Origin of the sequence: Pseudomonas sp. C32 (genome assembly GCF_030417915.1) — a bacterium.
Taxonomy (GTDB): Bacteria; Pseudomonadota; Gammaproteobacteria; order Pseudomonadales; family Pseudomonadaceae; genus Aquipseudomonas.
This window is the reverse complement of record NZ_JAUHUK010000001.1, coordinates 459,083-516,753: the sequence shown is the minus strand read 5'-3', so window position 1 is coordinate 516,753 and position 57,671 is coordinate 459,083. Positions and strand designations below refer to the sequence as shown.

Annotated in this window: 49 protein-coding genes and 4 pseudogenes (2 of these 53 running past the window's edge); 30 read left to right on the top strand and 23 right to left on the bottom strand. The window is 53.4% G+C overall.

The annotated features are described in order from the left end of the window. Both QYH43_RS02335 and QYH43_RS02330 read left to right on the top strand, forming a co-directional pair. A pseudogene (locus QYH43_RS02335) lies at window positions 1–506 on the top strand (IS66 family transposase); its annotated part reaches 343 nt to the left of the window's first position; the annotation flags it as partial. A gap of 3 nt (window positions 507–509) precedes the next feature. Next, window positions 510–1,088 carry a plasmid pRiA4b ORF-3 family protein gene (locus QYH43_RS02330; protein WP_218425377.1) on the top strand — a complete coding sequence of 193 codons (579 nt, stop codon included), beginning with the start codon at window positions 510–512 and terminating at the stop codon, window positions 1,086–1,088. Here the strand turns inward: QYH43_RS02330 and QYH43_RS02325 are convergent. The 11 genes and pseudogenes from QYH43_RS02325 to QYH43_RS02280 form a co-directional block, all read right to left on the bottom strand. Then, window positions 1,078–1,257, bottom strand: coding sequence for a DUF3800 domain-containing protein (locus QYH43_RS02325; protein ID WP_256352779.1), 180 nt, complete (start codon window positions 1,255–1,257; stop codon window positions 1,078–1,080). The genes QYH43_RS02330 and QYH43_RS02325 overlap by 11 nt on opposite strands. Before the next feature lie 543 nt (window positions 1,258–1,800). After that, window positions 1,801–2,562, bottom strand: a complete 762-nt coding sequence (locus QYH43_RS02320) for an SDR family NAD(P)-dependent oxidoreductase (protein ID WP_150779002.1) — start codon at window positions 2,560–2,562, stop codon at window positions 1,801–1,803. Window positions 2,563–2,721: 159 nt separating this feature from the next. Next, the gene (locus QYH43_RS02315) at window positions 2,722–5,157 is read right to left on the bottom strand and encodes a LuxR C-terminal-related transcriptional regulator (protein ID WP_218425378.1); all 2,436 of its coding nucleotides are present in this window, start codon (window positions 5,155–5,157) and stop codon (window positions 2,722–2,724) included. 583 nt (window positions 5,158–5,740) lie between these two features. Then, window positions 5,741–6,715, bottom strand: coding sequence for a quinone oxidoreductase (locus QYH43_RS02310; RefSeq protein WP_218425379.1), 975 nt, complete (start codon window positions 6,713–6,715; stop codon window positions 5,741–5,743). Between the two features lie 281 nt (window positions 6,716–6,996). Then, the gene (locus tag QYH43_RS02305) at window positions 6,997–8,259 is read right to left on the bottom strand and encodes an OprD family porin (protein WP_301156119.1); all 1,263 of its coding nucleotides are present in this window, start codon (window positions 8,257–8,259) and stop codon (window positions 6,997–6,999) included. Between the two features lie 229 nt (window positions 8,260–8,488). After that, complete coding sequence (locus QYH43_RS26885; protein WP_218425381.1) at window positions 8,489–8,623, bottom strand: DUF1330 domain-containing protein; 135 nt, start codon at window positions 8,621–8,623, stop codon at window positions 8,489–8,491. Then, window positions 8,610–8,789: a DUF1330 domain-containing protein gene (locus QYH43_RS02300; RefSeq protein ID WP_218425382.1), complete on the bottom strand. Its 180-nt coding sequence runs from the start codon at window positions 8,787–8,789 to the stop codon at window positions 8,610–8,612. The genes QYH43_RS26885 and QYH43_RS02300 overlap by 14 nt, the downstream gene beginning before the upstream one ends. Before the next feature lie 95 nt (window positions 8,790–8,884). Continuing rightward, the gene (locus QYH43_RS02295) at window positions 8,885–9,334 is read right to left on the bottom strand and encodes a cupin domain-containing protein (protein WP_218425383.1); all 450 of its coding nucleotides are present in this window, start codon (window positions 9,332–9,334) and stop codon (window positions 8,885–8,887) included. A gap of 158 nt (window positions 9,335–9,492) precedes the next feature. Next, entirely contained in the window at window positions 9,493–10,893 is a 1,401-nt protein-coding gene (locus QYH43_RS02290) for a GntP family permease (protein WP_053154103.1), read from the bottom strand. Window positions 10,894–10,988: 95 nt separating this feature from the next. Continuing rightward, window positions 10,989–11,765, bottom strand: a complete 777-nt coding sequence (locus QYH43_RS02285) for an SDR family NAD(P)-dependent oxidoreductase (RefSeq protein ID WP_218425384.1) — start codon at window positions 11,763–11,765, stop codon at window positions 10,989–10,991. 80 nt (window positions 11,766–11,845) lie between these two features. Beyond that, window positions 11,846–12,133, bottom strand: a pseudogene (locus QYH43_RS02280) (hypothetical protein); the annotation flags it as partial. Window positions 12,134–12,484: 351 nt separating this feature from the next. Between QYH43_RS02280 and QYH43_RS02275 the strand changes: the two are divergent. Beyond that, the gene (locus QYH43_RS02275) at window positions 12,485–13,060 is read left to right on the top strand and encodes a LuxR C-terminal-related transcriptional regulator (protein WP_218425385.1); all 576 of its coding nucleotides are present in this window, start codon (window positions 12,485–12,487) and stop codon (window positions 13,058–13,060) included. Between the two features lie 789 nt (window positions 13,061–13,849). Here the strand turns inward: QYH43_RS02275 and QYH43_RS02270 are convergent. Then, window positions 13,850–14,332, bottom strand: coding sequence for a hypothetical protein (locus QYH43_RS02270; protein ID WP_218425386.1), 483 nt, complete (start codon window positions 14,330–14,332; stop codon window positions 13,850–13,852). A gap of 687 nt (window positions 14,333–15,019) precedes the next feature. Beyond that, complete coding sequence (locus tag QYH43_RS02265; protein WP_218425387.1) at window positions 15,020–15,340, bottom strand: histone-like nucleoid-structuring protein, MvaT/MvaU family; 321 nt, start codon at window positions 15,338–15,340, stop codon at window positions 15,020–15,022. A gap of 319 nt (window positions 15,341–15,659) precedes the next feature. On the opposite strand from QYH43_RS02265, the gene QYH43_RS02260 reads away from it, so the two are divergent. From QYH43_RS02260 to QYH43_RS02205, 12 genes are all read left to right on the top strand, one after another. Continuing rightward, entirely contained in the window at window positions 15,660–17,456 is a 1,797-nt protein-coding gene (locus tag QYH43_RS02260) for a DUF1302 domain-containing protein (protein ID WP_301156112.1), read from the top strand. A 9-nt stretch (window positions 17,457–17,465) separates the two neighbouring features. Then, window positions 17,466–18,809 carry a DUF1329 domain-containing protein gene (locus QYH43_RS02255; protein ID WP_218425389.1) on the top strand — a complete coding sequence of 448 codons (1,344 nt, stop codon included), beginning with the start codon at window positions 17,466–17,468 and terminating at the stop codon, window positions 18,807–18,809. Window positions 18,810–18,857: 48 nt separating this feature from the next. Continuing rightward, window positions 18,858–19,463, top strand: a complete 606-nt coding sequence (locus tag QYH43_RS02250; RefSeq protein ID WP_218425390.1) for a gluconate 2-dehydrogenase subunit 3 family protein — start codon at window positions 18,858–18,860, stop codon at window positions 19,461–19,463. A 54-nt stretch (window positions 19,464–19,517) separates the two neighbouring features. After that, the gene (locus QYH43_RS02245; protein WP_301156109.1) at window positions 19,518–21,203 is read left to right on the top strand and encodes a GMC oxidoreductase; all 1,686 of its coding nucleotides are present in this window, start codon (window positions 19,518–19,520) and stop codon (window positions 21,201–21,203) included. Window positions 21,204–21,223: 20 nt separating this feature from the next. Beyond that, window positions 21,224–22,090 carry a ThuA domain-containing protein gene (locus QYH43_RS02240; protein ID WP_218425392.1) on the top strand — a complete coding sequence of 289 codons (867 nt, stop codon included), beginning with the start codon at window positions 21,224–21,226 and terminating at the stop codon, window positions 22,088–22,090. 29 nt (window positions 22,091–22,119) lie between these two features. Next, entirely contained in the window at window positions 22,120–22,905 is a 786-nt protein-coding gene (locus tag QYH43_RS02235) for a crotonase/enoyl-CoA hydratase family protein (protein WP_301156108.1), read from the top strand. A gap of 469 nt (window positions 22,906–23,374) precedes the next feature. Next, a complete protein-coding gene (locus QYH43_RS02230; RefSeq protein WP_218425394.1) occupies window positions 23,375–25,006 on the top strand; it encodes an AMP-binding protein in 1,632 nt (543 codons plus the stop codon). Window positions 25,007–25,304: 298 nt separating this feature from the next. Then, window positions 25,305–26,651 carry an MFS transporter gene (locus tag QYH43_RS02225; protein WP_095152189.1) on the top strand — a complete coding sequence of 449 codons (1,347 nt, stop codon included), beginning with the start codon at window positions 25,305–25,307 and terminating at the stop codon, window positions 26,649–26,651. A gap of 156 nt (window positions 26,652–26,807) precedes the next feature. Continuing rightward, entirely contained in the window at window positions 26,808–28,070 is a 1,263-nt protein-coding gene (locus QYH43_RS02220; protein WP_256352781.1) for an OprD family porin, read from the top strand. Window positions 28,071–28,385: 315 nt separating this feature from the next. Further along, entirely contained in the window at window positions 28,386–29,153 is a 768-nt protein-coding gene (locus QYH43_RS02215; RefSeq protein WP_150779013.1) for a 3-hydroxyacyl-CoA dehydrogenase, read from the top strand. Window positions 29,154–29,213: 60 nt separating this feature from the next. Further along, window positions 29,214–30,404 carry an acetyl-CoA C-acyltransferase gene (locus tag QYH43_RS02210; protein WP_095152191.1) on the top strand — a complete coding sequence of 397 codons (1,191 nt, stop codon included), beginning with the start codon at window positions 29,214–29,216 and terminating at the stop codon, window positions 30,402–30,404. Window positions 30,405–30,665: 261 nt separating this feature from the next. After that, entirely contained in the window at window positions 30,666–31,160 is a 495-nt protein-coding gene (locus QYH43_RS02205; protein WP_095152192.1) for a MaoC/PaaZ C-terminal domain-containing protein, read from the top strand. Between the two features lie 257 nt (window positions 31,161–31,417). Here QYH43_RS02205 and QYH43_RS02200 read toward each other — a convergent pair whose 3' ends face one another. From QYH43_RS02200 to QYH43_RS02185, 4 genes are all read right to left on the bottom strand, one after another. Then, the gene (locus QYH43_RS02200) at window positions 31,418–32,791 is read right to left on the bottom strand and encodes an LLM class flavin-dependent oxidoreductase (RefSeq protein ID WP_301156102.1); all 1,374 of its coding nucleotides are present in this window, start codon (window positions 32,789–32,791) and stop codon (window positions 31,418–31,420) included. A 34-nt stretch (window positions 32,792–32,825) separates the two neighbouring features. Further along, the gene (locus tag QYH43_RS02195; protein ID WP_301156101.1) at window positions 32,826–33,671 is read right to left on the bottom strand and encodes an amino acid ABC transporter permease; all 846 of its coding nucleotides are present in this window, start codon (window positions 33,669–33,671) and stop codon (window positions 32,826–32,828) included. After that, on the bottom strand, window positions 33,668–34,372 hold the full coding sequence (locus QYH43_RS02190; protein ID WP_301156134.1) for a transporter substrate-binding domain-containing protein: 705 nt from the start codon (window positions 34,370–34,372) through the stop codon (window positions 33,668–33,670). The genes QYH43_RS02195 and QYH43_RS02190 overlap by 4 nt, the downstream gene beginning before the upstream one ends. Window positions 34,373–34,728: 356 nt before the next feature. Further along, window positions 34,729–35,622: a LysR family transcriptional regulator gene (locus QYH43_RS02185; protein ID WP_095056220.1), complete on the bottom strand. Its 894-nt coding sequence runs from the start codon at window positions 35,620–35,622 to the stop codon at window positions 34,729–34,731. A 127-nt stretch (window positions 35,623–35,749) separates the two neighbouring features. Between QYH43_RS02185 and QYH43_RS02180 the strand changes: the two genes are divergently transcribed. Genes QYH43_RS02180 through QYH43_RS02170 form a run of 3 tightly spaced genes read left to right on the top strand, consistent with a single transcriptional unit; the run spans window position 35,750 to window position 38,468 of the window. Further along, window positions 35,750–36,937 (top strand): MFS transporter, encoded by a 1,188-nt coding sequence (locus QYH43_RS02180; protein ID WP_095152194.1) that lies wholly within the window; start codon window positions 35,750–35,752, stop codon window positions 36,935–36,937. Window positions 36,938–36,964: 27 nt separating this feature from the next. Continuing rightward, window positions 36,965–37,414, top strand: coding sequence for a cyclophilin-like fold protein (locus QYH43_RS02175; protein WP_095152195.1), 450 nt, complete (start codon window positions 36,965–36,967; stop codon window positions 37,412–37,414). Window positions 37,415–37,439: 25 nt separating this feature from the next. Next, the gene (locus tag QYH43_RS02170) at window positions 37,440–38,468 is read left to right on the top strand and encodes an alpha/beta hydrolase (RefSeq protein ID WP_301156099.1); all 1,029 of its coding nucleotides are present in this window, start codon (window positions 37,440–37,442) and stop codon (window positions 38,466–38,468) included. 629 nt (window positions 38,469–39,097) lie between these two features. Here QYH43_RS02170 and QYH43_RS02165 read toward each other — a convergent pair. After that, window positions 39,098–39,565: an IclR family transcriptional regulator gene (locus QYH43_RS02165; RefSeq protein WP_301156098.1), complete on the bottom strand. Its 468-nt coding sequence runs from the start codon at window positions 39,563–39,565 to the stop codon at window positions 39,098–39,100. Between the two features lie 376 nt (window positions 39,566–39,941). Beyond that, window positions 39,942–40,859 carry a LysR substrate-binding domain-containing protein gene (locus tag QYH43_RS02160; RefSeq protein WP_095056257.1) on the bottom strand — a complete coding sequence of 306 codons (918 nt, stop codon included), beginning with the start codon at window positions 40,857–40,859 and terminating at the stop codon, window positions 39,942–39,944. Between the two features lie 194 nt (window positions 40,860–41,053). On the opposite strand from QYH43_RS02160, the gene QYH43_RS02155 reads away from it, so the two are divergent. From QYH43_RS02155 to QYH43_RS02135, 5 genes and pseudogenes are all read left to right on the top strand, one after another. Further along, window positions 41,054–41,803, top strand: a complete 750-nt coding sequence (locus QYH43_RS02155; RefSeq protein WP_301156096.1) for an SDR family NAD(P)-dependent oxidoreductase — start codon at window positions 41,054–41,056, stop codon at window positions 41,801–41,803. Between the two features lie 100 nt (window positions 41,804–41,903). Next, the gene (locus QYH43_RS02150) at window positions 41,904–43,202 is read left to right on the top strand and encodes an MFS transporter (RefSeq protein ID WP_301156095.1); all 1,299 of its coding nucleotides are present in this window, start codon (window positions 41,904–41,906) and stop codon (window positions 43,200–43,202) included. 17 nt (window positions 43,203–43,219) lie between these two features. Then, window positions 43,220–44,068 (top strand): transketolase, encoded by an 849-nt coding sequence (locus tag QYH43_RS02145; RefSeq protein WP_301156094.1) that lies wholly within the window; start codon window positions 43,220–43,222, stop codon window positions 44,066–44,068. Further along, entirely contained in the window at window positions 44,065–45,087 is a 1,023-nt protein-coding gene (locus QYH43_RS02140) for a transketolase family protein (protein ID WP_095056225.1), read from the top strand. Before QYH43_RS02145 ends, QYH43_RS02140 begins: the two co-directional genes overlap by 4 nt. Before the next feature lie 605 nt (window positions 45,088–45,692). After that, window positions 45,693–46,178, top strand: a pseudogene (locus QYH43_RS02135) (LysR substrate-binding domain-containing protein); the annotation flags it as partial. Window positions 46,179–46,307: 129 nt separating this feature from the next. Here the strand turns inward: QYH43_RS02135 and QYH43_RS02130 are convergent. Together QYH43_RS02130 and QYH43_RS02125 are read right to left on the bottom strand one after the other, a co-directional pair. Beyond that, a complete protein-coding gene (locus QYH43_RS02130; protein ID WP_095056226.1) occupies window positions 46,308–48,434 on the bottom strand; it encodes a TonB-dependent siderophore receptor in 2,127 nt (708 codons plus the stop codon). Between the two features lie 227 nt (window positions 48,435–48,661). Beyond that, window positions 48,662–49,027, bottom strand: coding sequence for a histone-like nucleoid-structuring protein, MvaT/MvaU family (locus QYH43_RS02125; protein WP_301156091.1), 366 nt, complete (start codon window positions 49,025–49,027; stop codon window positions 48,662–48,664). Window positions 49,028–49,192: 165 nt separating this feature from the next. Here QYH43_RS02125 and QYH43_RS02120 point away from each other — a divergent pair, with 165 nt between their 5' ends. Then, window positions 49,193–49,912, top strand: coding sequence for a hypothetical protein (locus QYH43_RS02120; RefSeq protein WP_301156090.1), 720 nt, complete (start codon window positions 49,193–49,195; stop codon window positions 49,910–49,912). Between the two features lie 442 nt (window positions 49,913–50,354). Continuing rightward, a complete protein-coding gene (locus QYH43_RS02115; protein WP_301156088.1) occupies window positions 50,355–50,819 on the top strand; it encodes a helix-turn-helix domain-containing protein in 465 nt (154 codons plus the stop codon). A gap of 531 nt (window positions 50,820–51,350) precedes the next feature. On the opposite strand, the pseudogene QYH43_RS02110 reads toward QYH43_RS02115, so the two are convergent. Next, window positions 51,351–51,800: pseudogene (locus tag QYH43_RS02110) on the bottom strand (cation:proton antiporter); the annotation flags it as partial. A gap of 271 nt (window positions 51,801–52,071) precedes the next feature. Here QYH43_RS02110 and QYH43_RS02105 point away from each other — a divergent pair. From QYH43_RS02105 to QYH43_RS02090, 4 genes are all read left to right on the top strand, one after another. Next, window positions 52,072–52,434 (top strand): ArsC family reductase, encoded by a 363-nt coding sequence (locus tag QYH43_RS02105; protein WP_095152010.1) that lies wholly within the window; start codon window positions 52,072–52,074, stop codon window positions 52,432–52,434. Window positions 52,435–52,463: 29 nt separating this feature from the next. After that, window positions 52,464–53,498 (top strand): 2,3,4,5-tetrahydropyridine-2,6-dicarboxylate N-succinyltransferase, encoded by a 1,035-nt coding sequence (gene dapD / locus QYH43_RS02100; protein ID WP_095058927.1) that lies wholly within the window; start codon window positions 52,464–52,466, stop codon window positions 53,496–53,498. Window positions 53,499–53,645: 147 nt separating this feature from the next. After that, complete coding sequence (locus QYH43_RS02095; protein WP_095152009.1) at window positions 53,646–54,851, top strand: aminotransferase class V-fold PLP-dependent enzyme; 1,206 nt, start codon at window positions 53,646–53,648, stop codon at window positions 54,849–54,851. Then, window positions 54,848–55,252: a SufE family protein gene (locus QYH43_RS02090; RefSeq protein WP_095152008.1), complete on the top strand. Its 405-nt coding sequence runs from the start codon at window positions 54,848–54,850 to the stop codon at window positions 55,250–55,252. Before QYH43_RS02095 ends, QYH43_RS02090 begins: the two co-directional genes overlap by 4 nt. Before the next feature lie 85 nt (window positions 55,253–55,337). Here QYH43_RS02090 and tcdA read toward each other — a convergent pair whose 3' ends face one another. Continuing rightward, window positions 55,338–56,156: a tRNA cyclic N6-threonylcarbamoyladenosine(37) synthase TcdA gene (gene tcdA, locus QYH43_RS02085; protein WP_046041104.1), complete on the bottom strand. Its 819-nt coding sequence runs from the start codon at window positions 56,154–56,156 to the stop codon at window positions 55,338–55,340. Window positions 56,157–56,420: 264 nt separating this feature from the next. On the opposite strand from tcdA, the gene QYH43_RS02080 reads away from it, so the two are divergent. Continuing rightward, a protein-coding gene (locus QYH43_RS02080; protein WP_301156083.1) for a glycosyltransferase crosses the window boundary here: on the top strand, window positions 56,421–57,671 show its start. It continues 1,341 nt past the right edge of the window; only the first 1,251 of its 2,592 coding nucleotides appear in the window; the start codon lies at window positions 56,421–56,423; its stop codon lies beyond the right edge, outside the window.

The window sequence follows — 57,671 nt, the reverse complement described above, 5'->3', positions numbered from 1 at the left end:
GCGACGCGCTGCAACGGATTGCGGCCCTGTATGCCATTGAGAGCGAGATCCGAGGACAGCCGCCAGATCAGAGAAAAGCGGTTCGGCAAAGCCGGGCCAGTCCGCTGCTGGAACAACTTCACGCATGGTTTAACCAGACATTGACTCAACTGTCGAAAAAATCGGCATTGGGCGGTGAGATCTTCTATGCGCTCAATCGGTGGCAGGCTTTAATCCGCTACTGCGATGACGGCCGAATCGAAATCGACAACAACGCCGCCGAACGGGCGCTACGCGCCGTCGCGCTGGGCCGCAAAAACTACCTGTTTGCTGGCTCCGATGCCGGAGGAGAACGAGCGGCTGCGATTTACAGCCTGGTGGGCACTGCCAAGTTAAACGGGTTAAATCCGCAGGCGTATCTGACCTACGTGCTGGAGCACATTGCCGAACACCCCATCAATCGGGTGAGCGAGTTGCTGCCCTGGAATATTTCCTTGAACCACACTGAATACTGCGAGGCCGCTTGATCCATGGTTAAAACTGTCCGCGTACCCAAACCCGCCTCCGAATTGTTGCTGCTGCACATTGAGCTGAAGGGGATCACTCCGACGATCTGGCGTCGGTTCGCGGTGCCTGAAAACATCACCTTGGGCAAATTGCACCATGTCATCCAGGTCGTGATGGGCTGGAGTGATAGCCATCTGCATGAGTTTGAAATTGCCGGTGAGCGTTATGGCATGCCCGATCCCGATGGCTGGGGGCCGACGGTGAACCCGGAAGCTCGTAAAACGCTGATCAAGGCGCTGAGCGGTAAGCGAACATTCGACTACCTCTATGACTTTGGTGACAGTTGGCATCACCGTATTAAGGTCGAAAAAACACTACCCGCCATTGCCTGTCCTCAAGTGCCGTATTGCATCGACGGTGCCAATGCTTGCCCACCGGAAGACGTAGGTGGCGGACTAGGTTACGAGGAGTTTTTGGAAGCGATGGCCAACCCCGATCATCCAGAGCATGACGAGATGGTTGAATGGCATGGCGATGTTTTTGATCCAGCAGCATTTGAGTGCGAGCGCGTGAACCAGTGGTTTAAACGGATTAAGGTTTGAGTTGCGAGGCGGTGTAGTTCGGACGCTTACGCATGACCCAACTATCCCCTTCCAGATCTTTCTCTGCCACCAGAATGGAGCACACGATGAAGAAGCCCGAGCTTCCTCCCTTTGACGTATCAAGGTTGGAATTCCCGGACTCATCCACGAAGGCATATGTTCTGTCCATGGGCGTGCTCCATCAACATCTGACTGAGCGCAGTGGGTCGCCCAGTGGCAAGGTGGCGGTCTCAGTTCGTGGCAGTAGTTACGCCGGGCGTAGGGCCTTCACTGAACGTGTAGAACGCACATCCCCATAATTGCGATGAGCTTTTTCATTTCCGTCCTTGATCGTAGAAAGCTCCAAATCTAGCTGGCATCGAGGCTAAAAGCCATCAACAATGTTGATCAGCTACTTTCCCAGTTTCACATTAGTCAGAGCATCTCAGGAGCCCTCTCCGGCCAACCTGACCCTCTCACCTGCTACCTGGCCTCGACCGTCCATAAATGGTCTACCTTCGTCGTGTAGCTCTTGATCATCAGGTCTCGGCGCTTCAACCAACATTCATCAGGGCCCATTTATGCTTGAAGCAAATTGAGCGCGGATGGGTAGTATCCGTCCGGCGAAGCCCTCTACCCAGCCCTGAAAAGCTATGGTATCCGTCCGGCGTTTGGCGAGTCGGCGAAACAGGGTGACTCGTCTTCTCGCCTGCTCCACCGGAGCACGCTAAACCTAGGTCAGATTCAACCCGCCGTCTGACAGGAGTATCTCGCCGGTTAAGTAGTCCGACTCGACCAGCATTACAACAGCTTTTGCGATGTCGTCTGGGCTAGCGGCCCTGCGCATAGGTGCGCGTGTTCGCCACAACTCTTGGGCATCTGTCCACTCTGCGGTCAGAGGCGTGTCGACCAAGCCAGGCGCCACAGCGTTTACGCGAATTTCTGGCCCAAGCGATACCGCGAGCAAGCGGGTCATGTGATTAAGCGCAGCTTTGCTTACCGCATAGGGAATTGATGCGCCCTTAGGACGGATACCGGCATGCGAACTGATGTTTACGACGCAACCTGCTCGACGGTAACGGGCGGCATCGCGCAATGCCGATTCGGCCAAAGCGACCAGGTGGAACGGCGCCACGACATTAACCTCGTTAAGTTCGTGCCACACTGTCGAACTGGCAGAGGCAAGGTCGCCGTGCGGAATGACTCTGCTAATGCCGGCGTTATTGACCAATACGTCGAGCTGCCCCCATGCGGCGATTGCCTCGTTAACAAGCCTGACCCTGTCAGATTCGAAAGTAAGATCAGCTTGCACGTAAATAGCCTGTTTCATTTCGGCAACCATAGCGCGTCCCGTATCCGCAGAATTTCGCGAATGGAGCACCACCGCATAGCCTGCCCGGCTTAGTACACGTGCAATGGCTGCGCCGATACCGGAAGTCGATCCTGTAACCAACGCGACGCGTAATACGTTATCGATTGTCGGATTGGATTTCATATGGATGTCTCGAATTGGTTGCTACAGAGCCATTACCGTAGCACCAAGCAGGCAACGTCGGCAGCAGGCGGTCACGATAGGCAGGTATCCATTTTCAAATCAGGTTGGCGCTTATCCGATACAACTTGGCTCGACCTTTACGGAAGTGACTCAATATCCTTAGAGAAGATTCATTGATCTAGCTTTCGCTACTGCCTGAGCTCTGCGCCTAACTCCAAGCTTGCCACAGATTCGCTGTATATGGCTTTTCACAGTAAACATTGAGATGTACAATCGTCGCCCAATTTCTGCATTGGATAGGCAAGCTTCAACCAAACGTAAGACCTCTTTTTCTCGCTCCGAAAGCAGACCATCTTGTTTATCCCGCTCCACCAAGGAACAGAGTTCTGGAAAAGTTCGCTCCAGATACTCCATTGGCAAACGATGCTGCATTGGCTTGGCAGCTTCGAGTCCTTTTCGCAGCCATAATCTCGCTTCCTCTTTATCGCCGGCTTTGTAAGCAACGCGTGCCAGCTTGAACGTCAAGTCGGCGGCGCTGGCAAGGTAGCCAAGGGAATAAGCCTTAGTGATTATAGTTTGAATTTTACTGCTAGCCTGCAAGTAATCACACATGCCAACTTCAACAATTAAACCTTCACACTCGAACATCAGTTCCATGGTGGAAAGAGGTTGAGTGCTATTTCCCGACGCATGCCGCTGCTGAATATTGGCGAGCAACGGCAATGCACGTTCGGGCTCGCCACGACGGATCATTACCTTGGCTTGCGCTAACTCTAGGCAAGCCAAGTAACTCGATGATACCATTCTGCTTTCAGCCAATAACTTGGCTGCCTTATCAACCAAACTATTGGCCCTGCCGACTTCGTCGTCCAGTAGTGCTAAGTCTACCAACTCTAAAAGAGGCTGATAGGCGGCAGGTTCTAAAGCATTATGCATAATGCGAAAGCTCGTCCAGAACTGCTCCTCAGCCAAAGCCATTTTCCCAAGCCGCATCTGTATCTGTCCAAGCTTGAGGTAAGTGCGGCCAACCCAGCCTCGCTCGGAATAAATGGTGTTGGAGACAAGCAACAAATTACGCTCAAGCATTGCCTCCGCCGGCACCAATTGTCCTCGCACCATCATCACGTCAGCTTGATAGTTATCCACTACCAACGCTGGTAGTTCACTTTCGAACAACTTCAAGAACTGTCTTGCAGACGCTAATAGGTTATCAGCAACCTCAAGCTGACCGGCAAACAATGCGTGGTTGATTAAACTTGAGTGGCAAACCAAGTGTACCGCCCAATCTTGCACTGGTAAGACTTCAATGGCTTCTAGGCAATGTCGCCGAGCGTTCAAATGATCACCCGATGCATGGGCTAGAAGACCTAGCAGAGCTTGAGCCCGAGCTAACGTTCGCCGCTGGTGCTCGGCATCTGCTACAGGTAAAAATTTGTTAAGACTTTCTAGGCAGGTTGCAGCTTTCTCAACCTGAAAGGTTGCTCCAAATGCAAAAGCGTTGAGTAGAACTAGGTCGATGCTGCTATGGGTAAGACTGACAGGCAAGTCATTGAACCATTCAAAAACCTGTGTAGATTGGAACCCATATAGCAGACGTCTATTGGCAAGCTGCTCCAGTAATTTCGTAGCTCGGACATGCATGCCTGCAGCAAGCGCATGGTCGATTGCGAAGCGGTATTGCTCTCGATTTTCCAGCCAGTTACATGCCCGTAAGTGAATACGCTCCGCCTCCTCTGCAGTCAACTCCATCGTCAGAATGGAGGCTGCAGTAGGCATTAGCCGAAACCAGCCGGGATGCTCAGCAATGGGGTAAAGAAAAGCGCCTTGGCTTTCCAAATCCCGGAACCACGCGTGGCTGTTTTCAAGCTCGAGGAGGTACGAGCAAAGCGCGTCGTTGAAAGCTGAAGCAACGGCCAAAACGGCCAGTTGCCTTCGAAGCTTCTCGGACAGCGTGCCAAGTAACTCGATCTCAACGTAATCGCGTAGCAACGATTCGAGTTGGTAGTTAATGCTAAGGTGGTTACGCTGACTTTGCTGCGCGGCGAGCCAGATTGAGGCAGCAGCAAACCAGCCTTGAGTCTCTCGGAAGGTGCTCTCGAAAGCGTTGGTATCGCTCCCCTCGCCCAAAAGAATGGGCAGTTCGCCTTCGGTAATGGCGAGATCTACACCGTTTACTTCAAGAAGCTCATCAGCAATAAGCAATTTCGCCAAGTTGATACCAATCCGCCGCCTGGTAGTAACCCACCATTGAACAGAGTTATTGGGCAAATTCAGTAGTCGCCCCAGCAAGGCATCAAGCTCAGGCGTAGGTCGATGCGGGTAGTCATCGAGCATAATCCAGAGAGAATCAGAGACCGCCATCAACGTTTTGGTCAAGAGCAATTCGGTAGTGTTCTCTGGCGCACTATCGGTTAAAGCAGTAAGGATGTCCTGAAGAAATGCTTCGCTGCTTAGCTCCGCCCCATGCATAGAAAGCCAAATAATTCGCCCCGTAGTCCTAGTCCGCGCACAGTCCGCCATCAAGGTGGTTTTGCCGCTACCTGCCGCCGCACAAAACAAGCGCAGTCGGACGTCCCGAGAGAGCACCTTGTTCATCAGTGATGTGCGAATGATGTGGGATCTCGGTTTTCGTGGGAGCTGGGCACGCGAGAAGTAAAAAGGGGAAGCTGCTGGAATCATGGGCTCACTTATCTCATAGCAATGAAGCCTGTCCAATCTCTCAGCTCATAGTATGCGGCCAGTCCCTCTTGTACGCCAATCACCCCAAAGCACTAACAGCAAAATCAAAAGAACTACGGTTACGTTTATACACCCTAAAAAGCATAGAAAAACCATATATATCAACGGCTTATCGACAGTCTATTAATTTGGTGCTTTGGGGTTAATGCGATCAAGCATACCTGAGACGTAGTGTTCAGCTCTCTCATGAGTCCGGCCAGCACAGAGGGCTCATGCTGTTGAAGCGCGCCTGCTATCCTGCCGACCGAATACAGACATGGATTGCGCTCAATAATAAAAACAAGTGAGACATAGGATGCATAACCCACCTAAATTAAGCCGAGCAGTACGTGTGGCAGTCTGTGTTGCCGCTGACCGAAAACTGATCCAGTAAAGGCGGTGGGTCAGTTTTCAATCAGCGCCGACAGGTCACTATGCTGAATACTCAGAATTTGAGGATTCATGGTTTTAGAATGATTGCTCCCGATGAACGCCCCGACTCCAGGTCGGCATGTGCCAATGCTGTGTCTGCTAGCGAGTAGCTCGCCCAGATCCGAGGCTTGATGATACCCGCATCTACAGCAGCCAGGACATCCTGGGCACGCTCCTGATACTCAGCGTCAGTCGCCGTATGAGCTGCTAACGAAGGACGCGTCAGGAACAGGGAACCCTTGGCGTTGAGCATCGATAGCTCCACGGGTGAAGGGGCACCCGACGACGCGCCGAACGACACCATCAAACCGCGTGATCGCAGGCAGTCGAGAGACGCTTGGAAGGAAATGCGCCCTAAGGGGTCATAGACTACATCGACCTTTTTGCCATCGGTGATACGCACGACGTCCGACGCCAGGCTATCGGCATCGAACACCAAGACTTCATCGCACCCTGACGCCTTGGCTTTTTCGACACTGGCCTGCTTCGAAACCACCCCGATCACGGTCGCACCCAAGTGTTTTGCCCACGGCACCATGATTTCCCCCAGCCCTCCCGCTACGCCGTAGAGGAGAAGGGTTGTGCCCTCCCCAACGGGAAATGTCGTTTTCAATAAGTACTGCGCAGTAATACCTTTGAACATAACGGCTGCGGCGTCGTCGAACGACAGCCCATCCGGGATTTTGACTAGCCGCGCTGCCGGGTAAAGCCTATGCGAAGCATACGAACCAATTGGCCCGGTGGCATAAGCGACGCGATCACCGACTTTCACATTAGTTACCCCAACACCCACTGCAGCGACGCGTCCAGCTCCTTCTAGCCCAATTCCCGATGGCAACGCAATGGCCACCGCGCCCTTACGTTGAAGCACATCAAGAAAATTGACACCAATAGCCTCTTGTTCAAGCCAAACCTCGTCTTTACTTGGAGATTGTTGGTGCTGTACCTCCAGTATCAGTAGTTCAGGATTGCCAAATTGGTTAACCCGGATTGCAGACACCATTATTACTTCCTGTTTAAAAGCTATTAGAACAAATGAATAGACAGTTTTTTAGCACCATCTCATATGAACAAGATGGATTGACTGCAGAGCATTAACGCACATGTTGCATCAAAGAAATCCGTGAGTCGTGTGGCAACGCGTAGAGCGAGGTACCCAGCTAAAATGAATAGCCACGAAGGCATGACCTTACAAGTCGAGCAGAGCTGGAAGTGCCCCCCCCCGGAGATCGCCGGAGTGCAGCGACCAGCATGATCATCTGCTAACGCTCGGCGTGCGATTACTCAAAAATTGAAGGTATAGCGCATGATCAAGCGATTTTCGTTGGCGCTATCTGCATAATTTGAGCGATTCGTCGAGTTACGCCATTGTAAAGCCAGGCCTTTCGCAGGCCCACTTTGGATGGCGTATGAAATATCGGTTACCCTCTCCCATTCTTTTCCCTGATCTCCGACTAGGCGCAAAGCAGCAGCTTGCCGGGTCGTGAGAGGCTCTGGATTTAAGTCATCCCCTTTGACATATTTGGTTGTGAGTAATAGGCCAGGCAAACCCAACGCCGCGAAGTCATAGTCATAACGAGCAAACCAAACTTTCTCATTTGGTGCAGTAAACGTACTTACCAACGACTCGCCGAAGAGGTAAGAATCAGCGCCATTAACGAAAGCGAATGGCGTATCGCCCCACGCCTTCTGATAACCGCCACCGAAGGTATGCCCTTGTAGGTTGTAAGCAAAATAACTACTTAACGTTTGATTATCAACGCGGCCAAGCTTATTTGACCCGCTCTCCCCCGAATCAAAAAAACGCACATCGGCTATTACATTCCCTTTAAGGAGTGGCTGTGTAGTTTTTATACCAGCAAAATAAGTACGGTAAAGATCTTCAAGCTCAGCCGCGTGCAAACTTAGCGCTACATTACTTGTTGGTTTAAAGTCGAAGGCCAAGTAATTATAATTGTCCGCTTCAACAGGAGCATACCCAGTAGCCGTGAGAGATTCAAAATCAGTTGAATTTCTTTGTTTGACAGCAGTGATGCGTATCGCTGTCACCGTGAGTCTGCCGATGTCATTGACAGTTAGTAGGCCGCCACGAAAAACTTGTGGCAAGAGCCTGCTATTGTTGCTCCAGAGCAAGGGCATAAGAGGATTGACACCACCTATCCTCATTTCCGATTTCCCTAAACGCGCTTTTGCCGTGGCAACAAACTTACCGTACTCATCCTCAACATTGCGATCGGAATCAAAAGCAAGCAAGCCAGATCCCGTTCTATCCGAACTCGAATCCAGCTTCACGCCGACTAACCCGAGGGCATCAACACCGAAGCCCACCGTCCCATCGGTAAAACCCGACTGAAGATTTAAGATAAAACCCTGCGCCCATTCATCACGCTTGGACTGAGCTGCGCCTTCATTTCTAAAATCTCGATTGTAATAAAAATTCCTGAGTTCAAGGCTGCCCTTGAAATCATCGACAAAATTTGCGGAAGCGAAGGGGGCAACTAACAGAGACGAGCAGACACACGCGAGTCTTTGAGAAAAATTAAACATCACTGGCACCTTGTTTTTATTTTGTGCTAGGGATGAGCCACACAACTGCGGTTCATTTATTGACATTGCAGTGCTTTTCACTTCACCAAATAGAGCGGGGTATAAACATTCCTTCCAGTCGGTTAATCACCGACGACTTCTGACCAACCCCAAAGCAACAGTTCTAAATAAATCCATAGCAATCTGAACGCAGTCTGGAATCCAAAATCGCATGAGCAAGTAGAGGACACTACCCGGCGACCCCATCAAGGATATACAGATGAGCTGATGAGGATCTGAATCTGAAATCGATAATATCTTCATACTTTGGGGAGTAATAAAATTCGCGAGCTTTCTCGACGGACGAAAACTCAAGAAAAATCACGCGGCACGACTCGCTCACCCTCAATCACTTCAGGCGAATCGGTTGCAACTAAAAATTTTGCTTCGAATTTCTTTATTACCGGCTTCACCCTGCTCATATATTCCTCGTAAAAGGCATTTGGATCGGTAACTGTAAGCTCCGCAAAAAGGTAGCCCTTCTTACTCATTTTCACCACTTTTATAAAAAGTTAATCTGAACATTCAGATGAGGTGGAACAATTGAGGTTCCGCCTCACACATATCTAAAGTGCTTGGTGGCTGACTAAAAACCTGCTGGCAAGTGACTTGGCCGCTCGCAGGCGACTGTTCCCATTTTTGCAGGCACTGACATTTCAAACAGCTCAAGATCCGATGAGATAGCCGTTTCATTGTGTTTAAGTCCTGGCGGGATAAATAGCGATTCGCCAGTTTCAACACGGATAGTGCGCCCGTCTTCAAACTGAAGTTCAATCCACCCCCGAAGTGCGTATATAAAATGAACATCGCAGATATGATAATGCCATCCAGTCTGCTCCATTACATCAGTTGCGCAGGTGACCTGCGCCCTAGCTACACCGGCGGTTGCATCAGTTAAGCCAAGATCGCGATATTTGAAAAAAGCACGACGACCAGGAACAAAAGGGGCGTTTTGCGGAGTGACATATGTTAATTTTTTTGCCAACTCGGCAACAGATTCGGGGAGTTTCAGTGAGACTTTCGATTCAGCTTGCATCTATTCTCTCCTTACTTTACTAGGCGATAATCATGTGAACCATATTTATGGTTCGATCGACTACGAAATACGCTGCAAAAACTTGAGCCAACATGCCTTTTAAAAATCTACTACTGAGATATGACCAAAAAATGGCACTACTGGCACTAGCACACTGTTCAAATAAGCCCGGTGGTATAGAACATCGCAATCACAAAGAACACTGCAATGGTCTTGATGATGGTTATCCCAAATATCTCCTTGTATGACTGTCTATGGGTGAGTCCAGTGACGGCAAGCAATGTGATCACCGCACCATTGTGAGGTAGCGTATCCATGCCACCGCTTGCCATCGATACGACGCGATGCATAACTTCAAGCGGAATATTTGCAGCGTTAGCCGCTGCAATAAGTTGATCGCCCATTGCGGCGAGGGCAATGCTCAGCCCTCCTGACGCAGATCCTGTGATCCCTGCTAGCGTACTTACCGAAACAGCAGCCTTTATTAAGGGATCGGGGAGGTATTGGAGAGCACTACTAACCACGAGGAACCCTGGCAGGATTGCTATGACGCTACCGAAGCCATATTCAGACGCTGTATTGAGCGCTGCCATAGAAGCGCCGGAAACAGCTTGTTTGGCACCCGCTACAAAGCGCTCGCGGATCTGCCTAAATGCAACAGCTACCACAAATAAGATGCCACAAAGTAGCGCGCCCTGTACTGCCCAAATAGCGGCTGTGCTAGAGGTTTTTCCAGTAATAAGCGCCGGCAGCCCTGGAAAAAATTCGGGACTAATTGAGTATAGAGCACTGTACCAAGTCGGAATGTATACGGTGAGACAGTAGTTAACAACCCCCACTACTAGCAAAGAAGCCAACGCAAGAATGGGATTAGGTAGATTAGCGGACTGGACACGTTCAGGTTCATTAGTATGAGCCTCGCCATAACCTTCACCCGCGGACATAGCAGATTTGCGTCGATACTCCAAATAGATCAAACCTACAATTAATACAAATATGGAACCCGAAACACCTAGTATCGGAGCAGCCCAAGAAGTCGTATTAAAAAAAGTAGTTGGGATTATATTCTGGATTTGTGGTGTACCGGGAAGGGCATCCATAGTAAAAGAAAACGAACCCAAGGCTAGTGCACCAGGCATCAGACGCTTGGGAATATTGTTTTGACGATAAAGCTCCGCCGCAAACGGATATACAGCAAAGACAACAACGAATACGGAAACGCCACCGTAAGTCATCAGCGCACACGCGGCCACTACGATAAAGTTAACCTTAGAGCGACCAAAATAGCGGATTGCTGCAGCTACAATAGCTTCAGAAAATCCAGATATTTCAACGACCTTCCCAAATACAGCGCCTAGCAAAAACACCGGCAGATACAGCTTTAGAAATGTCGCCATCTTTTCAAGAAATACACCTGAGAAGATGGGTGCGACGGATGATGGATCGACAAAAAAAACAGCACCGAGGGCCGCCAATGGAGCTACCAGTATGACACTGTGCCCCCGGTAGGCCATGAACATGAGGAAACCTAACGCTGCTAAAGCAATAAGCACAGACATGGTATATCTCACACCTAATTAGATTTATTATTATTTAAAAAATTTGTTGATTTAGGCGATCTTGGGCCCATTAAGAGCTCAAGGAGTATAGCTAGTTAATTCAACTTTCCCGTCTTGCTTACACCGCTAGCGAGATACCCACCATCAACCGGCAAATATGCGCCATTGATATATGCCGCACCATCAGATAGCAGAAAAATGATTGTCGCGGTCATGTCATCAAGTACCCCTAGGCGACGTGCTGGGATCATTGAGGTGTACGCTTCAATTGTTTCGGGCGTATAACTCGCCTCAGTTAATGGAGTGAGAACTGGGCCTGGGGCGATAGCGTTTGCTGTAATACCATGAGGGCCTAGCTCCATTGAAAGCTGTTTAGTAAGCCCGACCATGGCTGCTTTAGAAGTGCCATAAGCGGTACGCCCAATCCCAGCACGTACGGCGCTCACCGACGCAACGTTGACTATACGACCGTACCCCGCCTTTATCATGCTTTTGCCGGCACGCTGTGAGCACAGAAAAGTACCCGTGACGTTCACAGCCATCACCTTGTTGAACAGCTCAAGCGGATAGTCGATAAACGCGTGAATTCCCAGAATGCCAGCGCTGTTGACTAGCAGGTGGGTGGTGCCTCCATACCATTCCTCAGCAGTTTTGAACGCGGAATCCACGGAATTTGCGTCCGACACATCAATCGATACAGCAATGGCGTTACCACCTTGATTCAAAATAAAATTTGCGACTTTAGATGCGTTCTCTAGGTTCAGATCAGCCACTACTACGTGAGCACCTTTGGCCCCCAACGCAACCGCAGCAGCCTCGCCAATACCCGAACCACCACCAGTTACAAAAGCAGTTTTGTTTTCAAAAGTCATACTGCACACCTCAGGCTATGTTTTTTAATTATTTTAACGCAGCAATCATGGTAAATTCATACATCCGACTACCGGCTAAACTATCGCTGTATCTGACGATCAATATTATTATTCTGACTATTATCAAAAGTGACAATCTGCGAAAAGCTCGAGCACACCACAAAATCATCCTTGCGCAAAATTAACAAGGCCACAATAGAAATCAATCCGGTACCCACATAGAAATACCAGGGCGACAATATATCTCCAGTTATTTTAATTAACCAAGTAGAGACAAATGGAGCACTATCGCCAAACAAGGCCACCGAAAGTTTATAAGCTACCGCAATACCAGCAGAGCGAATAAGCGCGGGAAGGAGTTCACTCATTGTTGTGGTCTCGATCTTTTTCGGCTCGCTTTTAATCAGTAACTGGCAGCCTCTTACAGGACGTGTCAGATGCTCAACTATCAATCCATCGAAGTATTTTCGACAACGGCTGGCCAAAGCGACTTGCCTGACGATGACGACCCCCCCCCGGTTTATCTGTGATACGTGATCTTGGACTGCATGTGCCGGGATCTCATGTTCCCCTATGACATTTCCCTAGCGTCGTTCGGTAACGAGTACCTAGATTGCCGCAATGCCGAGAGCTTTCGCTATTCGTGCAACTACGTACAGGGATTGGTAACCTAGAGGTAGTTGATTCTCCTACCACCACTTATTTCAGGGTTGAGAACGATGACTGACCCAACGCGCCGACAGCTACAAGACCTCGAGCGTCTGGCCTTCCAGGTCTCTCCTGCACCGCAGGTGATTACGGGAGATAGGTGCATACTAGAGCTCAATGATGCGTTCCTGACCCTATTTGGATTCAAGCGAGAGGAGTTGCTCGGCGAGCTTCTACTGAAGCTTTACCCGTCTAAGGCGGACTTTAAGATCATCGGTGATCGCAGCCTGAATTGGTTACGGCATGCCCAGAATGGTGCGTACTCGGACGAACGCTTCATGCAGCATCAGAGCGGTGAGGTTTTTTGGGCGAGGGCTAAGGGGTACACGTTGACGCCAGAAGATCCTTTTCATCTCATGGTTTGGCATTTTGAGCGGATTGACCAAGCTGTTCGTCCGACCGTCAACCTCACGCCCCGAGAGCGGGAGATTGCCGTTCATATCGTCAATGGGCTCACATGCAAAGAAATAGGGCGTAAATTCGATATTTCACATCGGACTGTAGAGGTACACCGTGGGCGGCTTATGAAAAAGCTGAAGGCAAAAAATAGCGCTGAACTTGTTTCAAAAATTATTGTTTTGAAATAGATATCATGTCTTTTGATGCACTCGCGATGGCTGCGTAACTCTAGCCGCTCAAGTTAAAGTCGCTCTTCAAACACACTTTAAATCTGACTTGCTCGCATGCGTTACGTTGCAGTAGATAAAGCAGCATTGGCTTGTGGATGCGGGTTCGGCTGTTTCGGCAGTCCGTAGTGCGACACGGCTCAGAACCGGGTTGGATTCCGAGCAACGTCGGCTCCAGTACTCTGTTTCCTTTTGCAGCGCGTCGGTACGGCGTCATTGTCCGTACCGACTAACAAAGTGTGATAGCCACCTGGAAGAAACTCTCTCACGGTGCGAGAGATTCCTTGCTTGTTGCAACTACACCTACATTGCTCCGGTTCGAAGACCAGTCGGAGCCCGGCTGGACGAACTCTCCGGTCTTGTCACCAAAAGCTCGTACACCATCTTTAGTTCCCTGTAGTTGCCACATGAACCAAGTGGTGGGATTTCCGAGGTAGCCGTATACACCAGTGATACACCTCCCGCTGGAGACTTTGCTGCAAGAGGGCTCACCCATGATGTCGTCGTGCCGGGCCTGTGACAGAATACCGTAAGCCTTGGTTACGGCACCTTGGGTTATGGCGTCGTAGTAGGGCTTCACATCCCCCTCCCCGCCATCCCCCTCACTCTTGATAAGCAGTATGGCCCCTTTATTCGTATTACCAAGACTGACCAAGGTCACACCGCTGATCAGTCGAGTAAACCATTTCGGCGGAGGATGAATCGCAACGAAGGCAGAAAACGGAGCCTGCATATCCTGGAACAGGCGGATTACGGATCCAGCGCCTTGGGAATGCCCTGCGGCTCCGATTTTTTTTCATCTACCTTCCCACAGAAAGGGCTCCCTGCTATGCGCCCCTGCTGAATAATGTAATTCGCAGCATCTGTCGTCGAGGCACCATCCGCCGTATCAGTGTCGCGTGATGAAACGACGATGAAGCCCCAAGATGCAAGGTGCCGCAGGAAATATCGATATTTTCTTGCGGGTTGGCCTGTTCCATTGGCCCAAGCAACCACCGGGTGGCGAACGTCACCGGCGGAGCCACCGAGGCTCAAGGGACGGAAGATGTCACACAAGTGCCCCTCTCGATCAAAGGGTTCGGTCGTGGTTGTCTTGGTGACAGCCCAACGGCCTGCAGCCTGGTACTTGGCTTCGATCGGCCCTTTAGGAGTGTAGGCGAAACCGTCCTGTGCTTGAGCCGTGTAAACGAACGGGACTGCACTAAAGACCATAATGTGGAGCCAATGCTTCATGAAGTCCACCCTTTGCTCCGTTGCAATATGTTCCAATAATACATATATATCCTAACGCCTCAACATGAGGCAGACCCAATTTCTCCGTTACAAGTATTCGCCTAGGATATCCCTACCCACCACATATCGTCTTAAATAGCGCCTTAACTCAGCCCTCCTGTAAGTTTCTCGGGTGGCGGCAGATAGGCTAATGAATTACCGGGTGGATTGGCAAAACCCTAGAGAAACCCAAGAACTATATTGCAGCGCGATATGAGCTTTGATCCGGGAGGCAAGCATTGATGAAAACCAGCGAGAAGGAAGTTTTTGATAATAGCCACCTGCATTATCCATAATAGGCTTAAAGAAAACATTAAGTTATGCTATTTTCTTACGCACTGCCATCCGTTCAACCACGTATGAACCAAGCAATTTTGGCGTGAGATAACGCATTATATGAGCCGCAAAAAAAGCGCAATCTAATGAGACTCGACAGCGCGCAGGGCAGTAGTTTCGCTATCTTCAAAGATTGTTATGGTCGAACCTGAATGACTGGGAACTTCACCTTGATCGCAGAGAGGCAGACAAAGGAGAGAGACGCCGAGACAAGTAGCTTTATCTCAATCCGCCCCTTAAGAAATTCGAACATATCCGTATCTCATAAAAAAAGGGCCCCGCAGGGCCCTGATTGTTTGTAGTCAAACAGTCTTACTGAGTGCGCCACGACTCAACAACGTCCGCGCCGAACTCGTTTTTCCATTCTTTCAATTGGCGATGGTTGCCGCCCTTGGTCTCTATCAGCTCACCCGAGTTCGGGTTCTTGTAGATCTTAACGTCACGAGGCTTGCGAGTTCCTACCTTGGACTCTGCAGCGGCAGGAGCACTGCGAGTCGAAGCTTGTGGGTCAAGGATGGCGATGATGTTACGCAAGCTGTAGCCGTACTCACCCAACAGGTTGCGAAGCTTCTGCTCGAACTCGATTTCGCGCTTCAGGCCATCATCATTTTTTAGGGTTTCGAGCTCGGCCAATCTCTCAGCTCATAGTATGCGGCCAGTCCCCCTTGTACGCCAATCACCCTAAAGCACTAACAGAAAAATCAAAAGAACTACGGTTACGCTTATACACCCTAAAAAGCACAAATAAACCATATATATCAATGGTTTATATACAGACTAGTAATTTGGTGCTTTGGAGTTAATGCGATCAAGCATACCTGAGACGTAGTGTTCAGCTCTCTCATGAGTCCGGCCAGCACAGAGGGCTCATGCTGCTGAAACGCGCCTGCAATCCTGCCGACCGAATACAGACATGGATTGCGCTCAATAATAAAAACAAGTGAGACATAGGATGCATAACCCACCTAAATTAAGCCGAGCAGTACGTGTGGCAGTCCATGGCAACTCCCGCCCCAGTCTGGCTCTTGGGGCATTGGCTCTATGCCTGGCGCCTTGCGGATCAGCTTTCGCTTTCCAGTTTGAAGGCGAAACAGTGTCTGGCTCGCTCGACACTACGGTCTCCTACGGCACCACTTATCGTACGCAGGCTGCCTCAAAGAAGCTGATTGCACGCTCCAATGGAGGCAGTGTGGATAATGGCCCCATCGTTTATGACGACGGTGATCTGAACTTCCGCAAGGGAGAATTGGTATCCGAGGTGGCCAAAGTCGTATCAGATCTGGATCTGCGCTTCCAGGAAAATTACGGTGTGTTTGTACGTGGTCGCGCGTTCTATGATTTCGAGCTAAAGGATGACTCCCGTCGTCAACGTGAACTCAGTGACGATGGTGAGGATCTTGCTGGCTCGAGCGCTGATCTGCTTGATGCATTCGTTTATGGTTCTTGGGAGCTAGGGGATCATCAGTTCTCGGCTCGCTTGGGCCGACAAGTCATCAACTGGGGCGAGTCGATATTCGCTCAAGGCGGCATTTCAGCGACCAACCCCTATGATGTAGGCGCCCTCCGTGCACCTGGATCAGAAATCAAGGAAGCCTTTCTTCCGACCCTGATGGGTTCGTTCTCTTTTGAATTGACCGAGAACATGACCCTTGAGGGCTACTGGCAGCCGAGTTCATCTTGGGAAGCAGCGAAGCTGGACGCCTGCGGAACCTTCTTCTCGACCACTGATGTGATCGGAGACGATGATTGCGATTATCTGCCCGTCTCCGCCATCCAAGAGTCTGTTACGGGCCTGCTTGGTAGATCCACTGCATTCGACAGCCCGGACGAAGTGCGTGCCTATCTCAATGGTGTGCCTGCCGGCACGAGGTCTCTCGCTGAGTCCCTGCTGATGAGTACTTTTGTGCCTCGCTCGCATGATGTCGAGCCGGATGGTGATGCTCAATATGGCATTAGCCTGCGTTGGACGGCTCCAGAGTTGAACCAATCGGACTTCGGTCTTTATTACCTTCGCTATAGCACACAGACACCAGTAGTGAGCGCGAAAGCGGGATCCATCGTGGCAGTGCCTGGTGTTGGCCAAATTCCGTTTGCCAATCGCGCGACCTACTTTGCTGAGTACTTAGGCAAGCGTGATCTCTACGGCTTCAGCTTCAATACAACAGTCAACGGCGGCCCGCTGGATGGGTTGGCTGTCGCTGGTGAGCTTAGTTATCGCCCCGATTCGATTGTCAGCAAGTACACCTCTCGAGCTGTGATCTCTCCGGCTGTGGTTGGGGGCTTACCCGAAGGGACATACATCCCTGGCTATGTGAAAAGGGATCGGGCACAAGCAACTCTTTCCGGTATCTATCTGTTACCCAGCGGCGTGTTGAGTGCGGACTCTGGAAGCATCGTTGCCGAAGTAAGTGCTAACCGAATCTATGGAAGTCTGCCCCAACAGACGTTTGACAACCCAGACCTGCCCGGCGGCATGACCAACAGCTCATGGGGCGCTACAACCACTGGCTCTCTAACCTACAACGACATCTTCGGGCAATTCACCGTTTCTCCTGGCGTAAGCGTTTACAGCGCCATCAACGGGCGTAACGGCGCTAACAACAAAGGCGAACGCGCTTACACCGCAAAAGTGGATACCACTTATAAAGAAGTAATTGGTGCCGGCATCAGCTACACGGCGTTCAACGGCGGAGGGCGCTACAACCGTGACCGCGATTTTCTGAGTTTCAATCTCAAGTACAGTTTCTGAGGTTTAGTGATGAATGCATTCTATAAGACTCAAATTGTTGCTGCACTCGTGTTGGTGTCCTGTAGCCATGTGCTCGCGGCCTCTGATGTAGAACGCCTGGGCAAGGATCTCACTCCTGTTGGTGCACTAAAAGCCGGCAATGCCAATGGTACGATTCCCGCCTGGACTGGCGGCCTAACAATGACCAAGGATGCCTTTGATTCGGTAAAGGGCTACAAGAACCCATTTGAAGCAGAGAAGCCGCTGCTGACTATCACCGCTGCCAACGCGGAGAGCTACAAAGACAAAATCAGTGAGGGACAGTTGGCGATGCTGCGCCGACACCCCGATACCTGGAAGATGAACGTCTATCCAACTCACAGATCTGCGTCCTTCCCGCAATTCGTATACGACGCGGTTAAGGTGAATGCCGAGCACACTAAGCTGACAGAGGATGGCAATGGTGTATCGGAAGTGAAGGTGGCCACGCCGTTTCCGGTACCGAAGTCTGGCTTAGAAGTGCTATGGAACCATCTGCTGCGCTACCGTGGAAATGCAGTACAGCGAACCAATGCAGGGGCCAATATCCAGGCTGGGGGTAGCTATACCCTAAACAAAAACCGGGATATCTACCTCTACAACCGCGACTTTCGTAACGACGGCTCAACTGAAGGGAATATGCTCTTCTACTACCTTCAGGAGACGTTGGCCCCACCGCGCGATGCCGGTGTAGTACGACTGATCCAAGACACCGTCAACCAGACGGTCGCTCCGCGTCAGTCCTGGGTGTACACACCGGGTCAACGTCGCGTTCGGCGATCCCCCACTGTCGGCTATGACACTCCTACCGCAGGCGGCTTGATGACGGTGGACGACGTAGACATGTTCAATGGTGCCCCGGATCGCTTCACTTGGGAGATTCTGGACAAGAAAGAGATGTATGTCCCGTACAACAACTACCGTTTTGCATCTCGCACCAATACATACAAAGACATCATTCAGACCGCCCACGTTAATCCGGATCTCACTCGTTATGAGCTGCACCGAGTGTGGCATGTGCGAGCCAAGTTGAAGCCAGGAATGCGCCACGTTTACTCCCAGCGCGACTTCTACTTCGATGAAGACTCCTACCAGATACTGGTGGCTGAAAGCCGTGATAGCCGAGGTGAATTGTGGCGTCTCGCCGAGACCTACATCATCAACTACTACGACCATCAAATCGTGTGGACTGCAGGCGAAGCCCAATACGACCTCATCTCTGGACGCTATACGATCAACGCCCTTGCTCAGGAAGAAACGCCAGTCAACTTCGACGCGAAGCCCGATCTGCAGGATTTTACCCCCGCACGACTGAGGCAGGCCGGAGTGCGTTAACGCAATCCGTTGCTACTCAATTTCAAACAGTTCCAAGGGGATGAAACAATGCTTCGTCGACATTTTCTGGCAAACACATGTGCTCTGTTGGGTGGGATAACCGCCAGCGGATTGGTGAATGCATTGGCGGGGAGCGATAAGCAATCGCTTACTTTTCCACTCAACTCGCACCAAGCCCAGCTTTGCTCGGTGCTATCGGACATCGTTATTCCCCGTACCGATACACCTGGGGCAGTAGATGCCAATGTTCCTAACTTCATCGAGAGTGTGGTTTCCGACTGGTATACCCATCGAGAAAGAACGATCTTCCTTGATGGGCTCACTGAGCTCGATGAGTATTGTTTGAACAAATTTGGAACAAGCTTCCTGAATTCGAGTTCAGCACAACAGCTTGCCTGCCTGCAAGACGCCGAAACTGTGGCACAAGCATATACGAAGGCGCATCCACAACCTGTTACCCCCGCCACTTTGATGGGCAAGGGAGCCATTGACCAAGAGGCTCCTTTCTTCACCAAGCTTAAGGAGTTAGTAGTGGTTGGCTACTACACCTCCGAAGCAGCCTCCAACACGGAAATGCAATATCTGCCTGTGCCTGGCAGATACGACGGTGAGGCAACTTTGCAAGCGAATGGCGGACGCCAGTACATCTGGTAACTCCCAGCCACGGTGCGTGAGGCGCTGTGCTCGGCAGCTTTTTAATGGTGATTTATGCAGACTAATTTTGATGCAATTGTCATTGGTTCAGGGATCACTGGCGGCTGGGCTGCAAAGGAGCTCTGTGAAAAAGGTCTGAAAGTTCTTGTGCTGGAGCGCGGCAGAGAGATCAAGCATGACGTCGATTACAAGGGAATGTTTCAACCGCCATGGAAGGTACCTTTTGGCGGCAAGCCCCTGCGTGATCTTTACGACTCTGAGTACCCCTTCCAAAGTAAAATTTATGCTTTCGACGAGACTACTCGCCACTTCTTCAATAACGACAAAGCCAACCCCTACGCGTTCAATCCAGAAAAACCCTTTGTCTGGACTCGTGGCGGTGTGCTAGGTGGAAAATCGTTGGTATGGGGAAGACACGTCTATCGATATAGCGATTTGGATTTTGAAGCGAATAAAACGGATGGCCATGGCTGCGATTGGCCCATTCGCTATAGCGATATTAAGGACTGGTACAGCCATGTAGAAAAATTCATCGGCGTGAGCGGACAGAAAGAAGGTTTGCCGCAGCTCCCGGATGGGGAGTTCCAACCGCCGATGGAAATGAACCATGTTGAGAAAGTGTTCGCCACTAGAATTAGGGAGACGTATGGGAATTCGCGGTGTGTGACGATGGGGCGTATGGCTATCCAGACCGAACCGCAAAACAACAGGGGCTCCTGCACATACTGCTATAAATGCGAGCGTGGCTGCACCTTCAAAGCATACTTCAATAGTATTGTCTCGACATTGCCTGCCGCCAAGGCTACAGGCAATCTGACAATACGCTGCGATAGTGTTGTAGAGAGTATTGATTACGACCCTCTAACCAATCGTGCTTCGGCTGTACGAGTAATAGACGCAAATACCCGTCAGAAGCTAAGTTTTACATCTAAGATGATATTTCTCTGCGGCTCAACCGTCGGCAGTACGCAAATCCTGCTCAATTCCAAAAGTGAGTCGTTCCCCAACGGCCTCGGTAACACCAGTGGTGTATTGGGACGCTATCTGATGGATCATACCTATGGCAATGGCGCTTTAGGAGTGATGCCAGGTTATCTAGATAAGTATCCCTACGGCTATAGGCCAAACCAGATATACATCCCGCGTTTCAAGAATTTACAGAACAGCGATCAACCCTTTCTACGTGGCTATGGCTACCAGGCGGCAGCTCAACGTTTGGGCTGGAACTCTAAGTTCTCGATGATTCCTGGAGTCGGAGCGAAGTTCAAGGAGGCCATGAAAGGCCCTGGCCCGTGGCTCATGTATGTGGCAGGGTTTGGTGAAGTTCTTCCAAACCGTGAAAACCACATGTTCCTGCATCCAACACAAAAAGACTCGTATGGCATTCCATTGGCGTGCTTTGACTACGTCTATAGGGACAACGAGAAGGCCATGATCAAGGATATTGTTTCCGAGGCGCACCAGATGCTGGCAACTGCCGGAGCGGTGATGATTCAAGAATTTTCCGGTACACCTCCTGGCGCGAGTGTCCATGAGATGGGGACGGCACGTATGGGGCACAACCGCGAGGACTCGTTCCTCAATCGATGGAACCAGAGTCACGAGGTGCCAAACCTGTTCGTAACGGACGGCTCCTGCATGACCTCTGCCTCATGCGTGAATCCTTCGCTCACTTTGATGGCGCTCACCGTCAGAGCCGTGGATCACGCCGTGGTCGAATATCAGGCAGGTCGGATCTAACTATGAACCTCGGTGTATGCATGAAAATTGTACGTCGCTTATCGCTCCTTCTGTTTCTGATCGTGATCTGCGTTGGCGCCTTTGTGTATTTCTTCCTGCGTTCGCAAGGAATGTTTCGCGAGCCGCAATATGATCAAGATCGTCCTACCGATGTGAATATCAATACACCAGCAATATTAGTGTTCGACAAGACTAATGGTTTCATTCACAAAGACGCGATACCTGCAGCCAATGATATGCTCAGCCTGTTGGCGAAGAAAAATGGCTGGTCTCTCTACCACACTGATAATGCGGCTGTGCACAACCCAGACGACCTAAGAAAATTTCAGACAGTGATCTGGAATAACGTATCTGGAGATGTGCTGACTGAGCCGCAACGCCAAGCCTTAAAAACCTACCTGAGCAATGGTGGAGGGTTTGTGGCATTGCATGCCTCAGGTGGAGACCCCCAGTACGCTTGGGGTTGGTATGTGAATGATCTCGTTAAGGCTCAGTTTAAAGGGCATCCGCTGTTTCCGCAGAAACAACCAGGCACTTTAGTTATCGAATCTCCCGACGATCCGATAGTTGCCCACCTGCCCTCCAGATGGATTATGGATGATGAGTGGTATTCATTCGATAAAAGCCCTCGTCCAGGCGTTGAAGTGCTGCTAAGCATCGACGAAACAAGCTATTCGCCAAAGATGGCTGGCAAAGATATCAGTATGGGTATCGATCATCCGATGATATGGAAGCACTGCCTCGGAAACGGGCGAGCATTTTATTCTGCGTTGGGGCATTACGCTGAAACATATCGAGATGTGAATTACTCACAGTTGGTGGAGCAAGCGATCATTTGGGCAAGCGGCAAAAATGGTTCTCCTTGCAAAGCTTCAGTTTCAAATTAACGAAATTCTGACAACGGGTTGGGTTTTTGATGGTCGATAAAATCAAAATTGAAAGGCGGGGGCGGGTGCTGTGCATCGGGTTAAATCGCCCTGAAAAATCGAACGCGATGGACATCGAGCTTTATATCGAGCTGGCCGTGGCATACGGTGTCTTGGATGCAGACCCAACACTACGCTGCGGCGTGCTATATGGCGAAGGGAAAAACTTCACCGCTGGTTTGGAACTGGAGCAGTGGGTCGGTCAGTTCGATAAGGGGTGCTTTCCTGAGCTTCCAGCAGGGGCCTGCGATCCTTTTGGCCTAAATCAGGCACACCGGGTAAGCAAGCCCATTGTCGTGGCGGCGCATGGAATCTGCTACACACTTGCGTTGGAGTTAATGCTAGCTGCTGATATTAGGGTCGCAGCTGACAATTGTCGTTTCGGCCAGATCGAAGTGCAGAGAGGTCTTTATGCCGTGGGAGGTGCGACGGTTCGATTCGTTCAGAACATCGGCTGGGGTAACACGATGCGCTACCTATTGACCGGCGACGAATTTGATGCAAATGAAGCCTATCGTATGGGTTTGGTGCAGGCTGTATGCCCTGTTGGCCAGCAATTCGAAGAGGCGATGAAAATTGCAGAACGCATCGCTCAGCAGGCTCCGCTGGGCGTCGCGGCGACTCTCGGAAGTGCACGGTTGTCCATCAGTCATGGTGAGCAAATAGCGATAGATCGGTTGATACCGGATCTACTGCCGATCTTGGGGAGCGATGATTTCAAAGAGGGAGTTAACTCATTCTTGGAGCGTAGGAGTGCGAGTTTCACCGGAAACTAAAAACACAGCTAACCGCCTACACCATCATGATTAAGATAGTCAGTTTTTTGATATGGGCTTGATACACTCAGCACATGCAAATCCCTCTATGAAAGACAATGTAATTATAACTGTCTGAACCGCACCCCTGGTCGGTGTCACAGTACTGGTGGCTGTTATTCTCGCCAAAAATATCTTCAGCATCAGGCAGTGCAAACGACTGCTTAGCTAGCCACCTAACAATCTCCAAGCATATCTCAATGCCAGAGTTACGGCGATGGTGTGCAACACTATCCGAGTGAAGCGAATGAGCATAAGCATAAGCATAAGCATAAGCATAATTAAGCTACACGGCTGTGTCAGGCATTTCCGCATTTAACCTTTTGGCCAAACCAGTCAGAAAGATTGAGTGTTCAGAACATAGTTACCCGCTGCAACCGGAGCTATTATCAGAGCTCAACAACACTAATAACAATTACAGGATTTCGGGATGTACGACTACCACACCGCCGCAAGGCAGTTCAATTACCTGCAAACCGCCGCGCAAGAACTGCACGGTAGTCTGGACGGCCTTAACGCCTGCGTGGAGTGCTGTGACCGACATACTGCCGGCCAAGATGTAGCCTTATACTGCGAAGCTCAGGATGGTACCGCCTCGCAGTACACCTTCCGCGAGCTACAGGATCAGGCCGCTCGATTCGGCAATTTCCTCCATGAGCAGGGTGTGCGACCTGGAGACCGAGTCGCAGGGCTTTTGCCGCGAACTGTCGAGCTCTTGATCACTATCCTTGGAACTTGGAGGGTTGGGGCAGTCTACCAACCGCTGTTCACCGCGTTCGGGCCGAAGGCGATCGAGCAACGACTGGAGTGTTCTAGCGCACGATGGGTTGTCACAGACACCCGCAACCGATCCAAACTAGACGACGTCATTGGCTGCCCGACCGTGATCACTGTTGGCGCTGATCCACAATGCATCGGCGATTATGATTTTTGGAGTACCCTGCAGCGCCAGAGCAACGACTGCGAGCCGTTGCTTCAGGACGGCGAAGCCCCGTTCCTACTCATGTGCACTTCCGGTACCACCGGGCCAGCCAAGCCACTGGAAGTACCATTGCGGGCCATTTTGGCTTTCAAAGGTTACATACGCGATGCAGTAGAGCTGCGAGAGGACGATCGCTTTTGGAACCTCGCCGATCCAGGCTGGGCATATGGCCTTTATTATGCGGTCACCGCGCCACTGGCTTTGGGTCACTCGACACTGTTTTACGATGGCCCGTTTTCAGTCGAAAGCACCTGCTCGGTAATCAACAAATATGCAATCACTAACCTCGCCGGCTCGCCGACGGCCTTCAGGTTACTTATCTCCTCGGGTATGCAATTCGCAGATAGCATCCGAGATCGATTGCGCGTGGTTAGCAGCGCCGGTGAGCCACTCAATCCCCAAGTTATCCGCTGGTTTGCCGAGAACTTAGGTGTAGTCATCCACGACCACTATGGGCAGACCGAGCTAGGCATGGTGCTTAGCAACCATCACGGCCTAAGCCACACTGTGCGTGAAGGCTCTGCTGGCTACGCCATTCCTGGCCACCGAATTGTAGTGCTTGATGACCAGCATCAGGAGTTACCGCCCGGCCAGCCTGGTACGTTGGCAGTCGATCGCGAGCGCTCGCCGCAGTATTGGTTCAGTGGTTACTTCGGCATGCCAACCAAGGCCTTCGTGGGGCGTTACTACTTGAGCGGCGATACAGCAGAACTCAACGACGATGGCAGCATTAGCTTCGTAGGCCGTAATGATGACGTGATCACTACTTCCGGCTATCGGGTAGGGCCGTTTGATGTTGAAAGCGCGCTGGTGGAGCATCCTGCCGTAATTGAGTCAGCCGTAATCGGAAAACCCGACCCGCAGCGTACAGAGTTGATTAAGGCCTTCGTGGTGCTAAACAAGCAATATCTACCAAGCCCAGAACTAGCCGAAACATTGCGGCTACATGTCCGCCAGCGCCTCGCGGCTCATGCCTACCCCCGGGAAATCGAGTTCGTCAACGAATTGCCGAAAACACCTAGCGGCAAGCTACAACGTTTCATCCTGCGTAACCAGGAGATTGCTAAGCAGCAAGCTTGATGATTAAGAGTCAGAAATGCGCGAAAGTTCTAAGCTCACTACTCGACAGACTTGATGATTCATCATTTATGTACTTGACGATCTTGAAACACTATTTAGATGCTTATGGAACAGGGCATCTTAATACACTACGCATACAGACAGCAGCTTACTAATTCCAAGCTGCACTGTGAAAAGAATGCAAAATTTTCTTACAGCAGACTGCCAGTCTCGGAGGCTCTTCTCACGAAGTGGCCTATATCACACGCCAAAATCGATGTGCACTTCATAAATACAACAACACTGAAGGATACATAATATGCAGAAAGTTAACGTGTACGCGCTCGCCAGCGATTCAAAGTTCAACCGCTTTCACCGACTCATACTTTTTTGGTGCATGCTAATTCTTGTGATCGATGGTTACGACCTTGCCATCGTCGGTGCGGCCCTTCCCGCTATTATGCAAGATATGCAGATTGCCCCCACTAGCGCAGGAATTATGGCGGGTTCCGCCCTATTCGGCACGATGCTTGGAGCGATCTTCCTTGGAACACTTGCCGACCGTATCGGCCGTCCGAAAATGGTTGCTATGTGCGTCGCACTGTTCAGCCTTTTCACAGCCGGTGCGGGCTTCACCAACGACCCTGTCAGTTTCAGCATCATGCGCTTCATCGCCGGCTTGGGTATTGGCGGCGTATTGCCTGTGTGTACTGCTCAAATGAGTGAGTTCGCCCCTTTGAAACTCCGTACTCGCCTGGTCACTCTGGTGTTTGCTGGCTACTCGGTAGGCGGCATTTTGGTTGCCATTACGTCCAAGCAGTTAATTGAAAGCCATGGTTGGCAGTGGGTGTTCTACGTTGCCGCACTACCGGTGCTGCTGATCCCCTTCATCCTGAAAACCATGCCTGATTCCATCGGTTACATGCTGAAGGAAGGCCGTCAAGATGAGCTGCGCAAGGTTGCGCTGCGTATTGAGCCAACATTGAATATCACCAGCCAAACTGAGATGACCGGCAACCTAGCGATTCTGGCTGAGCTGGACGCTCCAGTACGCAATCTATTCAAGGATGGCCGTGGCTTCAGCACTGTGATGATTTGGACAGCGTTCATGACCGGTCTGTTCATGGTTTACGCGCTCAACTCCTGGTTAACCAAACTCATGGCGATGGCTGGCTTCAGCCTGGGCTCAGCACTCAATTTCGTTATCGTATTCAACCTCGGTGCGATCGCTGGAGGACTAGGTGGTGGCTGGCTGGCCGATAAGCTCAACATCAAATACGTTCTGGTCAGCTTCTACATTGTCGGAGCCATTGCTCTGACCCTCATGGGCTATACACGCGATGTCTCTCTGTTGTACGCAGTCGTCTTCGTTGTTGGGGCATCCACACTGGGTACGCAGTTGCTGGCCTATGCCTATGCAGGTGACTTCTACCCCTCCACGATACGCTCGGCGGGTGTCGGATTTGCGTCAGGTGTCGGACGCATCGGGGCGATCGTTGCGCCCGTGCTGATCGGCTGGCTGGTGTCAATGAACCTGCCACTTGAGCACAACTTCATGGCCATTGGCTTGGCCGGATTGATCGGTGCAGTGGCGGTGACATTGATCAACCAGTCTTGTGCTGATTCCACTCGAGCAAAGAAATCTTTGGCGTTCTCAGCTGAGTGAAGCTTGGCTGACTCCACTCGATTTTACTTGAAGAGCGATTGCTGCTTCCGCCTCGCCTCGGCCCTGGCGAGCCGGGCTTGGGCGAAGGCGATATGGTCTCCGCCCTCCACAAGCGGCAAGTTACTGCGCATATAACAAAAACAAATGGTGTTTGTCATGCTGAAAAAAGCAACAAAACTAACAATAGCTTTAGCTGTTTCACTCCCAACTCCATTCGCCTCGGCCGATTTTTTGAAGGATGCAAAAGGAAGTTTGGAGCTACGTAACTTTTATTATAATCGTGACTTTCGTAACGATGGCGCCACCCAATCGAAGCGAGATGAATGGGGACAAGGTTTCATTCTCAACTTACAGTCTGGCTTCACTGAAGGGACAGTTGGCTTCGGTGTTGACGCGCAAGGCCTGCTGGGTATCAAGCTGGATTCCAGCCCAGATCGCACCGGCTCCGGAATTCTCGCGTACGACTCCGAACGCAATGTAGAAGATGAATACAGCAAGATCATGCTTACAGCCAAGGCTCGTATGGGAAAAAGCGAACTGCGGGTAGGCGGCATCAGCCCCCTCATGCCATTGCTGTGGAGCAATAACAGTCGCCTCCTGCCACAGGTGTTCAGGGGGGGATCACTGGTATCCAGCGACCTTGATCCCTTGACGATTTCGGCCTATAGCATCAATGCGGTGAAGCAACGCAACTCCACTGATTTTCAATCTCTTACCGCGTTCGGTTACCGGGCGGTTGAAGCCGATCACTTCAACTACCTCGCACTTGACTACAAGGTGCTACCAACCCTCGCAGTGAGCTATCATATTGCGGATTTGGAAGACCTTTATCGCACAAACTACTTCGGCTTGAAACTTAATCAGCCATTATCGACGGGTGCGCTTATTACCGATATTCGCTATTTCGATGCAAAAGAAACCGGTGACAAGGGAATAGGTGAAGTCGATAACCGCACTCTCAGCAGCTACTTTGCTTATAACCTGGGTGGTCATACGATCGGCGGGGGTTATCAAAAAGCATGGGGAGGCACTTCCTTTGCCATGGTCAATGGTGCAGATAGCTACCTCTTCGCTGAGTCATTGGTCAGTACGTTTACCGCTCCGCAAGAACAAGTTTGGTTTGCACGCTACGACTACAACTTCGTCGCTTTAGGCATTCCAGGGCTAACACTGGGAGTAAAATATGCGAAAGGTGAGGATGTCGATCCTACCTTGCTTACAACTCGCCAAGCAGCAGGTCTGCGCTTAGAGGGCGAAGACGGAAAGGAATGGGAACGCATGACCGACCTCACCTATGTTCTTCAGAGCGGCCCGATCAAAGGTCTCTCGGTACAGTGGCGCAATTCAACAAACCGCTCCACCTACGCCGACAGTGCTAATGAAAACCGGTTTATCGTGCGTTATACATTTAACTTCTAAAACTTACATCCACTAATGCTTGCTCCACTTTTGCCAGAGCTGATCGAAAGAGAGGCCTGGCATTTTTTACGTGAGATCCAGCTAGAGAATAAATAGGCATTCCAATGTCGAAAGTGAACATAGCCAAGCCATAGCTCGGCCCCGGCGCGCCCTGTACCGGACAGCGTGTGTAGCCTCGCGGATGTACTTTTTTAGAATTTACAGCGTTGATTACAACTTAAGTTAAAACCGGCGGCCGCCAACAATTTGGTCTGCGGGCCTTTTGTATGCCAATTGTCCGCTTATTCGGCAAAACCAATTTCATGAGGAAACTTCATGCGCATTGAAAACTCAGTCTTCCTAATTACTGGAGCAGGTTCTGGACTCGGGCTGGCTTCGGCGCGTGAGTTGGTGGGCCGAGGTGCAAATGTGGTGCTGGTTGATGTGAACGAAGCCGCTGGTGCAGCCCTCGCTGACGAGCTAGGAAAACGTGCGATTTTCGTGCGAGCCGACATCACCAGTGAAATTGATTGCCGCGCAGCAATCGCCTCTGCAGTCAGTGTCTTTGGCGCGTTGCATGGGGTGATCAACTGCGCGGGTGTTGCACCAGCCGAACGGATTTTAGGCCGTAATGGCGCACATGGGCTTGAGAGTTTTCGCCGGACTATCGAGATCAATTTGATCGGTAGCTTCAACGTGGTTCGCCTTGCTGCTGAGGCTATGGCGGGAGGAGAGCCAAATGAAGAAGGTGAGCGTGGCGTAGTCATAAATACGGCCTCTGTCGCAGCTTTTGACGGTCAGACGGGCCAGGCTGCTTACGCCGCGTCCAAAGGTGGAGTTGCTGCCATGACATTGCCATTGGCACGCGACCTGGCTCGTTCAGGCATCCGTGTTATGTGCATTGCACCCGGAATATTTGAGACCCCGATGATGGCGGGTATGCCTCAGGACGTGCAGGCATCATTGGCCGCCAATGTGCCGTTCCCTCCACGGCTGGGACGGCCTTCCGAGTACGCAGCGTTGGCAGCGCACATCATCGAAAACTCCATGCTCAATGGTGAGGTGATTCGTTTGGATGGTGCTTTGAGAATGGCCGCGAAATAGATCGAGCTAAAAGTCTTTGATCGGGCACAAGCCCCCCAACATGAAACAGAGGATTCAGTTATGAGCCATACCGACCCTATCGTCATTGTCAGTGCTGTCCGAACTCCGTTAGGAGGCTTTCTTGGGAATTTCAAGGAAGTCACCGCTGCGCAGCTGGGTGCGGTTGCAATTCGTGCCGCCGTGGAACGAGCCAGCCTGCAGCCCAGTGACATTGGCGAGGTCATCATGGGATGCGTGCTACAAGCTGGGCAAGGCCAGGCTCCGGCTCGCCAAGCCGCGCTGTTGGCGAATCTTCCGGAGCAAGTTGTGTGCTCAACAGTCAACAAGATGTGCGGCTCTGGCATGAAAGCGCTGATGTTCGGCCACGACCTTCTCCATGCGGGGAGCGCGGAGGTGGTGATTGCTGGAGGTATGGAAAGCATGTCAAACGCTCCCTACCTGTTGGAGCGAGCTCGCTCAGGCTATCGAATGGGCCACAGCAAGATCATTGATCATATGTTTCTCGATGGGTTGGAGGATGCCTACGAGAAAGGCCGGCTCATGGGCACATACGCCGAAGACTGTGCTCAGAGTTATGGATTTACTCGAGACCAGCAGGATGAGTTTGCGATCAGCTCGCTGACCCGTGCTCAGAAGGCAATCACCGAAGGGCGTTTCCAAGACGAGATTGTCCCTGTGCTGGCTTCGTCTGGCCGTGAGACGGTTTCGATTGAAAGCGATGAACAGCCAGGTAAGGCCCGGATCGACAAAATTCCTACGTTGAAACCTGCGTTTCGCGAAGGCGGGACGGTGACTGCGGCGAACTCCAGTTCTATTTCGGATGGCTCGGCTGCCCTCGTACTGATGCGCTTGTCTGAAGCCGAGCGTAGAGGCCTTACACCGTTGGCCCGGATAGCAGGTCACTCATCCTACGCGCACGCCCCCGGCCTCTTTGCCACCGCTCCGGTCGGTGCGATTAAACGCTTGCTCGAGCGAACCAACTGGTCAATAAAGGATGTTGATCTCTTTGAGATCAATGAGGCCTTTGCCGTAGTTCCCATGGTTGTTATCCGAGACTTGAACGTCGGACATGAGCAATTAAACGTCCACGGCGGGGCATGCGCTTTGGGGCACCCGATTGGCGCGTCAGGTGCGCGCGTGGTTGTTACGTTAGTAAATGCCTTGAGGCAGAACAGGCTTAAGCGTGGCATCGCTTCTGTGTGCATTGGTGGCGGCGAGGCGACCGCGATTGCTATCGAGCTCCTCTCATAGAGTAGCGTTGTCCGACGGTAATAAGGCTCCTGCCGAGCCTCTCATATTTTTTTGCACGAAGAGTCTGCTTGCGAACTACCAGATCTTAATAGTTGAGCAAGTGGACGGGATGGCTTGAACACGCTTCACCGCCCAGAAGCTGAATGCGATCAACACAACGCCAGACCAGAAAGAAGCGATTCAAGCATTTGTGGAGAAGCGCATAGCTAAGTTTTTAGCGGCGGTGTCGCGAGTTTAACGCTACAAAATCGAGGAGATACCGTGGCAGAGAAAGAGCTGTTTTGGGAAGACTTCCCCCTAGGTAGAACTTGGACATCCAAGCAATCTGCTCCTATCACAACGGAACAAATTATCGCCTTTGCTGCCGAGTACGATCCTCTCGATATACATATTGATCCCGACCTTGCCCATTCCAGTCCGCTTGGGGTGCACTGCGCCAGTGGGGTACAAACCTTCGGTTTCTCGCAACGTTTGATGTGTGATGCCTTACTGCTCCAAACAAATGTCGTTGCGGGTGGGAAGATCGATGGTTTTCGGATGGTTGCTCCAGTAGTACCTGGAGATATTCTCAAACTGTCAGCTCAAGTTGTTCGATCACTCATCCATGCAGGAAACCATGAACGAGGGTGGGTTGTGTTCAAAGTCGACGTTGCTACGACGGCGGGAAAAACCGTGCTTGTTTATGAGGTGACGGTATTGATACTGCGCAGGGCCGGTCAGAGTGGGTCTTTACCTGGAGACGTTGATCAGCATTGAGGTTCCTGCGACCCTCTTTTGGCCAGAAATGCACGTATTGCCGAGTGTGACCTCTAGGTCACCAGCGAGGAAACATAGCCACGCTGGTTGCGCTTCGCGAAACGCGCATGCCTGCCGCCCCCAAAAAACGGGCCCTCGAAGGGCCCTTTTGTACTCAAACCAAAATCACTTGGTTAGCCAGAACTCGACGATCGCGGAGGCCAACACTCGCCGAGCATGGACACATAGTGCGTAAAGGCAACTCCACCCTAAAAGCTTTAATCAAAGCGGAATGAGGCGCCGTAAGCAGAATCCGGTAAATGGTTAGCGCCATCGTCCCGTAACCGCGAACGGAAAGTACCGCTCTGTGGCTGGGTGCGGTACAAGCCTCGTTTTTGCAGTTCAGGAATGACCAACTCAACGAAGTCCTCAAGACTACCTGGGCTAATCAGCGGGTTGAGCATGTAGCCGCTGGTGGCGGAGATCCGTGCATGCTCTTCGATGCGATCGGCCACCTGCTGCGGCGTGCCCACCAGAATCAGATCACTGCCCCGGGTGACATTGGCAAAGCGCTGTTTGACATCGCCGGCGGTCAAGGGCTTGCCACTGCCATCGGGACGCATCACATAGGAGGTCATACCTTCGGTGTGAGTCGACAACGCGTCGCCGTCTGCGTAGCGGCTGATGTCGATACCGGTATCGCCGGCATAACTGACCAGTTGCGCCTGCAAGTGGTAATTGCTTTGCAGTTCATCATATTTGCGTTGGGCTTCGATCTCGGTCTTGGCGGTGACGATCCTAAGTACTGTCAGTGATTTCACATCCTCAGCGTGACGACCCCGTGCCCTGGCCTGTGTCCATATATCTTCCAATCCCTGGCGAATTTCCAGCGGGTTGGACTTGGCGATAAAAATCAGTTCGGCGTGCTTCGCCGCAAACTCACGACCACGGCCTGACCAGCCGGCCTGGATCAGCAAGGGTGTGCGTTGCGGTGACGGCGACGTCAAATGCGGCCCGGCCACCCTGTAATGTTCGCCAACATGATCGATCGGTCGCACGCGATCGCCCTTGGCATAGACCTGGCGAGACTTGTCGGCAACCACAGCATCGTTTGCCCAACTGCCTTCCCAAAGTTTGTAAACGACATCGAGAAACTCCTCGGCGCGTTCATAACGATCATCGTGCTTGATCATCTGCTCAAGGCCGAAGTTGCGAGCGGCACTGTTCAGGTAGGAGGTGACGATGTTCCAACCGACCCGGCCATTGGTCAGGTGATCCAGCGTGCTGAAGCGCCGGGCATGGGTGAAAGGATGCTCATAACTGGTGGTAACAGTGACACCGAAGGCCAGGTTTTCCGTCACGGCGGCCAATGCCGGGATGATCATCAACGGATCGTTGGCAGGTGCTTCCACTGCCCACTTCATGGCCGCGTCGGCATTTCCGCCAAACACATCGTAGAAGCCCAGCACATCACCAAAAAACAACATATCGAGATTAGCCTGGTCGGCGACACGTGCCAGGTTAGACCAGTAGCCCAGAGAGTTGATGGACAGTCGCTCATCAGCTGGGTGCGTCCAGAGACTTGGCGCGCCGCCACAGCCAACGCTCGCTTGTTCATACAGCGCAAACAACAGGGGTTTTGGATCGGACATCTTGGTACCTGTACAAATCATTGAATTTGGCGGGTCACCGCTGATTCTTGAAACCTTTGCCGTAGTGGCGTTCAAGACGGTTCTGTATCAACTCCAGTCCAATGGACAGGAGCCAATAGATCACGGCTGCGGTGGTGAGCATTTCGATGTAGCGGTAGGACGAGCGACCGTACGACTGCGCCAGGAACATCACCTCCCAGACGCCCATCACCGATATCAACGATGAGTCCTTGAGCATTGAAATGAACTGACTGGTTGTCGGGGGAATAATCGTGCGCATGGCTTGCGGCAGGACGATGTGCAGGAACATTGCCGCCGGTCTCAGCCCCAAGGCCATCGCCGCTTCGCGCTGTCCAGGTGCCACAGCCATGATGCCGGCACGAAAAATCTCGCTGAGGTAGGCACCATAATTGAGCGAGAGCGCAATGATCCCGGCGCTGATGGCGCCTGGAACAACACCCAACTGCGGCAACCCCAGGTAGATCAGCAGGATCTGGATCAGCAGCGGAGTACCGCGAAAAAAAGACGCATAGAAACTGGCAATACCGAAAGCCACCGCACTGCGAGACAGGCGAGCCAGCGCCGTCACGAAGCCAAGGAGCAACGAAAGCCAGATCGAGCAGAAGCACAAAAACAGCGTCAGCGCGGCGCCTTGCAAGAAACCGTCAGGCCCCAAATGCAGGCCGACCAGGTTGGGCAACTTCTGCAGAATGATCGAGAACTTCAGATCGAAGCTCATGAAAAACATGACGCACAAGCCGAAGAGCACCGCCCAGGTCAAATACAGACGAGTGCGAAAACCAAGTAGCTGGCTGAAACGAGGCGTCTCGGCTTCAGGGGCAATAGTCGCCTTGGCCGGGTATGGATTGAGGGCTGTCATTGGCTGATATCGGCACCGATCCACTTCTGTGAAATCTTGCTCAATGTGCCGTCGGCCTTGAGCTGGGTGACGACCTCAGTGACTTTGGCGTTCCATTGCAGATCGCCCTTTTCGATCGCTACAACATTGGGCTCTGCATACAGCGTGTCGCCAGCAATTTTAAAGCGAGGATCCTGGGCGATGCGTTCGCGAGCAGTGATGAGGTTGGTGACCATTGCATCCAGGCGCACGCCCGTGCCCAAGGCCAGATCCTGGAAGGCCACCGTTTCGTTGTCGTATGGCGCGACCTGGACGCTTTCGAATGGATAGCTCAACGGCTTGTCCTCGGCGCCCTCAATCACCAGATCCTTGTTCAAATAGGCTTCATAGGTCGACGCACTGATCACACCGACTTTTTTACCTGATAGATCCTTGCCCGTGACAATGTCCTTGTTTTTGGCATTCACCACGATCACGGCCGGTGACTGGTAATACTCCACCGGGAAGTCGAACACTTCGGCCCGTGCCTTGCTCGGGGTCATCGAGCAGACGCAGATGTCATATCGTCCGTTCCAGTGCCCAGCTGCGATGACATCCCAGGACGGTGTCTGCAACTTCAGCTTCACCCCTAGCCGTTGCGCAACAGCCTTGGCGACATCTACGTCAAAACCGTCCAGTTGGTTCTGTTCATTGAGAAAGGAGAATGGCGGATAGCTTTCCATCAGTACGCCACTCAGCTCCCCGCTGCTGGTTACGCGATCCAGCGTGGCGCCCGCGAAAGCCGTCGAGAATGTAGCCAGTAACGCAAAGCCAAAAGGTAAAAGCGCCGTAGTTTTCAAAGACAAGTGCTCCAATCAATTCAGAAAATCCGAATAGATTAAAACGCACTATAAAATTGCTTTGTACTAGATTTTAGGAATAACAGGCTGTGTTCAAGCTATATGGGTCTAGCGATTCAAATGCTAGTCGTTTCATACATCGCGATCTATGTTCTGCCGATTACTATCTACTACGAAGCGTAGGGGATGGCGCGAATTTGCTTGTGGCAAAGATAATCTGAATCAGTAAATCGCGTTATCTAGATTGCTTCGCGCAGCGCGTTGGCAACTAGCGAAAACGCCGGAGAGGGCTGCCGACGGTTAGGGTAGTACAAATAGTATCCAGAAAATGGTGGGCACCAATCTTCCAGCATCCGCACCAGCCGGCCTTCCTGGAGATGAGGTTCAAACTCCTCTTCCGGAAGGTAGGCAATGCCCAGCCCGGCCAGTGCAGCATCCACAATGTGGGTCGACGTGTTGAAAATGAGCTGGCCATCTACTCGTACGTTCAATTGTTTTCCGCGCCGTTCAAAGTCCCATACATAGAGTCCACCCGATGTCTGCATCCGCTGGTTGATACAGATATGGCTCATAAGGTCACGCGGACTTTTGGGAATGGCATGAGCGGCAAAGTATGTTGGGGAGGCAACAGCGGCCATACGTAACGGCGGCCCAATTCGGACTGCGATCATGTCTTTGTCGATGGTGTCACCCAGGCGCACACCCGCATCAAAACGATCCGCTACGATGTCTCTGAATCCGTAATTGACGTCGAATTCGACCTTGATATCCGGGTATTCGTGTAGCAATGCAGTGAGCTTGGGCAGCAACGTTGTCCGCAGAACGTGATCACCGCAGGTAATGCGTACCGTGCCGGCTGGCTTGTCGCGCATTTCCGTTAAGACATCAAGTTCCGCTTCGATTTCATCGAAGCGATGGCCGATCGCTTGCAGCAGTCGCTCCCCCGCTACTGTCGGCGAAACGCTACGCGTGGTGCGCGTCAATAATCTGATTTGCAGACGTGCTTCCAGACCGGTGATGGCCTGACTTATTGCAGACTGCGTAACGCCCAGTACTCCAGCTGCGCGCGTAAAGCTGCCTTCTCGCGCTACTGTCACGAAAGACAGCAAATCGTTGAGATTCCTTCTGGCCATTGTGCAACCGTCTATTTAGTCTATTGATTAGCTGTACTTATAACCATGTTAAGCATTCATTAGCTAGTCGCCCGAGTGTTCATTCGTCACCATTGCCGGCATGAATACGAATGTACCTGAGGCCCCGATGGGCACTATTTCCTCAACAAACGATGTTCCTGCTTGCTGGAGCGGCGTCTTTGCAATGACGCTTTGTGTATTCGCGCTGATCGCTTCGGAGTTCATGCCTGTCAGCCTGCTGACGCCGATGGCCGTTGATCTTCATGTTACAGAAGGGATGGCAGGTCAAGGCATTGCGATCTCCGGGGCATTCGCTGTGCTGACCAGCCTGTCGATCTCTTGGATAGCCGGAACCCTCAACCGCAAGACACTCTTGCTGGCACTTGCTGGGCTGATGGCTGTCTCCGGCGCGATTGTCGGGCTGGCACCCAATTATCTGACGTACATGGTCGGTCGTGCGCTTATCGGTGTGGTCATCGGAGGTTTTTGGTCGATGTCCGCTGCGACGGCCATGCGGCTGGTGTCTGCCACGCAGGTGCCCAAGGCCTTGGCCATCTTCAACGGTGGCAATGCATTGGCTACCGTAATCGCCGCCCCGCTGGGCAGCTATCTGGGCTCGATCATCGGTTGGCGCGGCGCTTTCTTTTGCCTCGTGCCAATAGCGGCGGTTGCGTTCATCTGGCTGTGGATCAGCCTGCCAACCATGAAGGTAGAGCCGCGCACACCGGGAACCGGCAACGTCTTGAAGTTGCTCAGGAACCGTTCCGTTGCGCTCGGCATGGCCGGATGCGGCGCCTTCTTCATGGGGCAGTTCGCCCTGTTTACCTACCTGCGGCCTTTCCTCGAAACGGTGACGCGCGTCGACGTATCCACGCTGTCGCTAGTCCTGCTGGTGATCGGTATAGCGGGCTTTATCGGGACTTTGATCATCGGCCTTTTCATAAGACGCGGTCTATTCCGGACATTGATAGTCATACCGGTGCTGATGGCGTTGATTGCTTTGGCACTGATCCCTTTTGGAACCTCCGTCGTTGTCGTTGGCGCACTGCTTGGATTTTGGGGGTTGCTGGCAACTGCGGCCCCTGTGGGCTGGTGGAGCTGGATCGCACAGGCCTTACCAAAAAATGCCGAGGCCGGAGGTGGCTTGATGGTGGCGGTGATTCAACTGGCCATCGCCCTGGGCTCCACCGTTGGCGGACTGCTGTTCGATAGTCGCGGCTACCAGAGCACTTTCGTCGTGAGCGCAGCCGTGCTGCTGCTTGCCGCATTTGTGACGGTGCTGACATTCCGTTCAACAACACCTCAATCCGCTTGAGCTATGCAACTTTAGGGGAGACGGGTCATGAGGACACTTCGTTGGCTTGGTTTGCTGTCTGCAATGCTCGTGTTGGGTAGTTATGTATCTGTGAATGATGCCGCGTCGGCGTCGTCGATACCGGAGAAATTTCGCATGTGGATGACCATCGGGGAACAACGCTTCGCCATTACCTTGGTCGACAACGCCGCCGCTGGTGCATTTGCCAAGCGACTACCGCTAACGCTCGACATGAGCGATCTGAACCGCAATGAAAAACACTCCAGTCTTCCAGAAAACCTGCCTGCCGATGCGAGCAAACCGGGAACGATCCGCAACGGCGACTTGATGTTGTATGGAGGGGACACCTTGGTCGTCTTCTATTCAACGTTCGACTCGACGTACTCCTACACGCGCCTTGGGCGAGTGGATGACACCGCTGATCTGGCTCAGGCGCTAGGGCGCGGGGATGTGCAAGTGCTGTTCTCTAAAGACTGATGACTCCGCATCAACAAGGATTCCAATGAAAAAGCTCATTGTTCTATTAACGCTTCTTGTCAGTTCACTCTCAGCAGTAGGAGCCGATATGTCCAACGGCGCGGATAATTTTTATACCAGCGAAAAAGTGACCGTGCAGAAGGTTAACTTCAAAAACCAATATCAAATGAATGTGGCAGGGAATCTGTTCATCCCGAAAAACCTAGACGGTAAAACGAAGAGCCCTGCGATTGTTGTTGGCCCTCCGATGGGAGCGGTCAAGGAGCAGAGCGCTAACCTCTATGCCACGAAAATGGCAGAGAAAGGCTTCGTGACACTGTCCCTGGATCTTTCATTCTGGGGTGAAAGCGAGGGGCAAACGCGAAACGCAGTTTCGCCGGACATCTATGTCGAGGACTTCAGTGCAGCAATAGACTTTCTCGGTGCACAGCCTTTCATCGACAAAGAGCGGATTGGCGCGATCGGCATCTGTGGCAGCGGCAGCTTCGTCATCAGCGCGGCCAAGATCGACCCGCGCATGAAAGCCATCGCAACAGTCAGCATGTATGACATGGGCGCAGCCAATCGTAATGGGTTGAAGCATTCGCAGACGCTTGAGCAACGGAGGGACATCATCGCGCAAGCAGCGCAGCAGCGTGATGTAGAATTCACTGGCGGTAAAACTCTCTACACCAGCGGTACGGTACATCAGCTAGATGAGAATACTCATCCCATCCAGCGTGAGTTCTACGATTTCTACCGCACACCACGCGGCGAGTACACGCCATCCAGCTCCTCCAAAGAGTTGACGACGCACCCTACACTCACGAGCAACATCAAGTTCATGAACTTCTACCCGTTCAATGATATCGAGACGATTTCTCCGCGTCCGATGTTGTTCATTGCCGGGGCCGATGCACACTCAAGGGAGTTCGGCGAGGAGGCCTACAAGCTCGCCGGACAACCCAAGGAGCTCGTCATCATCCCTGGCGCCGGCCATGTCGACCTATATGATCGCGTCAACCTCATCCCTTTCGACAAGCTGACGAGCTTTTTTCAGAGCAATCTAAAGTAACCCGCTGAATTGGACATTTGTTCCCAATGAGCATGCCCGTCAGGCTTTCCAGGGGAAGCGCGCGCCCATCGGCCTGGGGCCCGATGGTGATAGAAGAATCTCCTCGCTAGCATGCCTAGGAATCAAAGTTCCTTCGATTTTTTAGGCGGAATCACGGTTACTCTAAAATCAAAAGCTAGCCGCGACTGCGTCGCAAAAAACGATCTCCCTCCACCCCTGCGGGTAAAACTACCTTCCGCTCCTCCCTACCACTCACCTCACTATAGATTTCCAGAAGGGCAATGCAGGAGCGAAAGCTGCGACGAAGCAATCGAGTCGAATGGCCCAAAGCCTCTGGAAATCTGAAAAAACCGTGTGAGCGCAGATCCCTGCTTTTTTTTGGTATCAAATATAATAACTCCGTTTCGTTTTTTCATTTTCAAGGGGGGGGCACAAAATATATTTTGTAACAGACCGCCCGGCGCCGCTTTCCTTGCGCTTGAAGATAGGTGGGAAGGAACGTATCTCGAACAGCGTGGCGCAGGTGAGGTTGGAAACAATGTTCGCGGCGCCCTGACGACGATCAACCGGAACGATGAATTCATCGACATGACACTAGCGGTACTTATGACGCCCGACTGAATAGATTTTCAGCTTGTTCGGCCACCCATGGCGCTCAGGATGGCCTTGCCCTGGTCTGTGCAATACATCGGCTTGCTCTGGCCCATGGCAGCGGCGGAGCGGTGAGTATGAGCACCATCACAACGTTCAAGGGAGAGAACTTGATCTCCCTCTCGGATAGCAAGATATGCGGTCTCGCCAGTAAGGTCTCGCAACGATCTCAGTTCGAAGCTAGCGGCGGCTACCAAATCTGGTTCCAACCAAGCACCCCGAACCATCTCCAAATAACGGAAACCCAAACGGTAGCGTTTACTTGTTGGATCGCGCCGAACCATCCCGCGATCGACCAGTAGGCCAAGTAATCTGTAAAGCGTTGAGCGCGGAAGATTTACTCGGGCAGCAAGCAGCTGACTATCGAGTCCCTCAGGTGCTAGCCCGATAGTTTCGAGTAGATCAAAGGCTTTTTCTAATGATGCGGTGCCTTTGCCTGCGTCCATCGGAAACCCCTCATAGTTTCTTAGGAGGAATATCATAATATGGGAGATGATTTTTACATCAAGGCCGGAGTTCGCAGTACCAGTCCCACATTACAGGACAAGGGTACTCAGCCCACCCCGCGCTAGTGGTTTAGCTAATCGCGGTTCAACTACGCAATCAGGCTAAGCAGCAGCCAATACGTGAAGAGGTGCGGTAATGCCTCGTCGGCGAGCTGAAGGCGGCACTACGTGAGGCCAGTTCGCGCATAGGCGAAAAGTGCTGAATACACCTTTTGCTGAATGGTGTGGCTCTCTGAGAGATCAACAATTGATGCTCTTTCCACGCTCACTCCAAGACGAAGAAGTATCCCTCTCTAGCGTTCCATCTCGGCACCGCTCAGTACGCGAACTCATGTCCCAACTCACTTTCCATCCACTCCAAAAAGCGCCGTACACGCGGAAAGCCGGAATGCGCCTTTGGGAACACTAAATGGTGAGCGGCCACAGGGGCGCTGAGTGATTCGGGCGCAACTTCGACCAACGTGCCGGACGCCAAGTACTTCTGCGCGAGCAACGTGCTCTCCAATGCGAATCCGAGTCCATGGCTGGCTGCTTCCAATGACATATAGGATCGATCAAAGCTCAATGCGTAGGGTCTTTCCGGGCGAGCCAAACCATGTTGGGCGAACCATTGTGGCCACTTTAGCAATGTGGCTTCAGACAACACCAAATCACAGTCGAGTAGATCCGACGCAACTCGGATAGGTCGTTGCGCAAGCAATTTCGGTGAGGTGAGTACGGCGAACTTTTCATTTTGTACTGTGCGAACCTCATAACTTGGCCAGTTGGGCATGCCATGGCGGATATCCACATCAATCTTGTCCCGGCTGAAGTGGAGTGACTCGTACGAGCATGACAAGTTGAGCTGGATGTCAGGGTGACTTGCACGAAACGCTTCCAATCGCGGCATTAACCAGAGCAGGCCAAAGCTCGGCGATGAGTGCAGCCGCAGACAATCGAGACTGACATCGCTGGCCGCGCGTTCGGTTGCCACTGCAAGGCTATGTAGGATCCCGGAGACTTCTTTCAGGTACTGCTCCCCCACCGGAGTGAGGGAGACACCACGGGCCGCTCGAACGAATAATTGCCTGCCTATCATCCCCTCAAGCTTGGCCAGTTGGTGACTCACAGCTGATGGCGTTAAATCCAATACTTCCGCCGCCCTGGCAACATTCCCGAAGCGCGCCGTTTGCTCGAAGGCCTGAATTGCTCTCAGCGGTGGCAGGATGATTGGTGTATCAGCATCTGTGCGCATGGCACCCCACTGCATTTTTTACGATTATTGGATTTGTCTTTCATTCAATCACCTGACAACTGCCTTGACGAGTGCTGAATTTTTTTCAGCATCGAGTGACATTCGCGTTATTGCTCAGACCATCCCTGGAGAACAAGCTGAGTCATCGGTTCTTGACGGATCGACCCAATAAAAACAATTTGAGGTGCTCCTCCATGCTTCTCCAAGGCAAAGTCGCAATCATCACCGGTGCTGCATCTGCCCGTGGCATTGGCCGCGCTACAGCGACCACTTTCGCGCAACAAGGCGCTCACGTCGTGATCCTTGACCTGGATGAGTCCGCTGCCCGTGATGCCGCTGCTTCCTTAGGCGAAGGTCATCTCGGTCTGGCGGCCAACGTTGCTGACGAATCGCAGGTTCAGCAGGCCGTTGCCAAAATCATCGAGCACTTCGGCCGCATTGACGTCCTCGTCAACAATGCCGGCATTACTCAGCCACTCAAGACCCTGGACATCCGCCCTTCTGACTACGACAAGGTGCTTGACGTCAGTCTGCGCGGCACCCTGCTGATGTCGCAGGCCGTAATTCCGCACATGCGCCAACAATCTTCCGGCAGCATTGTGTGCATGTCTTCCGTTTCTGCTCAGCGGGGCGGCGGCATCTTTGGAGGCCCTCATTACAGTGCGGCCAAAGCCGGTGTACTGGGTTTGGGCAAAGCCATGGCACGCGAACTGGGGCCGGATAACATTCGCGTCAACTCCATCGCCCCTGGTTTGATTCACACCGACATTACCGGTGGCCTGATGCAGGACGATCGCCGTCACGCGATCATCGACGGCATTCCCCTGGGACGACTCGGTGCAGCACAGGATGTCGCCAACGCCGTCCTGTTCCTGGCCAGCGACCTATCCTCTTACCTCACAGGCATCACTCTGGATGTGAACGGCGGCATGCTGATTCATTAAGTACACCTGGGCGGGCCTGTGCGGCTCGTGCGGTTCTGGATCGATGACGTAGCCGGGTCTCATGGCCTGGCAGTCAATAAAAACAAGAGATCAGACCATCATGACTACCCTGTCGCTCGAAGCGGTTTCGACCGTGCGTTCCAACGCCTACCGGAAAACGGCCTGGCGCCTGATGCCCTTCCTGATGCTGTGCTACCTGTGCGCTTACCTTGATCGCGTCAACGTCGGCTTTGCCAAGCTGCAAATGATGAACGATCTGGCGCTTAGCGAAACGGTCTACGGGCTTGGCGCCGGCATGTTCTTCATCGGTTACTTCCTGTGCGAAGTTCCCAGCAACATCATCCTGCACAAGGTCGGCGCACGTGTCTGGATCGCACGCATCATGATCACCTGGGGCATCGTGTCAGCCCTGTTTGCCTTCGTCGAAACCGCCTGGCAGTTCTATGCCCTGCGCTTTCTGCTCGGTATCGCCGAAGCCGGTCTGGCGCCCGGCCTGTTGCTGTACCTGACCTACTGGTTTCCATCCTATCGTCGCGCCCGCATGACCGTGTTGTGGTTCATCGCCATTCCGCTGTCAGGCATGGTGGGTGGCCCTCTCTCCGGCTGGATCATGAATCATTTCGCCGGCATGCATGGCTGGGCTGGCTGGCAGTGGATGTTCGTGTTGGAGGCTGTACCCACGGTCGTTGTCGGTCTTCTGGTACTGAGCTACCTCAAAGACGGAGTGCATCAGGCCAGTTGGCTCAACGACGAAGAAAAGGCACTGATCACTCGGGAGCTGGCCGAAGACGACCAGCACAAAGTCACCCATGCCTCTGTGGGCGAGTTCATTCGCGACCGCCGCTTGTGGCTGCTGGCTGCCATCTACTTCTGTGTCGTGATGGGGCAGTACGCAATCACCTTCTGGCTGCCCACCCTGGTACGTAACTCGGGGGTTTCCGATCCATTGCATATCGGCTTTCTGACCAGCCTGCCTTACCTCTGTGCCATTGCCGCCATGCTGCTAGTGGGACGCAGTGGTGACAAACATCGCGAGCGCCGCTGGCACCTCATCGTTCCGATGATTGCCGGTGCTATCGGTCTGAGTCTGGCGGCGCTGATGGGCGGCAATCCAACCCTGTCCATCCTCAGTCTTTGCCTGGCCGCTTCCGGCATTTTGTCTGCAACGTCGTTGTTCTGGATGCTGCCAACCACGTTGCTCGGAGGCGTTTCTGCCGCTGCCGGTATCGCGGCGGTCAACAGCTTCGCCAACCTCGCCGGCTTTTGCTCGCCTTATCTGATTGGCTGGATCACCACAATGACCGGCTCCAGTGCCATCGGCATGTACCTGATAACTGGTGTTCTGTTCGCGGGGGCCGCTCTGGTACTGCGCATCCCCGCCGCCTTGGTCAATCGTTGAGTTAATGGAGTTTCACCATGACTACTAATCCTTCACTCGCTTCATCCACGACCCTGGTTGAACGCGCGCACAACATTCGCCGCCATGCGCTGCGAATGGGCCAAGTACAGGGACAGGGCTATGTTGGCCAGGCCCTCGGTGCTGCCGACCTGCTGGCAGTCTCCTACTTCCATGCCATGAACCATCGGCCTGCAGATCCTGAATGGGAAGAGCGTGATCGCTTCTATCTCTCCATCGGTCACTACGCCATTGCGCTGTACGCGGCCTTGATCGAAGCCGAAATCATCCCGCTCGACGAGCTGGAAACTTACGGTTCGGATGACAGCCGTCTGCCGATGTCGGGCATGGCCGCCTACACCCCGGGCATGGAAATCACCGGAGGCTCCTTGGGCCAGGGCCTGGGTATCGCGGTCGGTGCCTGCCTGGGCCTCAAGCGCAAGGGCTCGCCCTCCTTCGTTTACAACCTGCTGTCGGACGGCGAGTTGAATGAAGGCTCGACCTGGGAAGCGGTGATGTCGGCCTCGCACTGGAAACTCGACAACCTGATCGCCATCGTCGACGTCAACAACCAGCAAGCCGACGGCTACTCCAGTGAAATCCTGTCGTTCGAACCAATCGTTGATCGCTGGCACGCGTTTGGCTGGTTCACCCAGCGCGTCGATGGCAATGACCTTGATGCACTGGTCGCCGCCTTCGATACCGCGCGTAATCATCCAGGTACACAGCCACGCGTAATTATCTGCGATACCAAAATGGGCAAAGGTGTGCCGTTTCTGGAAACCCGAGAGAAGACGCACTTCATTCGCGTGGAAGAACACGAATGGGATCTGGCACTGAGCAACCTTGAAGAAGGAAAAGACCAATGAGCAACGCCGCTAACACGCCGACTTCGAATGCCGAGCCGATCAAAAAGCGCCTGACTACCTCGGCGATGATCGCTTCCATTGCCTCCGAAGGCCAAGCCACCAAGTCGGCACCTTTTGGGCATGCATTAGCTGCGCTGGCGGATCAACGCCCGGATATCGTCGGCCTGTCCGCCGACTTGTCCAAGTACACCGACCTGCACATCTTCGCCAAAGCTCATCCGGATCGCTTCTATCAAATGGGCATGGCCGAGCAGTTGCTGATGAGCGCGGCTGCAGGTATGGCCCGGGAAGGTTTCGTGCCCTTCGCTACTACCTATGCCGTGTTTGCCTCCCGTCGCGCCTATGACTTCATCTGCATGGCGATTGCCGAGGAAAACCTCAACGTCAAGATTGTCTGCGGCTTGCCCGGCCTAACCACCGGGTACGGCCCGAGCCACCAGGCCACGGACGACCTGGCGATCTTCCGCGCAATGCCAAACCTCATGATCGTCGATCCGTGCGACGCGCTGGAAATAGAGCAGGCCGTGCCTGCAATCGCCGCTCACCAAGGCCCGGTCTATATGCGCTTGCTACGGGGCAATGTGCCGTTGGTGTTGGATGAGTACGGCTACAAGTTCGAGATCGGTAAAGCTAAGACCCTGCGCACCGGTAATGATGTCCTGATCATCTCTACGGGGCTGATGACCATGCGTTCATTGGAAGCAGCAAAGCAGCTTCAGGCGGACGGGATCGATGTCGCAGTGCTGCACGTGCCAACCATCAAGCCGCTGGATGAACAGACCATTCTGGCCGAAGCCCGCAAGTCCGGACGCTTGGTAGTAACCGCCGAAAACAGCTCAATTATCGGTGGACTCGGCGAGGCTGTTGCCGGGTTACTTCTGCGTAACGGAGTGACGCCTACCTTCCGGCAAATCGCTTTGCCCGACGCATTTCTGGATGCGGGCGCATTGCCGACGCTGCATGACCGGTATGGCATCTCAACACCGGCCGTTTGTGCGCAAATCAAAGCCTGGTTGTAGCGCCATTTTGTTGTAGTCCCTCGTGAAAGGCGCGTCGATTTGAGGCGCCTCCTTACATGAGAAAAAAGGGGCGGGACGTTGAAACCACATGAACTGCTTGATCCAGCGTTCCGAAGCTTTTTGACTCCTGGTGCAGAAGCCTGGACGCTGGATACGCTGCCTGCCATCAGAAAGCGTGTCCATGCGACGTTCAAATCGTCAGGACAAACGCGTTGTGAATCCGTATGGACAACAGCTCACGACAGGGGGCGGTTGCGCAGCCAGTGCTCGTGTTGGATCATCTTTGGCTGGAGAGGCTCCCGAATCCCCAAATCCGCACTCAATTTACGAGGGGACTCCTGGAGAGTCCGCGCTTGGTCGCTACCCTAGGAATAACTACAAAAAAGAGCCCGATTGGGCTCTTTTTGTACTCAAACCAAAATCACTTGGTCAGCCAGGACTCAACGGTTTGAGCGCCATTCAGCGTTCCGACGCGTCAAACTACGAGAGATATCGCCCTGGTTTTCCTAACATCTCGGCGGGGCGTATCGGTTACGGGCCTGATTAAACCCGTCACGCTCGTCGATAAGGCCTTGGCGATTATCAAGGATTGTTTGGGATGCGACGTCAACCTCGTGGATGCGGGCGAGATCGACATGGCGGTAGTACCACCCTTCTCACTTCAAAGCGATCTACGTTGGACGACCTTGGCGCTTGAGTCTTATCGACTGATTGTGCCGCGTGAAGTGCCCGGAGAAGATTGGTCGAAACTTCTTTCCAGCCAACCGTTCATTCGGTACGACAGATCATCATTCGGGGGTAGGCAGGTGGATCGCTTCCTTCGGCAGATGCATTTCACACTAAGGGAGGTTTGCGAGCTGGATGAACTGGAGGCCATTATCAAGCTGGTCGAGAATGGTGTCGGTGTAGCTCTAGTGCCGCAGACAGCCCCCCATGAGGAATGGCCCGCAGGTGTACGTGCGCTTGATCTCGGACAGCACACCTTTCATCGTGACATAGGGCTAGTACATCGGTCTCGGCACAGCTTTACCGAACCTGTGCGGATACTGGCCCAACTGATAACTGACCAAGTAAAGGCTGGCTCCGATTAAAACCCGGATGGCAAAAGGGCCCCACAGGGCCCTTTGTACTCAACACAACATTACTTGATCAGCCAAGACTCGACAGTTGCGGAGCCGCGTTGAGCTTTCACAACATGAAATACTCCCCACACAAGCGAATTACAACGTATATGAAATACCGACCTGCACGGTTCTCGGCGCCCCTGGATAGGCGTAAACGTTGCCAAATGCCCCTTCCTCATAGTCTTCGTCAGTCAGATTTTTCACATCTAGATTAAGCCTGATTTTGTCGTTGACCTTGTAGTAGCTCAGTAGATCGACAACGGTGTAGCTGCCCATCGAAAACGCCGTGTTGGCCGTCTGCCCCGCACGCTCATCGACGTACTTGAGGCCCGTCCCTAGACCCAATCCCTTGAGTGCGCCATCCTGAAACTCGTAAACGTTGAGCAGGCTGAAGCTGTTTTGTGGGATGTTCATTAGACGAGTGCCGGACTGGATGACGTTATCCTTGGTCACTTCGGCATCGACATAAGCGTAGCCGCCAATCACTCGCCATTGCGGGGTCAGGTTGCCGGCGATGTTCAGGTCGAAACCTCGGCTGCGCACCTCGCCTGCTGCCACGCTGAAGGTCGAGTCCACAGGATCGGTGGTGAGCACATTGCGCTTTTCAATCTGGTAGATCGCCGCCTCGACACTCAACTGATTGTCCAGTGCATCCCACTTGACGCCGAGCTCATACGACTTGCCCTTTTCCGGGTCAAACCCTCCGCCCTGGCGACTGGCACCGGTATTGGGTTTGAACGAGCGAGCCGTATTGGCGTAGAGCGCCACGGTGTCGGTCAGGTTATAGGTCAACCCTACACGCGGTGTCACGGCATTGTCGCTGGCCTCCCAGCTTCTACTGCCTGGCACAAAGGTTTCGTAGTCCTGCTCGAAGCGCTCGAAACGCGCGCCGGCCAATAGTTTCAAACGCTCGGTCAATGCCACCTGATCCTGGACGAAAGCGGCATAGGTCTTGAGGTTTTCTTTGTCGTTGGTCGGAGTTCGAGTCAAAGCTGGCCGAGGTTGACCATACACCGGGTCGAAGATGTCAATCGGATAGGCACTCACCGCGCCACTGGAACGCTGAATGATCGACTTGTAGTCGTAATCCTCGTACTCGACACCGGTCAACAACGTGTGATCGAAACCGCCTGCGGTGAAATGTCCGGTGAGGTTGAGCTGGGTGTCCTTGTCCGTCCACTCCAGCTTGCGGTAATTGAAGTTGCGGCCCAGGGTGCGTCCATCGGACGCGACACCATTGGCCTCAACGGCATTGCCTTTAAGGGTGCCATCGAGCCATTGAAAACCACCGCCCAACGTCCAGTTATCGCTCAGCACATGCTCGAACCGCAGCTGCGCCATGTTGTTGTCGTTGTGCAATTTGCCAACGTCTTTTTCGCCGAAGAAGGTATCGCGGGACGCGGTGCGGATCTGATTCGGATAGCGCGTCACGCCGCGATCGAGCGGGTGATTGTTGCGCATGAAGTCGCCTTCGAAAATCACCTTGGTGTCGTCGTTAACCTGCCAGGCTAGTACCGGCGTTACTCCGTAGCGTTCGGTTTCGACATGATCGCGGAAAGTATCACCGCCCTCACCAACGACGTTCAGGCGATAGGCGAGGCGCCCTTCTTCATCAAGCGGGCCGGAAGCATCCAGGGTGCCTCGTTGCATACCCTGGTCGTCGAGTTGGCTGCCCAGCGTGACCGTAGGTACGGCCAGAGGTTGTTTGGAGATGACATTGAATGTGCCTCCAGGATCGCCTCGGCCATACAGCATGGTCGCTGGCCCTCGCAGCACTTCGAGCCGCTCGATGGTGTTCGCATCCGGCATGTTCGGATAGCCACGGTTGATTGGGAAGCCGTTGCGATAAAACTCGCCTGTGGTAAACCCTCGCACCGTGAACGTGGTCAGGCCTTGACCGCCGAAGTTGTTGGCTCGCCCCACCCCGCCGGCATAATCGAGCGCATCCTGCAATCGAGTGGCACTGATGTCCTCCACGACATCCTTGCTCACCACGCTGATTGACTGCGGCGTTTCATGGATCGACGTATCGGTGCGGGTCGCACTGGCTGAACGGGTTGCGCGATAGCCGTCCACTGGCCCCAGGGCAGTTTCAAAGTCGGATGTGCCGACGATGTCGGTCGCTTGCAACTCCAAACTGGATTTATCGGTTGCCGCTTGCTCCGCCCAGGAGGAAACGGAAATCGCCTGAAGCACACAGATCGAAACCAGAGTACGACGCATCGAGGAAACCTTGAGAAAATAGCCAAATGGAATGGCATACGTGCCAACAAATCGCGGCGCATGGTATACCACATCGCCAGCGTTTGATACGTATTCGCATTTGTATTTTCTGAACGTTACCTTCGGTTATGCAAACCGCTGTTCGAGTAATCCTGAAATGCATCGGTTGAAGAAACAGTGGCGCACAAAAAAGGGCCCTCTCGAGCTCTTTTGTACTCAAACCAAGATCACTTGCTCAGCCAGGACTCGACGGTTGCGGAGCCGTGTTCTGCTTTCCATTCTTTCAGCGTCTTGTGGTTGCCGCCTTTGGTTTCAACGACTTCGCCGGTGTGAGGGTTTTTATAGACCTTCAACACGCGTGGCTTACGGGTGCCGGTCTTGGACTCAGCTGCTGGTGCGTGACGACCAGACTTCGGATCAAGCAAGTTGATCACGTTCGGCAGGCTGTAGCCGTACTCAGCAAGCAGAGCGCGCAGCTTGGTTTCAAATTCGATTTCTTTCTTGAGGCCAGCATCGCCTTTCAAGGCTTCAAGAGCCTGGAGCTGTTCGGCGAGGTGTTTTTCGAGTTGGCGGAATTCTGCGAGCTTGGACATGGTAGGTCTCTATGTAGTTAGTATCCTAACGGTACACCAAAAATTGGTGATCAAACACTTCGCTTGTGAAATTGTCAGCCCTGCATAACAATTCTTGGATGATGCTAGCACCTAGCCTGCACTCGAAAGCTTCGTCATTTGAAAACGTACTAATCAGGAAGAAACATGTACGCAAAACTTGCTACTACCATTCTCGTCTGCGTTCTATTGAGCGCATGCTCCGATCCCAAAGACGCCAAGTTGCCAGCTGATATCAGCAAATGGTCGGACGATGCTCACCTAGCAGAATCGGTCAAAAAACTCACCGATGATGATAAGAAGCTTTTCTTGGGTTACGCAGCACGCCGTGCCCTAGCAAGCGCCTTCGGTGGTTCGCAGGCCGTTACCGATACAACGGTAGGAGATGCCTTGAAAACTCAGAAAGCTTGGCTCGACGAGAAAGCCGCAGAGGAAGTGAAACAGAAGGCCTTAGCAGAACAGGTGAAGCAGCAGCAGCTTCAAAGCCTTAAAGAGATGAATGCAACGCTAACCGCATCTCTGATTGAGCTAAAGCTTAATCCGAAAGACTACGCCAATAAACGATATAGCGATTACTTTTCGATCAGCGTCGCCTTCAAAAACAATACCGCCGAAGCACTCTCTGGCGTCAAAGGTACCGTCGTACTCAAGGACATCTTCGGTGATGTCATAAAGCGCATTAGCCTTTCCGATGACAATCAAATTGACCCCGGTCAAAATTATATCTACAGCGGCACCATGGACTACAACCAGTTCCAAGCTGCAGACAAAAAACTCGCGTCAGCTAACTTCTCGAAGCTGCAATTCGAGTGGGAACCGGACACCTACGTTTTTGTTAGTGGCAAAAAACAGGTCATGCCTCACTGAAATAGGCTTACCCCGCATGCTCCACCTTGGCGAGTGATCAGTGGATGTAGACGCCGACAACGAATTGACCCACGTGCCGACGCAAGGCCGCCCTACCCCCAAGTCGGCATAAATCCAGCACAGGCACTGGATCGCGAGGAATCAGACTGGGTCAATGACATCTCGGCAACTGGCTCAACTCCGCGTCGGCGCCAACACGGTGGATTGAATAGAGAAAATTCGTTATGAATATCTGATAGAGCTTGAATCCTCATTTCTTCCCTTCAGACTGATATGTCTGTCAATTTATAGTTATTGTTAGTACGTTGCCTCACCTGCAGCCCACTGCACATCACGCTCTCAGTGAGTGTGAATGTCGTGAACCGCAAATTAGCTACGTACAATATATAGGGTGGCAGCTAATCAATCAACATGGCCTGATCCTCATTTTTGAGGGTCTTCAATGTCGCTGAGTCAGGCATTCGCGAAAGCGCTACGGGCTGCGCGTAGGGCCAAGGAGCTTCGCCAGGATGATCTCGCTAATGTAACCAGCCGAAGTTACTTAGCCTTGCTGGAGAGCGGTCGCTCTGGTGTGACGCTGGAGAAGCTTGACCAGATTGCTACAGCCTTAAGGGTTGATCCTTTAGCGATATTCGCTATGGCAATTTGCAGCCGGAACGACGAGCCAATGGATGTAACTCTCTCGCGCCTGATCTCCGAAATTCAGTACCTTACCGAAGTCGGCGCTATTGATGAGCTACGAGAGGAAACAGCCACCCCTAGGCTATCGCCAACAGAGAAAGGCCTGCTTGTGACCACCAAAGTCCACTCATTGCGCGAGCAAGGACTTACTCAAAAAGAGATCGCAGATGAATTAGGTATCTCTACGGCTACCGTTCATAAGCACTGGCACAGAAAAATCGAGTGATTTTTATCAGCTTATCCTTAGCAGCTCAGGCACCTTCCATCTCGTTGGACGTAACAGCACAACTGAGAGCCCATGGCGCTCCCAAGCTGAGCACAATTTCCTCACGTACAAAACTCGCGTTGTTGGCCCCTTAGTAGAGCTCTGGACTGCCAGAGGACACTGAGCAATCCAGTCTGCCATTTCGCCCCACCTTTTCTTCATCAGTCGATTCGATGTCTCAGAAGCTAAAACACGCTCATCGAACCATCTTTTCTTAAAGGCATGGTGACTTCTCGCATTCGGTTTGTGGGCAAAGAACTGAAGAAGAGGTTGAGATCCAATCTAAGAGTGCAATAGGGATTCTCGCGCCCTCAAGGTGACTGGGTTCTGAGTGGGCAGTGCAGATGGGCGATGAAGCGTTACTGATGACTAATTACCAAGATATTGCTGGTGTCCATTTTTTCATGCTGTGAGATGGACACTCTCTTTTTGAGCTAGACCTAAGTAAACCGAGGCTTTGGTGGTGTCTGTCTGTAGGGTATATAGGGCGTAAAGTGCTTCGCCCTGCAACATGTGCATCAATGGCATCGGCAGCCGATTGCGCGCAATGGCCGAGACCGCCACCGCGTCCGTCGGTGACAACACCGCCGCCAGCGCGAACGCCACGGGCAGCGGCACACTGGGCAACAACCAGTGAATGAAGTAACCGGCGCCGACCACCGTAAACAACACCAGCCCCACCGCCAGGGTCAGGATCGGCCCGCGCAAGCGCCAGAGTTCACGCTTGGGCATGCGCCAGCCATCGGAAAACAACAGCGGCGGCAGGAACAGAAACAGGAACAACTCGGGATCGAGCGCCACATGCAGCCCCAATGTCGGCCAGGCGAGCAACGCACCGGCGGCAATTTGGACCAGCGGCAACGGCAGCGGGATCACCCGTCCGATCAGGCGTGACAAGCCGACCAGCATCAGCAGGATCAGAACGGTGTAAGCGGTTTGCATAAAGCGCGGTTCCCGGACAAGCGACAGCATTGAAGTGCCATATTAGCCGCTTAGACTATCGGTGGCCCTTGCACCTATGTCGCACCTGCAAACACCCCAGCCCTGTAGGCGCCGAGCTTGCTTGCGATGGCGACAGGTCAGTCGACATAGGTTTCGACTGCGATGCCCTCATCGCGAGCAAGCTTGCTCCCACAGGTTTTGGGTTTTAACTGAAAGGCCATGGCATAATCCGTCACCTTTTATTTACAGCACCTGCAAAAGGGGCAATTCCTTGACCGTTTCAAGCAAAACGTTGCACCTTTTTGGCATCAAAGCCTGCGACACCATGAAAAAGGCGCGCACCTGGCTCGATGAACACGCAGTCAGCTACGACTTCCATGATTACAAAACGGCCGGAATCGACCGTGAACACCTGACCCAATGGTGCAACGAGCACGGCTGGGAAGTGGTGTTGAACCGTGCAGGCACGACCTTTCGCAAACTCGATGACGAACGCAAAGCCGATCTCGACCAGTCGAAAGCCATCGAACTGATGCTCGCACAACCCTCGATGATCAAGCGCCCGGTGCTCGATCTCGGTGACCGAACCCTGATTGGCTTCAAGCCAGATATCTACGCGGCCGCACTCCAGTAAGCAGCCCGTACCATTTTAGAGGTATCAACATGTCTACTACCCTGTTCAGCCTGGCCTTCGGCGTCGGCACTCAAAACCGTCAAGGCGCGTGGCTGGAAGTGTTCTACGCGCAGCCATTGCTCAACCCTTCGGCCGAACTGGTCGCTGCCATCGCGCCGGTTTTGGGCTACACCGACGGTAACCAGGCCATCGCGTTCAGCACTGCCCAGGCCTCGCAACTGGCTGAAGCGCTCAAAGGCGTCGACGCTGCCCAGGCAGCCCTGCTGACCCGTCTGGCCGAGAGCCACAAGCCGCTGGTCGCGACCCTGTTGGCTGAAGATGCCCAGCTGTCGTCCACCCCCGAGGCTTACCTCAAGCTGCACCTGCTGTCCCATCGTCTGGTCAAGCCACACGGCCTGAACCTGGCGGGCATTTTCCCGTTGCTGCCGAACGTGGCCTGGACCAGCCAGGGCGCCATCGACCTGAGCGAACTGGCCGAGCATCAACTGGAAGCGCGCCTGCGTGGCGAGCTGCTGGAAGTGTTCTCGGTGGACAAGTTCCCGAAAATGACCGACTACGTGGTTCCGGCCGGCGTACGTATCGCTGACGCGGCGCGCATTCGTCTGGGTGCTTACGTCGGTGAAGGCACCACCGTGATGCACGAAGGTTTCGTCAACTTCAACGCCGGCACCGAAGGCCCGGGCATGATCGAAGGTCGCGTATCGGCTGGCGTGTTCGTCGGCAAAGGTTCGGACCTGGGCGGCGGTTGCTCGACCATGGGCACCCTGTCGGGCGGCGGTAACATCGTGATCAAGGTCGGCGAAGGCTGCCTGATCGGCGCCAACGCCGGTATCGGTATTCCGTTGGGCGACCGCAACACCGTTGAGTCCGGTCTGTACGTCACCGCTGGCACCAAAGTGGCGCTGCTGGACGAGAACAACAAGCTGGTCAAAGTCGTGAAAGCCCGTGAACTGGCCGGTCAGCCTGACCTGTTGTTCCGTCGCAATTCGGAAACCGGCGCCGTGGAATGCAAAACCCACAAATCGGCCATCGAACTGAACGAAGCACTGCACGCTCACAACTAAGCCACACGACCACCCGCACCTCTGTAGGAGCGAGCTTGCTCGCGATGGACGTCAACGATAACGCGCGGCATCAGACAGCCCGTGTTGTCCACGCGTCCATCGCGAGCAAGCTCGCTCCTACAAGGGGCAGGCGTACAGGCGAACAACATGATGATTCTCTCCCCCTGGCGCGCCGATTTTCCGGCCATCGCCGCGCTGCAACGGCAAGGCCAGACCTATCTGGACAACGCCGCCACCACGCAAAAACCTCAAGCCTTGCTGGATGCGCTGGCGCATTACTACGCCAACGGCGCGGCCAACGTGCATCGGGCGCAACACTTGCCCGGCGCCCATGCCACCCAGGCGTTCGAGGACAGCCGCCGCAAAGTCGCGCAATGGCTGAATGTTGGCGATAGCGGTCAGATCATCTTCACCCACGGCGCGACCTCCGCGCTGAATCTCCTGGCCTATGGCCTGGAACACCTATTCCAACCGGGCGATGAGATTGTCATCAGCGCCCTGGAGCATCACGCCAACCTGCTGCCGTGGCAGCAACTGGCACACCGTCGCGACGTGAAACTGGTGATTTTGCCGCTGGACGCCGACGGCGTGATCGACCTTGAAGTAGCCGCAGGCTTGATCGGTCCGCGTACGCGCCTGCTGGCTGTCAGTCAGCTGTCCAACGTGATGGGTGCCTGGCAACCGTTGCCCGAGCTGTTGACGATGGCCAAGGCACATAACGCTTTGACCGTGATCGACGGCGCCCAAGGCGTGGTCCATGGCCGCCACGACGTGCAAGCGCTGGGCTGCGATTTCTATGTATTTTCCAGCCATAAACTCTACGGCCCCGATGGGCTGGGCGTGCTGTTCGGGCGCAATGACGCGCTGCAACAGCTGCGTCCCTGGCAGTTCGGTGGCGAGATGGTGCTGGACGCCAATTATCACGACGCACGCTTCCGCCCGGCGCCACTGGGTTTTGAGGCCGGCACGCCGCCGATTGCCAGCGTGATTGGTCTGGGCGCGACCCTGGACTATCTCTCGGGACTCGACCAGAACGCCGTGTCCACTCACGAAGCCGCGTTGCATGACTGTCTGCTCAAAGGTCTTGCGGCCCGCAACGGCATTCGCCTGCTGGGCAAGCCGCAACTGGCGCTGGCCAGTTTTACCGTCGAGGGTGTGCATAACTCGGATCTGGCGCATTTGCTGACCGAACAAGGGATCGCGGTACGTGCCGGTCATCACTGCGCCATGCCGCTGCTCAAAAGCTTCGAACTGGCCGGGGCGATTCGCGTGTCGTTGGCGTTGTACAACGACTCCGAAGACCTGGAACGGTTCTTTAAAGCCCTGGACCAGGCGCTGGAGTTATTGCGATGAGCTTGCCTGCCGACGCCGTCAACGCGCTTGAAGTCTTTCAGGCAGCCGCTGGCTGGGAACAACGCGCACGACTGTTGATGCAGTGGGGCGAGCGCTTGCCAGCCTTGGATGATGCGCAAATGTGCGACGCCAACCGGGTGCACGGCTGTGAAAGCCAGGTGTGGCTGGTGGGTGAGTTGCGCGATGGCCATTGGCAGTTCCACGCCAACAGCGATGCGCGGTTGATTCGCGGATTGGTGGCGCTGTTGCTGGCGCGGGTCAACGGGTTGTCGGCGGCCGAGTTGCAGCAGGTGGACTTGGCGGATTGGTTCAATCAGTTGGGATTGGGGCGGCAGTTATCCGAGTCGCGCAGTAATGGCTTGAATGCGGTGCTTCAGCGGATGCGGGAAATATCCTTGTAGGAGCCGGCTTGCTGGCGATCCGCGCACCGCGGGGTATCAGGACTGCCGCCATCGCTGGCAAGCCAGCTCCTACAGGGGATACATTTTAAACCTGCGGCTTGACCCGCTCCGCCGGCCGCCGAACGCCCGCCACAATCTTATCCACAGCCTTGGTCGCAGCGACCATGCCGAACGTCGCCGTCACCATCATCACCGCGCCAAACCCACCGGCGCAGTCGAGCTTCACACCGTCCCCGACAAAACTCTTCTGCAAGCAAATGCTCCCATCCGGTTTCGGGTAGCGCAGTTGTTCGGTGGAAAACACGCACGGCACGCTGTAATGACGGGTCACTGTGCGGGAGAAGCCGTAATCACGGCGCAGCGTCGAGCGCACTTTCGAAGCCAGCGGGTCGTTGAACGTACGGTTCAAATCGCACACTTGAATCAGCGTCGGATCAATCTGCCCTCCCGCCCCGCCCGTGGTGATGATCTGGATCTTGCGGCGTTTGCACCAAGCGATCAGTGCCGCTTTCGCGTTGACGCTGTCGATGCAGTCAATCACGCAATCGATGTTCGGCGTGATGTACTCGGCCATGGTGTCGCGGGTGACGAAGTCCGGCACCGCATGCACCGTGCAATCCGGGTTGATACCGCGCAGACGCTCGGCCATCACCTCGACCTTGGGCTTGCCGACCGTACTGTCCAGCGCGTGCAGTTGACGGTTGGCGTTGCTGACACAGACGTCGTCGAGGTCGAACAGCGAAATCTCGCCCACGCCGCAACGGGCCATGGCTTCCGCCGCCCAGGAACCGACGCCGCCCACGCCGACGATGGCCACATGAGCGGCTTTCAAGCGCTCAAGGCCTTCGATGCCATACAAACGGGCGATGCCAGCAAACCGGGGATCTTCTGTACTCATGACCAACACCTCAAAAACCGGCGCGCATTATAGGGCCGTCAGCGGCCAAGAGCATCATTACGCTATGAACGGGCATCTACCACGAAAACTACATCGAACGAAGATTTGCCCTACACGCTCTAACGAAAGAACTTAAATCGACTTGGATTGCCCAACGTCCGGCAATTCCCTGTCCGCTGTACGTTCAGAGAATGCCCGGTGTAGGATGCGCGCCCCTTGGCGACGGCCAACCGTTCCTCCGTTCCACAGTCTTTGGAACCCGAAATAACTATGTCATCGCGTAAATTTGGACTCAACCTGGTGGTGGTGCTCGCCATCGCTGCCTTGTTTACCGGCTTCTGGGCGCTGATCAATCGCCCGGTCACCGCCCCCAACTGGCCTGAACAGATCTCCGGATTCTCGTACTCGCCATTCCAGCAGGGGCAATTCCCACAAAAAGAACAGTACCCAACCGACGATCAAATGCGTCGCGACCTGGAGATCATGAGCAAGCTGACGGACAACATCCGTACTTACTCGGTCGACGGCACGCTGGAGAACATCCCCAAACTGGCGGAAGAGTTCGGCCTGCGGGTGACGCTGGGGATCTGGATCAGCCCGGATCAGGAACGCAACGAACGGGAAATCACCCGCGCCATCGAAATCGCCAATTCCTCGCGCAGCGTGGTTCGCGTAGTCGTAGGCAACGAGGCAATCTTCCGTAAGGAAATTACCGCCCAGGAACTCAGCGTCTTGCTGGACCGAGTTCGTGCCGCCGTGAAGGTGCCCGTGACCACGTCCGAGCAATGGCACGTCTGGGAAGAACACCCGGAACTGGCCAAGCACGTCGACCTGATCGCCGCGCACGTACTGCCGTACTGGGAATTCATCCCGATGGACAAGGCCGGGCAGTTCGTCCTCGACCGCGCCCGCGACCTGAAAAAAATGTTCCCGAAAAAACCGCTGCTGCTGTCCGAAGTGGGCTGGCCGAGCAACGGTCGCATGCGCGGTGGCGCCGATGCGTCGCCGGCAGACCAGGCAATCTACCTGCGCACACTGGTCAACAAGCTCAACCGCCAGGGCTTCAACTACTTCGTGATCGAAGCGTTTGACCAGCCATGGAAAGTCAGTGACGAAGGTTCGGTGGGCGCGTATTGGGGCGTGTTCAACGCTGCGCGCCAGCAGAAATTCAACTTCGAAGGCCCGGTGGTGGCGATTCCGCAATGGCGCGTATTGGCCATCGGTTCGGTCGTGTTGGCATTACTGTCGCTGACCTTGCTGATGATCGACGGCTCGGCCCTGCGCCAGCGTGGCCGTACCTTCCTGACGTTCATCGCCTTCCTGTGTGGTTCGGTGCTGGTGTGGATCGGTTACGACTACAGCCAGCAATACAGCACCTGGTTCAGCCTCACGGTCGGCTTTTTGCTCGCCCTCGGCGCGCTCGGGGTGTTTATCGTATTGCTGACCGAAGCCCACGAACTGGCCGAAGCCGTGTGGGTACACAAGCGTCGTCGTGAATTCCTGCCCGTAGTGGGCGATTCT

Excerpts from the sequence above, each read along its gene's own strand:
- QYH43_RS02200 (WP_301156102.1), bottom strand. The coding sequence starts at position 32,791 with ATGTCCGATCCAAAACCCCTGTTGTTTGCGCTGTATGAACAAGCGAGC.
- QYH43_RS02175 (WP_095152195.1), top strand. The coding sequence starts at position 36,965 with ATGAGGACACTTCGTTGGCTTGGTTTGCTGTCTGCAATGCTCGTGTTG.
- QYH43_RS02095 (WP_095152009.1), top strand. The coding sequence starts at position 53,646 with ATGATGATTCTCTCCCCCTGGCGCGCCGATTTTCCGGCCATCGCCGCG.
- QYH43_RS02120 (WP_301156090.1), top strand. The coding sequence starts at position 49,193 with ATGTACGCAAAACTTGCTACTACCATTCTCGTCTGCGTTCTATTGAGC.
- QYH43_RS02145 (WP_301156094.1), top strand. The coding sequence starts at position 43,220 with ATGACTACTAATCCTTCACTCGCTTCATCCACGACCCTGGTTGAACGC.
- QYH43_RS02130 (WP_095056226.1), bottom strand. The coding sequence starts at position 48,434 with ATGCGTCGTACTCTGGTTTCGATCTGTGTGCTTCAGGCGATTTCCGTT.
- QYH43_RS02290 (WP_053154103.1), bottom strand. The coding sequence starts at position 10,893 with ATGTCTGTGCTTATTGCTTTAGCAGCGTTAGGTTTCCTCATGTTCATG.
- QYH43_RS02125 (WP_301156091.1), bottom strand. The coding sequence starts at position 49,027 with ATGTCCAAGCTCGCAGAATTCCGCCAACTCGAAAAACACCTCGCCGAA.
- QYH43_RS02190 (WP_301156134.1), bottom strand. The coding sequence starts at position 34,372 with ATGGAAAGCTATCCGCCATTCTCCTTTCTCAATGAACAGAACCAACTG.
- QYH43_RS02170 (WP_301156099.1), top strand. The coding sequence starts at position 37,440 with ATGAAAAAGCTCATTGTTCTATTAACGCTTCTTGTCAGTTCACTCTCA.
- QYH43_RS02285 (WP_218425384.1), bottom strand. The coding sequence starts at position 11,765 with ATGACTTTTGAAAACAAAACTGCTTTTGTAACTGGTGGTGGTTCGGGT.
- QYH43_RS02220 (WP_256352781.1), top strand. The coding sequence starts at position 26,808 with ATGCTGAAAAAAGCAACAAAACTAACAATAGCTTTAGCTGTTTCACTC.
- QYH43_RS02225 (WP_095152189.1), top strand. The coding sequence starts at position 25,305 with ATGCAGAAAGTTAACGTGTACGCGCTCGCCAGCGATTCAAAGTTCAAC.
- QYH43_RS02325 (WP_256352779.1), bottom strand. The coding sequence starts at position 1,257 with ATGGACAGAACATATGCCTTCGTGGATGAGTCCGGGAATTCCAACCTT.
- QYH43_RS02300 (WP_218425382.1), bottom strand. The coding sequence starts at position 8,789 with ATGAGTAAGAAGGGCTACCTTTTTGCGGAGCTTACAGTTACCGATCCA.
- QYH43_RS02315 (WP_218425378.1), bottom strand. The coding sequence starts at position 5,157 with ATGAACAAGGTGCTCTCTCGGGACGTCCGACTGCGCTTGTTTTGTGCG.
- QYH43_RS02295 (WP_218425383.1), bottom strand. The coding sequence starts at position 9,334 with ATGCAAGCTGAATCGAAAGTCTCACTGAAACTCCCCGAATCTGTTGCC.
- QYH43_RS02185 (WP_095056220.1), bottom strand. The coding sequence starts at position 35,622 with ATGGCCAGAAGGAATCTCAACGATTTGCTGTCTTTCGTGACAGTAGCG.
- QYH43_RS02140 (WP_095056225.1), top strand. The coding sequence starts at position 44,065 with ATGAGCAACGCCGCTAACACGCCGACTTCGAATGCCGAGCCGATCAAA.
- QYH43_RS02320 (WP_150779002.1), bottom strand. The coding sequence starts at position 2,562 with ATGAAATCCAATCCGACAATCGATAACGTATTACGCGTCGCGTTGGTT.
- QYH43_RS02090 (WP_095152008.1), top strand. The coding sequence starts at position 54,848 with ATGAGCTTGCCTGCCGACGCCGTCAACGCGCTTGAAGTCTTTCAGGCA.
- QYH43_RS02270 (WP_218425386.1), bottom strand. The coding sequence starts at position 14,332 with ATGAAGCATTGGCTCCACATTATGGTCTTTAGTGCAGTCCCGTTCGTT.
- QYH43_RS02310 (WP_218425379.1), bottom strand. The coding sequence starts at position 6,715 with ATGGTGTCTGCAATCCGGGTTAACCAATTTGGCAATCCTGAACTACTG.
- QYH43_RS02330 (WP_218425377.1), top strand. The coding sequence starts at position 510 with ATGGTTAAAACTGTCCGCGTACCCAAACCCGCCTCCGAATTGTTGCTG.
- QYH43_RS02240 (WP_218425392.1), top strand. The coding sequence starts at position 21,224 with ATGAAAATTGTACGTCGCTTATCGCTCCTTCTGTTTCTGATCGTGATC.
- QYH43_RS02115 (WP_301156088.1), top strand. The coding sequence starts at position 50,355 with ATGTCGCTGAGTCAGGCATTCGCGAAAGCGCTACGGGCTGCGCGTAGG.
- QYH43_RS02305 (WP_301156119.1), bottom strand. The coding sequence starts at position 8,259 with ATGTTTAATTTTTCTCAAAGACTCGCGTGTGTCTGCTCGTCTCTGTTA.
- QYH43_RS02160 (WP_095056257.1), bottom strand. The coding sequence starts at position 40,859 with ATGCGCACAGATGCTGATACACCAATCATCCTGCCACCGCTGAGAGCA.
- QYH43_RS02245 (WP_301156109.1), top strand. The coding sequence starts at position 19,518 with ATGCAGACTAATTTTGATGCAATTGTCATTGGTTCAGGGATCACTGGC.
- QYH43_RS02235 (WP_301156108.1), top strand. The coding sequence starts at position 22,120 with ATGGTCGATAAAATCAAAATTGAAAGGCGGGGGCGGGTGCTGTGCATC.
- QYH43_RS02250 (WP_218425390.1), top strand. The coding sequence starts at position 18,858 with ATGCTTCGTCGACATTTTCTGGCAAACACATGTGCTCTGTTGGGTGGG.
- dapD (WP_095058927.1), top strand. The coding sequence starts at position 52,464 with ATGTCTACTACCCTGTTCAGCCTGGCCTTCGGCGTCGGCACTCAAAAC.
- QYH43_RS02150 (WP_301156095.1), top strand. The coding sequence starts at position 41,904 with ATGACTACCCTGTCGCTCGAAGCGGTTTCGACCGTGCGTTCCAACGCC.
- QYH43_RS02275 (WP_218425385.1), top strand. The coding sequence starts at position 12,485 with ATGACTGACCCAACGCGCCGACAGCTACAAGACCTCGAGCGTCTGGCC.
- QYH43_RS02155 (WP_301156096.1), top strand. The coding sequence starts at position 41,054 with ATGCTTCTCCAAGGCAAAGTCGCAATCATCACCGGTGCTGCATCTGCC.
- QYH43_RS02255 (WP_218425389.1), top strand. The coding sequence starts at position 17,466 with ATGAATGCATTCTATAAGACTCAAATTGTTGCTGCACTCGTGTTGGTG.
- QYH43_RS02180 (WP_095152194.1), top strand. The coding sequence starts at position 35,750 with ATGGGCACTATTTCCTCAACAAACGATGTTCCTGCTTGCTGGAGCGGC.
- QYH43_RS02195 (WP_301156101.1), bottom strand. The coding sequence starts at position 33,671 with ATGACAGCCCTCAATCCATACCCGGCCAAGGCGACTATTGCCCCTGAA.
- QYH43_RS02230 (WP_218425394.1), top strand. The coding sequence starts at position 23,375 with ATGTACGACTACCACACCGCCGCAAGGCAGTTCAATTACCTGCAAACC.
- QYH43_RS02215 (WP_150779013.1), top strand. The coding sequence starts at position 28,386 with ATGCGCATTGAAAACTCAGTCTTCCTAATTACTGGAGCAGGTTCTGGA.
- QYH43_RS02165 (WP_301156098.1), bottom strand. The coding sequence starts at position 39,565 with ATGGACGCAGGCAAAGGCACCGCATCATTAGAAAAAGCCTTTGATCTA.
- QYH43_RS02260 (WP_301156112.1), top strand. The coding sequence starts at position 15,660 with ATGCATAACCCACCTAAATTAAGCCGAGCAGTACGTGTGGCAGTCCAT.
- QYH43_RS02210 (WP_095152191.1), top strand. The coding sequence starts at position 29,214 with ATGAGCCATACCGACCCTATCGTCATTGTCAGTGCTGTCCGAACTCCG.